Annotated in this window: 54 protein-coding genes; 29 read left to right on the top strand and 25 right to left on the bottom strand. The window is 44.3% G+C overall.

Translation table 11 applies throughout. From position 1 onward, the window contains the following. On the top strand, window positions 1–507 hold a 507-nt coding region (locus BQ9856_RS14835; RefSeq protein ID WP_077611722.1), incomplete at its 5' end, for an ATP-binding protein. 1084 nt (window positions 508–1591) lie between these two features. Here the strand turns inward: BQ9856_RS14835 and BQ9856_RS14820 are convergent. Genes BQ9856_RS14820 through BQ9856_RS14810 form a run of 3 tightly spaced genes read right to left on the bottom strand, consistent with a single transcriptional unit; the run spans window position 1592 to window position 3597 of the window. Next, window positions 1592–1780 (bottom strand): cysteine-rich KTR domain-containing protein, encoded by a 189-nt coding sequence (locus BQ9856_RS14820; RefSeq protein ID WP_077611719.1) that lies wholly within the window; start codon window positions 1778–1780, stop codon window positions 1592–1594. Continuing rightward, window positions 1773–3062, bottom strand: coding sequence for an MFS transporter (locus tag BQ9856_RS14815; protein WP_077611718.1), 1290 nt, complete (start codon window positions 3060–3062; stop codon window positions 1773–1775). The genes BQ9856_RS14820 and BQ9856_RS14815 overlap by 8 nt, the downstream gene beginning before the upstream one ends. Next, the gene (locus BQ9856_RS14810; protein ID WP_077611717.1) at window positions 3055–3597 is read right to left on the bottom strand and encodes a MarR family winged helix-turn-helix transcriptional regulator; all 543 of its coding nucleotides are present in this window, start codon (window positions 3595–3597) and stop codon (window positions 3055–3057) included. Before BQ9856_RS14810 ends, BQ9856_RS14815 begins: the two co-directional genes overlap by 8 nt. Before the next feature lie 302 nt (window positions 3598–3899). Between BQ9856_RS14810 and BQ9856_RS14805 the strand changes: the two genes are divergently transcribed. The 9 genes from BQ9856_RS14805 (at window position 3900) to BQ9856_RS14765 (ending at window position 13471) form a co-directional block, all read left to right on the top strand. Next, window positions 3900–4247, top strand: a complete 348-nt coding sequence (locus BQ9856_RS14805) for a hypothetical protein (protein WP_077611716.1) — start codon at window positions 3900–3902, stop codon at window positions 4245–4247. Then, window positions 4240–5037 carry a hypothetical protein gene (locus BQ9856_RS14800; RefSeq protein WP_077611715.1) on the top strand — a complete coding sequence of 266 codons (798 nt, stop codon included), beginning with the start codon at window positions 4240–4242 and terminating at the stop codon, window positions 5035–5037. The genes BQ9856_RS14805 and BQ9856_RS14800 overlap by 8 nt, the downstream gene beginning before the upstream one ends. A gap of 520 nt (window positions 5038–5557) precedes the next feature. Beyond that, a complete protein-coding gene (locus BQ9856_RS14795) occupies window positions 5558–5776 on the top strand; it encodes a helix-turn-helix transcriptional regulator (RefSeq protein WP_077611714.1) in 219 nt (72 codons plus the stop codon). Next, complete coding sequence (locus BQ9856_RS14790; protein WP_159442006.1) at window positions 5766–6557, top strand: DUF3169 family protein; 792 nt, start codon at window positions 5766–5768, stop codon at window positions 6555–6557. The genes BQ9856_RS14795 and BQ9856_RS14790 overlap by 11 nt, the downstream gene beginning before the upstream one ends. A gap of 519 nt (window positions 6558–7076) precedes the next feature. Next, on the top strand, window positions 7077–7268 hold the full coding sequence (locus BQ9856_RS14785) for a hypothetical protein (protein ID WP_077611712.1): 192 nt from the start codon (window positions 7077–7079) through the stop codon (window positions 7266–7268). A 383-nt stretch (window positions 7269–7651) separates the two neighbouring features. Further along, a complete protein-coding gene (recQ, locus tag BQ9856_RS14780) occupies window positions 7652–9490 on the top strand; it encodes a DNA helicase RecQ (RefSeq protein WP_077613388.1) in 1839 nt (612 codons plus the stop codon). Window positions 9491–9687: 197 nt separating this feature from the next. Next, window positions 9688–10779: a TRAP transporter substrate-binding protein gene (locus tag BQ9856_RS14775; RefSeq protein WP_077611711.1), complete on the top strand. Its 1092-nt coding sequence runs from the start codon at window positions 9688–9690 to the stop codon at window positions 10777–10779. Between the two features lie 558 nt (window positions 10780–11337). Then, window positions 11338–11541, top strand: a complete 204-nt coding sequence (locus tag BQ9856_RS14770; protein ID WP_077611710.1) for a carbon storage regulator — start codon at window positions 11338–11340, stop codon at window positions 11539–11541. A 118-nt stretch (window positions 11542–11659) separates the two neighbouring features. Then, entirely contained in the window at window positions 11660–13471 is a 1812-nt protein-coding gene (locus BQ9856_RS14765) for a flagellin N-terminal helical domain-containing protein (RefSeq protein WP_077611709.1), read from the top strand. Between the two features lie 56 nt (window positions 13472–13527). Here the strand turns inward: BQ9856_RS14765 and BQ9856_RS14760 are convergent, their stop codons facing one another. Further along, a complete protein-coding gene (locus BQ9856_RS14760; protein ID WP_077611708.1) occupies window positions 13528–14202 on the bottom strand; it encodes a response regulator in 675 nt (224 codons plus the stop codon). Then, window positions 14195–15790: an ATP-binding protein gene (locus BQ9856_RS14755; protein ID WP_077611707.1), complete on the bottom strand. Its 1596-nt coding sequence runs from the start codon at window positions 15788–15790 to the stop codon at window positions 14195–14197. Before BQ9856_RS14755 ends, BQ9856_RS14760 begins: the two co-directional genes overlap by 8 nt. Window positions 15791–15955: 165 nt before the next feature. Here BQ9856_RS14755 and BQ9856_RS14750 point away from each other — a divergent pair, with 165 nt between their 5' ends. Both BQ9856_RS14750 and BQ9856_RS14745 read left to right on the top strand, forming a co-directional pair. Beyond that, the gene (locus tag BQ9856_RS14750) at window positions 15956–17125 is read left to right on the top strand and encodes an exonuclease SbcCD subunit D (RefSeq protein ID WP_077611706.1); all 1170 of its coding nucleotides are present in this window, start codon (window positions 15956–15958) and stop codon (window positions 17123–17125) included. Then, entirely contained in the window at window positions 17122–20292 is a 3171-nt protein-coding gene (locus BQ9856_RS14745; RefSeq protein WP_077611705.1) for an SbcC/MukB-like Walker B domain-containing protein, read from the top strand. Before BQ9856_RS14750 ends, BQ9856_RS14745 begins: the two co-directional genes overlap by 4 nt. 62 nt (window positions 20293–20354) lie before the next feature. Here the strand turns inward: BQ9856_RS14745 and BQ9856_RS14740 are convergent, their stop codons facing one another. After that, window positions 20355–20678 (bottom strand): helix-turn-helix domain-containing protein, encoded by a 324-nt coding sequence (locus tag BQ9856_RS14740; protein ID WP_077611704.1) that lies wholly within the window; start codon window positions 20676–20678, stop codon window positions 20355–20357. Window positions 20679–20925: 247 nt separating this feature from the next. Here BQ9856_RS14740 and yiaK point away from each other — a divergent pair, with 247 nt between their 5' ends. The 9 genes from yiaK (at window position 20926) to BQ9856_RS14690 (ending at window position 30408) form a co-directional block, all read left to right on the top strand. After that, entirely contained in the window at window positions 20926–21933 is a 1008-nt protein-coding gene (gene yiaK, locus BQ9856_RS14735) for a 3-dehydro-L-gulonate 2-dehydrogenase (RefSeq protein ID WP_077611703.1), read from the top strand. 35 nt (window positions 21934–21968) lie between these two features. Continuing rightward, complete coding sequence (locus tag BQ9856_RS14730; RefSeq protein ID WP_077611702.1) at window positions 21969–22592, top strand: hypothetical protein; 624 nt, start codon at window positions 21969–21971, stop codon at window positions 22590–22592. Window positions 22593–22613: 21 nt separating this feature from the next. After that, window positions 22614–23120 carry a dihydrofolate reductase gene (locus tag BQ9856_RS14725; RefSeq protein WP_077611701.1) on the top strand — a complete coding sequence of 169 codons (507 nt, stop codon included), beginning with the start codon at window positions 22614–22616 and terminating at the stop codon, window positions 23118–23120. A 162-nt stretch (window positions 23121–23282) separates the two neighbouring features. Next, window positions 23283–24173, top strand: a complete 891-nt coding sequence (locus BQ9856_RS14720; protein WP_077611700.1) for a sulfide/dihydroorotate dehydrogenase-like FAD/NAD-binding protein — start codon at window positions 23283–23285, stop codon at window positions 24171–24173. Continuing rightward, window positions 24173–25561 (top strand): NADPH-dependent glutamate synthase, encoded by a 1389-nt coding sequence (gltA, locus tag BQ9856_RS14715; protein WP_077611699.1) that lies wholly within the window; start codon window positions 24173–24175, stop codon window positions 25559–25561. Before BQ9856_RS14720 ends, gltA begins: the two co-directional genes overlap by 1 nt. Window positions 25562–25621: 60 nt before the next feature. After that, window positions 25622–27013 carry an MATE family efflux transporter gene (locus BQ9856_RS14710; protein WP_077611698.1) on the top strand — a complete coding sequence of 464 codons (1392 nt, stop codon included), beginning with the start codon at window positions 25622–25624 and terminating at the stop codon, window positions 27011–27013. A gap of 97 nt (window positions 27014–27110) precedes the next feature. After that, window positions 27111–28355 (top strand): C40 family peptidase, encoded by a 1245-nt coding sequence (locus tag BQ9856_RS14705; protein WP_077611697.1) that lies wholly within the window; start codon window positions 27111–27113, stop codon window positions 28353–28355. A 274-nt stretch (window positions 28356–28629) separates the two neighbouring features. After that, a complete protein-coding gene (locus BQ9856_RS14695) occupies window positions 28630–29322 on the top strand; it encodes an iron-sulfur cluster assembly scaffold protein (protein ID WP_077611695.1) in 693 nt (230 codons plus the stop codon). A 75-nt stretch (window positions 29323–29397) separates the two neighbouring features. Further along, the gene (locus BQ9856_RS14690; protein WP_077611694.1) at window positions 29398–30408 is read left to right on the top strand and encodes a GGGtGRT protein; all 1011 of its coding nucleotides are present in this window, start codon (window positions 29398–29400) and stop codon (window positions 30406–30408) included. A gap of 520 nt (window positions 30409–30928) precedes the next feature. Here BQ9856_RS14690 and BQ9856_RS14685 read toward each other — a convergent pair. After that, window positions 30929–31321: a helix-turn-helix domain-containing protein gene (locus BQ9856_RS14685; protein WP_235839220.1), complete on the bottom strand. Its 393-nt coding sequence runs from the start codon at window positions 31319–31321 to the stop codon at window positions 30929–30931. A 309-nt stretch (window positions 31322–31630) separates the two neighbouring features. Between BQ9856_RS14685 and BQ9856_RS14680 the strand changes: the two genes are divergently transcribed. Both BQ9856_RS14680 and BQ9856_RS14675 read left to right on the top strand, forming a co-directional pair. Continuing rightward, a complete protein-coding gene (locus tag BQ9856_RS14680; protein ID WP_077611693.1) occupies window positions 31631–31843 on the top strand; it encodes a hypothetical protein in 213 nt (70 codons plus the stop codon). A 144-nt stretch (window positions 31844–31987) separates the two neighbouring features. Next, the gene (locus BQ9856_RS14675; RefSeq protein ID WP_077611692.1) at window positions 31988–32206 is read left to right on the top strand and encodes a helix-turn-helix domain-containing protein; all 219 of its coding nucleotides are present in this window, start codon (window positions 31988–31990) and stop codon (window positions 32204–32206) included. A gap of 99 nt (window positions 32207–32305) precedes the next feature. On the opposite strand, the gene BQ9856_RS14670 is transcribed toward BQ9856_RS14675, so the two are convergent. Together BQ9856_RS14670 and BQ9856_RS14665 are read right to left on the bottom strand one after the other, a co-directional pair. After that, on the bottom strand, window positions 32306–32821 hold the full coding sequence (locus BQ9856_RS14670; RefSeq protein WP_077611691.1) for a hypothetical protein: 516 nt from the start codon (window positions 32819–32821) through the stop codon (window positions 32306–32308). A gap of 134 nt (window positions 32822–32955) precedes the next feature. After that, the gene (locus BQ9856_RS14665) at window positions 32956–33594 is read right to left on the bottom strand and encodes a superoxide dismutase (RefSeq protein ID WP_077611690.1); all 639 of its coding nucleotides are present in this window, start codon (window positions 33592–33594) and stop codon (window positions 32956–32958) included. Between the two features lie 269 nt (window positions 33595–33863). Here BQ9856_RS14665 and BQ9856_RS14660 point away from each other — a divergent pair, with 269 nt between their 5' ends. Together BQ9856_RS14660 and BQ9856_RS14655 are read left to right on the top strand one after the other, a co-directional pair. Further along, complete coding sequence (locus BQ9856_RS14660) at window positions 33864–35171, top strand: O-acetylhomoserine aminocarboxypropyltransferase/cysteine synthase family protein (RefSeq protein ID WP_077611689.1); 1308 nt, start codon at window positions 33864–33866, stop codon at window positions 35169–35171. Between the two features lie 107 nt (window positions 35172–35278). Next, window positions 35279–36187 carry a LysR family transcriptional regulator gene (locus BQ9856_RS14655; protein WP_077611688.1) on the top strand — a complete coding sequence of 303 codons (909 nt, stop codon included), beginning with the start codon at window positions 35279–35281 and terminating at the stop codon, window positions 36185–36187. A 4-nt stretch (window positions 36188–36191) separates the two neighbouring features. On the opposite strand, the gene BQ9856_RS14650 is transcribed toward BQ9856_RS14655, so the two are convergent. Then, a complete protein-coding gene (locus BQ9856_RS14650; RefSeq protein ID WP_077611687.1) occupies window positions 36192–36623 on the bottom strand; it encodes an RrF2 family transcriptional regulator in 432 nt (143 codons plus the stop codon). Between the two features lie 193 nt (window positions 36624–36816). On the opposite strand from BQ9856_RS14650, the gene BQ9856_RS14645 reads away from it, so the two are divergent. The 4 genes from BQ9856_RS14645 (at window position 36817) to BQ9856_RS14630 (ending at window position 41608) form a co-directional block, all read left to right on the top strand. Beyond that, window positions 36817–37971: a trans-sulfuration enzyme family protein gene (locus BQ9856_RS14645; protein ID WP_077611686.1), complete on the top strand. Its 1155-nt coding sequence runs from the start codon at window positions 36817–36819 to the stop codon at window positions 37969–37971. Further along, complete coding sequence (locus BQ9856_RS14640) at window positions 37964–39148, top strand: MalY/PatB family protein (protein WP_077611685.1); 1185 nt, start codon at window positions 37964–37966, stop codon at window positions 39146–39148. Before BQ9856_RS14645 ends, BQ9856_RS14640 begins: the two co-directional genes overlap by 8 nt. 350 nt (window positions 39149–39498) lie before the next feature. Then, on the top strand, window positions 39499–40431 hold the full coding sequence (gene cysK / locus BQ9856_RS14635; protein ID WP_077611684.1) for a cysteine synthase A: 933 nt from the start codon (window positions 39499–39501) through the stop codon (window positions 40429–40431). Window positions 40432–40462: 31 nt separating this feature from the next. After that, window positions 40463–41608: a M20/M25/M40 family metallo-hydrolase gene (locus tag BQ9856_RS14630; RefSeq protein WP_077611683.1), complete on the top strand. Its 1146-nt coding sequence runs from the start codon at window positions 40463–40465 to the stop codon at window positions 41606–41608. Between the two features lie 45 nt (window positions 41609–41653). On the opposite strand, the gene BQ9856_RS14625 is transcribed toward BQ9856_RS14630, so the two are convergent. The 15 genes from BQ9856_RS14625 to BQ9856_RS14555 all read right to left on the bottom strand — a co-directional run. Then, window positions 41654–42388: an acylneuraminate cytidylyltransferase family protein gene (locus BQ9856_RS14625; RefSeq protein WP_235839219.1), complete on the bottom strand. Its 735-nt coding sequence runs from the start codon at window positions 42386–42388 to the stop codon at window positions 41654–41656. After that, the gene (gene neuC, locus BQ9856_RS14620; RefSeq protein ID WP_077611682.1) at window positions 42360–43529 is read right to left on the bottom strand and encodes a UDP-N-acetylglucosamine 2-epimerase; all 1170 of its coding nucleotides are present in this window, start codon (window positions 43527–43529) and stop codon (window positions 42360–42362) included. Before neuC ends, BQ9856_RS14625 begins: the two co-directional genes overlap by 29 nt. Continuing rightward, entirely contained in the window at window positions 43526–44521 is a 996-nt protein-coding gene (neuB, locus tag BQ9856_RS14615; protein WP_077611681.1) for an N-acetylneuraminate synthase, read from the bottom strand. The genes neuC and neuB overlap by 4 nt, the downstream gene beginning before the upstream one ends. Next, window positions 44514–45161: an acetyltransferase gene (locus tag BQ9856_RS14610; protein WP_077611680.1), complete on the bottom strand. Its 648-nt coding sequence runs from the start codon at window positions 45159–45161 to the stop codon at window positions 44514–44516. Before BQ9856_RS14610 ends, neuB begins: the two co-directional genes overlap by 8 nt. After that, window positions 45158–46204: a nucleotidyltransferase family protein gene (locus BQ9856_RS14605; protein ID WP_077611679.1), complete on the bottom strand. Its 1047-nt coding sequence runs from the start codon at window positions 46202–46204 to the stop codon at window positions 45158–45160. Before BQ9856_RS14605 ends, BQ9856_RS14610 begins: the two co-directional genes overlap by 4 nt. 21 nt (window positions 46205–46225) lie before the next feature. Next, on the bottom strand, window positions 46226–47374 hold the full coding sequence (locus BQ9856_RS14600) for a LegC family aminotransferase (protein WP_077611678.1): 1149 nt from the start codon (window positions 47372–47374) through the stop codon (window positions 46226–46228). Window positions 47375–47401: 27 nt separating this feature from the next. After that, window positions 47402–48382: an NAD-dependent 4,6-dehydratase LegB gene (locus tag BQ9856_RS14595; protein ID WP_077611677.1), complete on the bottom strand. Its 981-nt coding sequence runs from the start codon at window positions 48380–48382 to the stop codon at window positions 47402–47404. Window positions 48383–48393: 11 nt separating this feature from the next. Then, on the bottom strand, window positions 48394–48657 hold the full coding sequence (locus BQ9856_RS14590; RefSeq protein WP_077611676.1) for a hypothetical protein: 264 nt from the start codon (window positions 48655–48657) through the stop codon (window positions 48394–48396). A 15-nt stretch (window positions 48658–48672) separates the two neighbouring features. After that, a complete protein-coding gene (locus BQ9856_RS14585; RefSeq protein WP_077611675.1) occupies window positions 48673–48972 on the bottom strand; it encodes a hypothetical protein in 300 nt (99 codons plus the stop codon). 20 nt (window positions 48973–48992) lie between these two features. Continuing rightward, window positions 48993–49268 carry a carboxypeptidase-like regulatory domain-containing protein gene (locus tag BQ9856_RS14580; RefSeq protein WP_077611674.1) on the bottom strand — a complete coding sequence of 92 codons (276 nt, stop codon included), beginning with the start codon at window positions 49266–49268 and terminating at the stop codon, window positions 48993–48995. Further along, complete coding sequence (locus BQ9856_RS14575) at window positions 49252–49497, bottom strand: hypothetical protein (protein ID WP_077611673.1); 246 nt, start codon at window positions 49495–49497, stop codon at window positions 49252–49254. The genes BQ9856_RS14580 and BQ9856_RS14575 overlap by 17 nt, the downstream gene beginning before the upstream one ends. Window positions 49498–49523: 26 nt before the next feature. After that, on the bottom strand, window positions 49524–51257 hold the full coding sequence (locus tag BQ9856_RS14570; RefSeq protein ID WP_077611672.1) for a motility associated factor glycosyltransferase family protein: 1734 nt from the start codon (window positions 51255–51257) through the stop codon (window positions 49524–49526). Beyond that, window positions 51244–51591, bottom strand: coding sequence for a carboxypeptidase regulatory-like domain-containing protein (locus BQ9856_RS14565; RefSeq protein ID WP_077611671.1), 348 nt, complete (start codon window positions 51589–51591; stop codon window positions 51244–51246). Before BQ9856_RS14565 ends, BQ9856_RS14570 begins: the two co-directional genes overlap by 14 nt. A gap of 71 nt (window positions 51592–51662) precedes the next feature. Beyond that, window positions 51663–51947, bottom strand: coding sequence for a hypothetical protein (locus BQ9856_RS14560; RefSeq protein WP_077611670.1), 285 nt, complete (start codon window positions 51945–51947; stop codon window positions 51663–51665). Between the two features lie 106 nt (window positions 51948–52053). Continuing rightward, the coding region (locus BQ9856_RS14555; RefSeq protein WP_159442005.1) for a helix-turn-helix domain-containing protein at window positions 52054–53880 on the bottom strand (1827 nt) is incomplete at its 5' end.

The raw sequence follows: 53880 nt of genomic DNA, 5'->3' as shown, positions 1-53880 counted from the left end.
CTGGCCAGCTGCGAATATATCACTGAACACCGTAATCTATTTATTACAGGTGCTACAGGCAGTGGGAAGACTTATCTGGCTTGTGCTTTTGGCATGGAAGCCTGCAAGCAGCGCTATAAGACCAGATATGTCCGACTTCCGGACCTGCTCCTTGAGTTGGAGATGTCACGGAATGATGGGACTTATAAAAAAGTCCAGGCAAAGTATGCAAATCCAGTTCTTCTCATCATAGATGAATGGCTTCTCTTGAAACCAACAGAATCGGAACAACATGATATCCTTGAACTGCTTCACAGACGCCGCCGTAAATCATCTACCATCTTCTGCTCACAGTATGAACAGAGTGGCTGGTTTGATCAGCTTGGAGGAGATGAAAGCCCTCTGGCGGAAGCAATCCTGGATAGGATCAAACATGATGCCTATAAGATCAATATCATTCCCACAGATCCAGGAAACTACAGATCCATGAGAGAGGTATATGGACTGAATCAGTCCTTAAGCGAGTAAACTCGCATGTAACATAAAAAGAGTATCTGCGGTTTCCCTGTTCCGGACAGGCGGTTTCCACCTTACCGGAACAGCGGTTTCACCGCGCCGTAATATTCATTCCCTCCTTTGAAAACATACGATACTCGAATTGTCACAGGAAGTCGATACCATAAACTACTAAAAATAAGTGCTTTAAACTTGAGAAATAGATCAAACGGCTTTACAGACTTCTTATTAACTTGTTTGGCTGGTTACGATTTAACTGGAGTCGCTCATGATCCCGTAACTCTTCCGCATAAATTGGCATTCCCTGCAAGTGCGACCCCGATCACGACTCCAATGCCAAGAATCCGACCCCGATGAAAAAGTCCTTTCAGTCCGCATTGCGGGCTGATGTAAGCGGAGCCGGGAAAGTTTTTGACCCCGGCTCTTTAACCTGCATCATTTTCGCCCTCATGGTTCACCCCTGTTTTAGTGCAGGAAATGAGCGGAAATATTCCTCAGCCAGATTTTTAAATAGCTGCAAGTATGCGACTTGAGCCATATAAAAAAACAGCCATAGATGCGACTTTTTTTAAAGTAGCAGAAAGAAGAATAGGTGGCAACAGCAACTCAAACAGTTATCAGGGAAAAGGAAAAATCCTTTCTTTTTCATATTTGCCCGACAAGGCTTTTATATTGCCTGAATGGCATACATGTTCCATCATCGGTTTCAAAGGCCACACAAGGGCGATATTTTGCGACACAGGGCTAAACGAGAATGGTACATCAATTCTGCATTGCCATTGATTTATAATAACTGCCTACCCCCATGTTTCATGGTGAATAAAGCAACGGTTACTCCCCAATAGACAATAGCAACTTTAAATTCATATGGTTCCTCCGCTTTAACCGCCATCACTGTTAAGTCGAAGGAAATTGCACTTTCCTCAATGTTGGCACAGAATACGGCGGCCTTGAAATTCTTCAAAACCGCCGTTTTTCTATGTATGCGACACACACTAAACAACGGTTTTATATTCGTTGTTAAGAATGTCAGTATCACATAACTGAAATAGTTATCATAAAGAAAAGAGAGCCGACAATTGTGATTTACTCACGATTATCGGCTCTGCGTCTGTGTGTCTGGCTCTTTGATAACTGACATATTTAGTTGTTTTACGTTGATTAACGTTTCATGTTTGCATTTGGGACAGAATAGTGGAAAGTTTTCAAGTATAGTATCTTCTCGGACTTTAAGCCGGGTTTTATTCTTGCAGATAGGACAGAACATCCATTTCTCCTCAATCACTATCAGCCACCCGCTTTCTTATTTGTTCTTTTATTTGAAGGTCAATCTGATAGAAAATGCGGCGGGTAAGTAGGCTTATTACTATCATAATCACCCCTGCCACATAGAACGGAAAATATACGTTGCTTCCAATATTTTCAAACACAAGCCCATAAATGAACTGTCCTAGAGGATTTGTACACATGGCAACACACATAAAGCAAGAGATTACCTTTCCGATTAAATTTATCGGCGTTAAAAGTTGCAAACTGCTCACAATCTGAATTTGGAATAAGGTATGCAGTGTCAGTAGCAAACCGCACCCAATGGTCAAGACAAGATAAACGCTCATCCCCGCACTCAGCGCTTGCAACGCAACCCCGCCTATGAGTATGAACAAAGAACACCCAATCAACAGTATAGGACATGCTTTTGATTTTAGCCTGTTTGATAACACCCCAGCCAATAAACCGCCCAATATTGCCCCTGCCGCAGCTCCGCCTTGTGCGTAACCGTATAATCGATTGGCGGTGTCTGGGTCGAACCCTAAATGCTGCGTGATTATAACCGGAAGTCCGATTGTAATTAGTGTCGTTAGTAATAAGTTGGATGAAGCAAATATTAAAGATACCTTCCAGAGTACAGGTCGCTCCCTAAGCATAAAGCTAAAGCTTTCTTTCATGTCATCCGTGCCAGTTTTAAATATGTTACCGGTTGGCGCCTGCTTATCAAATGGAATGTGGATAAAAGCATCCAGCACCACAGATACGAAAAAACAGAAGATACTTACATATAGAATAGGCGTTAATCCAAAAACGGAAAACAAAAGCCCTCCGATTACAGGCCCCGCCATACTGGCTGCGGAATCAATCATATCTACAATAGAGTTTGCCTTCATAATATGTTCAGGCTCTACCAACGCAGGTACGCTTGCTTTAACTGTTGGTCTGTCCACTCCATCTATACCATACAAAATAATAATTGTGATTGTCATAAGTGGAACAATATCTATTTTTCCTGACAGTAAGCAAAACAAAGCAATTAGGATTGCTGTGCAAAAATCCAGAACGAGCATAATATTCCGCTTATTCATGCGGTCGGCTATAATGCCACCGACCGGGAACAGTAAAAGCATGGGGATAAAAGAGACTGCCATAATTGACCCGAATAAAGCGGATGAACCTGTCTGAATCAGCAAGTAAAGTGGAAGGGCATACCTCAATATTTGGTTCCCGAATGCGGAAACAATCCTGCCGATTATAACAAGTATAAAATCTTTTGATAATATAGTTTTTCTATTCATGATGATGGGTTCTCCTTTTTACGAAATTTTGATGGTGTCTTAGTATTTCATCTGCTGTGCTTGTATTAGGGTGGTCTTCGTTAAAACTTTCTGGGGCTACGCCGTCGAAGCTATACAGCTTTTTCAGAAACGTACACAATAATTCTAAATCTTCCGTCGTAAAATCATGGAAGATATCCGCTAAAAATACATCTGTGCTCTCTGAACACGTTTTAAAAGCTTTCTCACCCTCGGCTGTAATAGTGATATTAACCGCACGTTTATCCCGTTCGCTTGGCATGACAGATAGATATTTCTTTTTTTCCATAACATCAACAATCTGCTTCACGCTTTGCTTGGTAGTCCCTAGTTTTCGTGCGATATGATTGATTGTCGCTTTTCCATCAGGTGCATGGATAATTGCCGATATTGCCAGCATTTGGCGAATGGTAAACTCCCCCAAATATTGATCTCCCCGTACTTGCAGTTTATTGGCTACGGAAAACAATGCTGTAAGAGCGTACTGTGAAAAAAATAAATCCCGTTGCAAATCCATATAATACAACTCCTTTCATTAAGACATTATATTGTCTAAAAGGACTATAACACCGTTTCTTTCAATTGTCAATATACTGTCTAAAATATTTTATTGCATTGTATAAGTAGTCAAAACGGCTAAGCAATACAGATAAGTGAAAGGGACTAACGGTATTTTAGGCATTTTCTTAAAGTTGTTTATTATAATACCCATGAAGTGAAGGTGCTGTGGATAAATCTGCGGAAACTCAAGCAAGTCAATCGTTGACAGAGTTGTTACGTATGCTATAATCAAGAGTATATCGGAGAGGAGGAGTTGTTGTGTTTAGCTGTCGTCAATTACTTGAAGAAAAGGATATAACAATATACTGGTTAGCAGACAATGAAAGAATTATGAAATATGTGAAATCAGGAAACCACTATAAAGCCGTAGCATTGAAGTACATAAAAAATGATTTGATGTATCCGATGCCAGACGGCTCTGTCTTATCCGCTCAAAAGGTTGAAGTGCAGTTACTTCGGAGACTTCCACTAGAACGAGACAGGAAGAGGCTTAGTCCTGACCTGCTTCGTTTAGCCGATGTGAATGACTGGGTAGGTTATATAAATAAGACCGGAACGAAAACTCCGATAGACTGCATTACTTTGGAGGTGGTAGTAAATGAGTAGTTCATTGCCGGATGGTGTGCAGGATAAAGAAGTGTCTGGTGGTTACGTATACAAGTTCGATGTATTACGTAGACCAGAGGTATACCATAGCTTATCAGAGTATCTGGCCTATAAGTTGTCTGTTCAGCTGAGGTCTTTGAGACATCTAGAATATGAAATTGTGGAAAAAGAGAATGAAAGAAGCGTGGCAGTAGTAAGAAGCCGAAACTTTACTCCTGCGGGTATCAATCAGGTAAGCTTGGTAAACCTGGCATGTGACAGGAACGTTTCTGAGCTCTTAGATATTGTGAATGCGAGTAATCCAAACGAGACTGAATTCAATAAGATGTTTAACGAATTAGTCCACTATCTGGAAAGCGCGGGTATTGCGGATGCGAAAGATTATATAATTAATCTTTTATGGGAAGATTTGATTAATTTGAATGATGACAGACATTTAGGAAACCTAGTGTTGATTATGGACATCGAGGGTACCAGATTATCTCCTTATTTTGACTTTGGAAATAGTTGGTTGGCTTTTCATAACAATGTTGATTTTGATAACATGGAGAAGATCATAGCCAATGTTAGGTTGCAACCATTTGATATAGGTGTTGCTGATGCTGTGCGTTGGTATTCTGAAATACGGGTATGCCCATTTGATTTAAGTGGTATAGATTTAAGTTCTTTAAAGAAAGAACTGTACCGTGTCAGAGAGTTTTATCCGGAGAATGTGATTAAGAGTAAAGAAACAATATTAACCGAATGGTTACCTAATGTGACAAGATTAATAAAGCTGAACAGCAACTAATTTATAGAATGATAAAACAATGCGCTGACGTATGAGCTTCTAGTGTTGTTAATTAATAATGTTTAAAAGGGTACCGTGTATTTTCATGGTGCTTTTTTAATACAAAGATATGGAGGGAGCATGTTTGCGGTAGCAGCTAATGGTATATAGACTATATGTAAAATGCAGAGAGAGCTAAATACCATTTTAGCGATTTACCCATACCCAAAGTATCAGAAGTATGCAACGTTTGAAGAAGCGAACGAATGGTTACGGAGACACTCAAGGTCACTGGATTACTTCCAATGCCAGGAATCCGACTCTGATGTAAAAATCCTCTCAGTCCGGGTTGCAGGCTGATGTAAGCGGAGCCGGGGAAGTTTTTGACCCCGGCTCTTTAACCTGCATCATTTTTGCTCCATGGTTCATAGTAAACCCTCCCATCACACCTATTGACAACTATAGTTGTCAATGGTATAATAAGACAGTAATGACAAGAATAGTTGTCAAATACTAATACATTTCATAAGGAGAGGTCAATGTGCCATTATACAATCATTTAAAGGAATACCGGTCAAATCTTAAGATAAACCAATATGAAATGGGAAGACTGGTCGGAGTATCAAGACAAACAATCAGCCAGATTGAGCGTGGCGATTATTCTCCGTCTGTGACATTAGCGCTTAAAATAGCAAAGGTTTTTGACGTTGCAGTAGAGGATGTATTTCATTATGAGGAGGAAAAGTCAGGTGAACAATGAAAAAATTCGTGAGATCAGAACAGAAGATAAAAGGGCTCTGCATAAGTACATCATTATTATGATAATTGCGTTGCTCGTTGGTTTAATCATTGGTTTTTTATCCAATATTCTGGAGGGAAATGCCGCTGAATGGATAGCCGGGAATTTGCTGGTTTTTTTAGAGAGATTTTATCCGGTTGCTAATATTGTTATCACAATTGTATTGATGCTCCCAGTTATTTATCTTTATAAAAAAAGCCGTAAACTCTATCAGGCATGGGATGGAGAAAGCGAAGGGGAAATCAATCAGGTTGAAATTAATTTAAGCTATGCACTATGGTTTACCTCTATATTACTTGTATTATCGTTTTTCTTTTTTTCCGTAGGCTTCTATATTAATATCTATGATGCTTCTGAGTATTTAAGCAGAGCGGATAAGATATGCTGGTTTACAGGATTCTTAGCTGCAATAGTTTGTACCATTATAGCGCAGCAAAAGATTGTTAATTTTGAAAAGGAAATCAATCCTGAAAAACAGGGAAGTGTATTTGATCAAAAGTTTGCAAAAAAATGGGAGGAAAGCTGTGATGAGGCAGAACGGATGACAATTTATAAATCCGCATACAGGTCCTTTCAAGCTGTGACTGTAACCTGTCTGATATTATGGTTATTTTGTGTGATTGGAGCAAATATCTGGAATTTTGGTCTGATGCCTGTTACTGTAATTACGGTTATATGGCTTGTTCAGGTATCCAGTTACTGTATGGAAGCGATTCGTCAGTCAAAAAATTCATTAAAATAATAATCAAATATAAATTTGATACCGTACAAGACGTTGCATTCTATTAAGATTTCAGCGTCTTGTACTTTTATGACTCAAGCATGATCATAGCCAAACGCTCAGTGAAAGGCCGAAGTTTGTATAATCCAGTTTCATGAATTTGTTCAATTAAAATATTAAACGGCCGGGGCAGATTTGATCAAAAGCAAATCATAAAACAGAATTCTGAAGACTTTCAAAAGGTAAAAATTCGGCTCACATTATTCTGGGAGTTACCAAAAGTTACAAATAAACGGTTAATTGTTACATGATAAAATTTATGTCGAATTTTGCAGTATTATATTAAGTGTTTGTAATCAGGGCCGAAAGATAGAAAATGGTATAAATTTTATTTTATAACTGCTGCATTTAATGAAATATGAATTACATATATAAGTCAGGTTTATCACAAATAAATTGCAGGAATTGGCAGAAAACCAGATTCAAAAGCCTTGAAAAACAAGGAAAAACACTTGAATTATTTAGGAGGATTAAGACAGTATGAGAAATGCAATTAATATTTTGAAGATTATTCTTGTTTGTGCGATAGGTATGTTTCTTCTATTTATGCCATATGAGAAATTTCAGTCGATTTTTCCAGCCGCTAAGTCGAAAATTTTAGTTAAAGTTGCGGGTGGCTTTGTTCTGCTTTGCGGTCTGTTTGTAGCATTCATTATGATGAGTGAATTTTAATACGGACCAATGGAATACACCCGGTTTCCAAGTGGCTGAATAAAATATAAATAAGATTGACAATGGAAATACGGTCAGGGGAATGAAGAAGTGTGGTTTTAAATAATATAAAGAAAGAAGTAAACATATAGTGATTTATAAAAAGGGCGTATTATTAATCTGACTTTTATAGTTGGATTATCATACGCCCTTTTACGGTAGAGCATATCATTACCCGGCTTTTAAGCGCGGAAAACAGGTTCATTAATTCAGGACAGCTATGAGAGATTTCCCGTTTTTAATAAATAAAAATTATATAAAGTCTGCATTGGGTGTGGAATATTTGAAAGCAGAGTGGTATAATATGGGAAAAGCAAATGATAAGGAGCAGAAATAAACGTTATATGGACAAATTTCAAGCATTAAAGCACTATTTCGGTTACGACAGTTTCCGGGAGGGGCAGGAAATGCTCATCGACAGCATTCTGTCCGGTAAAGATGCCCTTGGAATCATGCCGACCGGTTCCGGAAAGTCCCTGTGCTTTCAGATTCCGGCTCTCATGATGGAGGGAATCACACTGGTCATTTCCCCTCTGATTTCCCTGATGAAAGATCAGGTGGCAACTCTCAATCAGGCAGGCATTCACGCCGCATATCTTAACAGTTCTTTGACTGCGAGTCAGTATTATAAGGCCCTGTCCTATGCACGGGAAGGGCGATACCCCATTATTTATGTAGCTCCGGAGCGTCTTGTGACGGATGATTTTCTGGATTTTGCATTGCATTCGAAGATATCCATGGTAGCAGTGGATGAGGCTCACTGTGTCTCTCAGTGGGGACAGGATTTCAGGCCCAGCTATTTAAAAATCATAGATTTCATTGATAAGCTTCCCAAACGTCCGGTCATCAGCGCTTTTACAGCTACCGCAACAAAAGAAGTCCGGGAGGATGTCATCGATATTCTCATGCTTCGGGAGCCTGCGGTAGTAACTACCGGCTATGACAGGCCCAACCTTTATTTAGGCGTCCAATCCCCGAAGGATAAGTATGCCACTTTGAGGAATTATGTGGAGTGCCATCCGGATCAGTGCGGAATCATTTACTGCCTGACCAGAAAGCTGGTGGAGGAGGTCTGTGACAAGCTGAACCGGGACGGATTTTCGGCTACCAGATACCATGCAGGGTTAAGTGACGCAGAGCGGCGGAAGAACCAGGATGATTTTATATATGACAGAAGCCAGATCATGGTGGCAACCAATGCATTCGGCATGGGAATCGATAAATCCAACGTGCGCTTTGTCATCCATTATAACATGCCGAAGAACCTGGAATCCTACTATCAGGAGGTAGGAAGATGCTCCAGAGACGGGGAACCTGGAGAATGCATCCTGCTTTACAGCGGCCAGGATGTAGTGACCAATCAGATGTTTATTGACAACAATCAGGACAACCAGGAGCTGGATCCGCTTACCCGCCGGATCGTTATGGAACGGGATCGGGAACGGCTGAAAAAGATGACCTACTACTGTTTTACCAACGAATGTCTCAGGGATTACATTCTGCGGTACTTTGGAGTGTATGGGGAGAATTACTGCGGGAATTGTTCCAACTGTTTAAGCCAGTTTGAGACTGTTGATGTGACGGATATTGCAAAAGAACTGATCGGCTGTATAGAGACAAGCAGGCAGCGGTATGGAACTACGGTTATCATTGATACGGTCCATGGGGCTAATACGGCAAAGATCCGAAACTACCGGATGGATGAGAATCCCCATTACGGTGTTCTGGCTAAGGTGCCGGTCTATAAGCTGCGGCAGGTGATGAATCACTTATTCCTTAATGATTACCTTGCGGTGACCAATGATGAATATGCCGTTGTAAAGCTGACCGGGAAGTCCATGGCAGTGCTGGAAGAGGATGAGGCTATATTCATGAAGATGGCCAAGGAACAGGAACCTGCGGCAAAAGAAAAGGGCAGTAAGAAATCAAAGAAATCCAATGCAGCTGCAGTGGAGTTAACGGAAGCTGACGAGGCGCTGTTTGAAAAGCTGAGGACGCTGAGACTGGAGATCGCCAGAGAGGAAAAAGTACCGCCTTATATTGTATTTTCTGACAAGACACTGGTACATATGTCTGTGACAAAGCCGAAGACGAAAAAGGACATGCTTTCAGTGTCCGGGGTTGGAGAATTTAAGTTTGAAAAGTATGGGGAGAGGTTTTTGGAGATCATTAATTTTGTTTGAAAATTATTTACGTTACCCTGAGCCAGCCTCACCAATCACATTATATAAAATGATTCTTCTTTTATAATCGTAATAATAAATTTTCATTTCTGGGTATAATAAAAATACAATTTCCCGCATTATGCGCGGCGACATGGTCTTTCCGGTCACAGGAACTGGGATAAACCATATTTTATTACGATTCAGGAGGAACAATCATGAAAAAATCACTGGCTTTGATACTCATATCCGCTATGGCTGTGAGCCTGGCAGGCTGTGGAGCTGCTGACAGGGTAACAACCGAAGCACCGTCAGCGGAGACGAAGGAAGCGGCTGCGGCACAGGCATCGGCATCTGCAGCAAGATCCGATTCCGCAGAGCCGGAACTGATTTTTAAGTACGGGGAGGTAAATGGTGATGACAATATCATTACCAGAGTAGGTTACAAATTTGCGGAGTACGTGGATGAATTGTCCAACGGACGCATTAAGATCGAAGTATATCCCAGTGCTGCCCTGGGTGATGAAAGAACCTCTCTGCAAACATTACAGAAGGGCGGAGGAACCATCGATATGTACAGGGGAAATACCAACGCTTTAACCGGTTATGGATTTCAAAAGCTCAATATGTTTGGTCTTCCATACATTTTTAATAGCCGTGAGGGTATGTGGAAGGTTCTGGAAAATGAGGACCTTGGACAGGCATTTTTATCGGAAGGGGCTGAGATAGGCGCCGGAATGGTCGGATTATTCTATACGGATGAAGGCGCACGCAATCTGTTTACTACAAAGGAAATTAACGGATTAGACGACATTAAGAATAAGAGAATCCGTGTTCCGGAATCAGTTCTGATGATGGATACCATATCTGCTTTTGGCGCAGAACCCATACCTATGCCTTACGGCGAGCTTTACGGTTCTTTGCAGACTGGGGCTGTAGATGGCGCGGAAAACCCGTTACCGGCATATATTTCGAATAGATTTTATGAGGTTGCTCCTTATTACTTATTAAGCGAACATGTATTCAGCCCAGGCATCGTGCTGATGGCAGAAGAAAAGTGGAATGCTTTAAGTGATGAAGACAAGAACATCCTGATGGAAGCCGGAAGGATGGCATCTGAATGGAATAAGAACGCGATTGTGACGGAAGAGGAAACACTTCGTAAGCAACTGAACGATTTAGGAGTTACTGTTATTGAGATGACGCCGGAGGAAGAGGCCGAAGCCCGGGAAGACACAGATATCGTACGGGTTAGCTTTACCCCGGGTTTGGAAGCTTTGCTGTATAAGATCATTGAAGTTCAAAAATGACCATTTTCATTAAGAGGGCCTTGCAGAATGAACGGTGAACCCCGGTCATTCTGCAAGGCTCTTCTTCCATTTAACAAACGAAAAATGGGGTACGAAAGCATTGAAGCCACATGCATTTATCTAGGAAGGCTTGCAAAAGGGCATTGAAATATGATTGATAAAATTATAATACGATAAAGAAAAATATAAGGCGCAGCGTCGTGACAAAATATCGTCAAGGTGCTGCGCTTGTTCTATAAAAAAATGCCTGCCATGTCTCCAATTACCGATACAAATGGGATATGGCAAGCTTTTCATGTTCTTATAATGTATATTATAGGAACATAGGAACTTTAGTTTATACACAGTTCCAGCCTTATAAATACTTGATTTACATTCTATTTTTCATATCGGCAAAAAATATTATTACATAAGTTTTTTAAAAAAAATTCTTTTATTTCCCTACAAAAAGGCAATTCTGATACAAATCAATAGCTTGTTAAATATACATTGTGGGAAGAATTGTAAATATATGATTTTTTTACTAATTCTTAGTTTGCGAACAAGGAGGTGAAGCGAATGTTATCTTTGGGAAGGAATCCGGGTCAATATCTTGTTATCAACAATAATATTATTATCCAGGTGGTCTCCGTAGACGGGGACTTACGGCTCGCTATTGATGCTCCAAAAGAAATTTCTATTGTAAGAGGTGAAATTTATGAAGAATGTCATGCTGTTCCCCAGTGTTTAAAGCGCCTGAAGGAAAAGAGTATGAGATGGTGAGATGAGAACTGATTTCAATTTTTCATTCAGGGCCCGAATGGAGAGTTTGAAATAAATAGAACAAAAAGAAACTTGGGGGAAAAGGAAGTCCCCGCCATAATTCAAGGAGGTTATACTTATGAGAATTCAACACAACATTACGGCTTTAAACGCTTACGGAAATTTAACAGGAAACAACAATTCCGTATCTAAGAACCTGGAGAAGCTGTCTTCTGGTTATAGGATCAACCGGGCAGGCGATGATGCAGCGGGTCTTGCTATTTCCGAAAAGATGAGAGCCCAAATCACTGGTCTTGATACTGCCAAGAAGAATGCAAACGACGGTATTTCTTTAATTCAGACAACAGAAGGCGCATTAACTGAAGTTCATTCCATGTTAAACCGTATGGTGGAGCTGGCAGACCAGTCAGCCAATGGTACTTATCAGGATAATGTAGACCGTGAGAATCTGCAGAAAGAAGTTACTTCATTAAAGGATGAAATTAACCGTATTTCCGAAGGAACGAACTATAACGGCATTACGCTTCTTGACGGTTCCCTGTCTGCCTCCGGCTCTACCGCATCCTCCGCAGCAAAAGCAGCGGCTGGTCTCAGTACGGAATTTAACGGTGGAGAATTAACCATTGTTGATGTTGCAGCCACAAAGGGCAGCTATACTAACGCTGCATTCAGCAATGGCGATATAAAAAATGGTGAGACGCTGGAATTGACAACCACTTTGAACAATGGCAAAAATGTAAAGGTTTCACTGACTGCCAGGGATTATACGGACGGTACGGCCGGTGGAGAACTGGTCGGTTCAGATGGCTCTGTTTATGGAAAATATGCAGCTGGCGGAACCACTGGACCAACAGCTGTCGAGCTCGGAAAAGCGTTAACGGGTGCTCTGAGAGATAGTGATATCGGTAAAGATTTTAAGGTTGCGGATAATGGAGACGGTACCTTTACACTGACCAATAAGGTGGCAGGTGCTGACGCACCGCAGGTACTGGCAAATTTTAATGCTACCATTAAAAATGCTGACGGTACCATGAAAAGCCAGGCTACGAAATCTTTGACCTATACAAAAGGAGCAGATGCTTATCAGACGATCGATGGTTCTCAGTTTACAGGCAAAGAATATGATGGCACAGACCAAACCGTACTGACCATCAATGATAAAAAATTTGCAATTATTGTAGAACAGTCTGATTCTGAAGATACTGCCAAACTGGTTAAAAAGGCATCTGATGCAGGTCTGGAAATTATTAAGGTAAGCTCCGTAGATGATACCAATGGTACATTTGCAACCGCCGGAGACGGGTCACTTAAATTAGATGTAGACGATTCCGCTGCTTCCGGTAACGATAAGAAGAATGATGCGGCAAAGCTTCAGGGAGATGCCATTGCAGTGGCTCTCGGAAAGGCCCTTGGCATGAATGTGGCATTTGTTGGGGGCGCCGGCGATAAATCGGCATCTCCCAGCACTGCAGTAGCCTCTCATTTCGAATTCAAAGCTGACACAACCATTGATCCTGCAAAGAAAAAGGGGGCAGGCCTGACTCTCCAGATTGGTGAATCAGCACAGGAGTTCAACCAGATGACGGTTTCTGTAGGAAGCGTGGATACAAAAACCTTAGGCATTGCCGGCATTGATATCGGCACACAGGCAGGAGCAAAGAGTGCGGTTGATTTAATTAAAAATGCTATTAATTCCGTATCTTCCACCCGCGGTGACTTAGGAGCTCTTCAGAACCGTCTGGAGCATACCATCAATAACTTAAGCGTGACCTCAGAGAATATGACAGCAGCAGAAAGCCGGATCCGTGATGTTGATATGGCACAGGAGATGATGGGATTAACCAAGAATAAGATTCTTGTTCAGGCATCCCAGGCAATGCTTGCTCAGGCAAATCAGATTCCCCAGGGTGTGCTTCAATTGTTACAGTAGTCAATATTGGGGCCGCTGCACAAATGTGCGGCGGCCCCTTTTGAGTGCGCCTGGGCTTATACATAGCGGTAAATAATAGAAGGCCGCCCGCCGGTCGTATAATCAATGTCGCTCATGATTTCCTTTTTATCTAAAAGGTAATTCATATATCTCCGTACCGTGACGCGGGAGAGGTGGACTTCTTCCGCAATTTTTTCACTGGTAAGAGCCTCCAAACGGTGCAGCTTCATATAGTTTAGAATCGTATCCAGCGTCTTTTCCTGCAGCCCTTTACGGAGTACATCCTGCTGGGGAGATGAAAACGCTGGAGATTCGAAAAGGGAATCCAGCTGCTGTTGGGAAAAATTCTCCTGATTTAATAATTCCTGATGTTCCATGAATCTTGCAAGCGCGTGATTGAAGCGGACATATTCAAATGGCTTTACAAGATAGTCGATAACGCCTAAGGATAATAACTGTTTTACATGGGCAGCGTCACTGGCAGCCGTGACCATGATCACATCGGTCTGTTTTTGAAGCTTGCGGATTTCCGTCAGCAGCTCCACCCCATCCATAACCGGCATATAGACGTCAAGGATGGCTAAGTCCGCAGAGTGGTCATGTAAGTATTCCAGGGCTTCCTGACCGTTGGAAAAGTGTCCGGCAACTTTTAAATATTTATTCAGCTCAACATATTGTCTGTTTATGGATGCGACCATGGGGTCGTCCTCAATAATAATTACGTTATACATGGTGTTCCTCCTCTGTAAAGGTGATGACGAAAGAAGTGCCTGCATCTTCTTCTGATTCCATCTCGATCACCCCGTGGTACCGTTCAACCAGACTTTTGATCAGATACATGCCGGAACCGCGGCCGCTGCCTTTCGTGGAGAATCCTTTTTCAAATATCCTGCTTTGAATCTCAGGCGGAATTCCTTTTCCTGTGTCATCTACGGAAAGAATGCTGCCGGATTTCCAGATATTGATTCCGATCTCAATTTCTTTCATCGCTCTGTTTTCGTGATTTAATTCCTCAATGGCATTTTCAATCAGGTTCCCAAGAATCGTAATATAGAGATCGGCCGGCAGGTTTAAATGATCCTCCCGGCAGGAACTGTCCGGTTTCAGAGTCAGGCTGATACCCAATTCACCGGCCCGAATGATTTTGCCTATGAGCAGGGCGGCAATGCTGGAGACCTGGATTTTCCGTGTGACCTCACTGACCGCCTGGGTGGAAACCATACTGGTATTACGAATAAAGTCGGTAACTTTCTTAAGTTCTCCCATCTCAATATATCCAAGAATTACATGCAGTTTGTTTTTGAATTCATGATTAAATGCCCGGAGCGTTTCAACCATATAGCGGGCACCGGTCAGTTCTTCTGCCATTTTAGTCACTTCTGTTTTGTTTCGGAATATGGAAACAGCGCCTATGGTTTTGTCCTGTTCAATGATTGGAATGAGGCTGGACATGATGTGCTTGCCGCGTATCATGAGGCTTATGTTGTATTCAGGCACAGAAGTGCGAAGAACTTCCGGAAGCCTGGTTTCCGGATAGATATCCGTAAGTCTGGTGCCGTATTCCGGCATTTCGCTTAAGTCAAGGATTTTTTTTGCGGATTCATTGATGAGAATCAGCTCGCCGCCGGTATTGATCGCAAAAATGCCTTCTTCCAGCGCATCGAGAACTTCTTTTCCCTCGATATGTATTTTTCGGAATTCCTCCGGCCGGTAACCAAACAAAATTTTCCGCAGCCGGTTATAGAGCATACCGGAGGTCAGGAATCCTATGAAAATTAATACCGCGGCGAGGAGCATAAAAATGGACAGGATGTTTTTTGTCAGCTGCATAATGCTGGTGGTCAGCACGGATACCATGACAAATCCTATGATTTTCCGATCCTCATCCTTAACAGGAAAAAAAGCGCGCCGCTGTTTTCCCAGGGTACCTTTTCCGTTTGTGATATAAGGTTCGGCACCGTTTAGGATGTCTGCTTCATCGCCGCCTGTAAAGGACTTTCCTATTAAGTCCTTGTTATTATGATAAAAGCGTATGCTCTTTGTATTGCAGATGGTAACAACATCAATATAATCCAGCTTTTCGACCAGATGATCCAGATACCGGTTAAATTCCGGAGAGGAGGATCCCTTTTTTAAGATATCCACAACTTCCGGAGTCTCTGAGAGGAGAATGCCAATATTGCGGATATTCATATCCAGAGAATTCTGTTTCGTAACCAGGTTATAATACAGGGATACGCCGAGAGACAACAGGATTGCCAGCGTGATCCCGAATATCTGGGATATATAGATTTGATGTTCCAATGGTTTTTCTTTCATGAGAGATCCTCCCTATGAAACCTATTGTAGTAAAACTGTACAGAAAAATCAACGGCTTACCATTATCCTCTCTGCACTTTTTGGATGGAGTCTCTGTTCAGTCCCTTTGAATTATGGTATCATTGAAAAAAGTACAGAAAGCAGGAGGGAGCAGGAGGAAAGATCATGAAGATGTTTCATTTGTCTGATTTACACATCGGAAAGCAGTTAAACGGCTACAGCTTAAAGGAAAATCAGGAAGCAGTCCTTGTACAGATCGTGGATTATGCGGCCGCTATTCATCCGGAAGCGATCCTGATCTGCGGCGATATCTATGATAAAACGGCGCCTTCGGGGGAGGCCTACACTATATTCGGCAATTTTCTGGAAGCTCTCTCTGAGATAAAGCCTCAGATATCAGTTCTGATTATTGCAGGAAATCACGATTCTCCGGAACGGCTTTCCTATGCAAGTCCTTTTCTGGAAAAGCACCGCATCCATTTATCGGTATTTCCGCCCCAGAGCCCGGAGGAACACTTGAAAAAGGTGGTGTTAGAGGATGAATACGGCCCGGTGAATTTCTATCTTCTGCCCTTTTTAAAGCCCGGGTATGTCAGACAGCTTTTTGCGGAAAACCAGCCGGATGGGTATGAGAGCGCCGTAAGGGCTGTTTTGGAGCGGGAAACCCTGGATGCAGAACAGCGCAACGTCCTGTTATCCCATCAGTTTTATACATCCGGCGGCAGGGAACCGGAAACCTGCGAATCGGAACAGGCGGTCATCATGGCAGGCGGCCTGGACCGGGTGGATGTGTCGGTTTTATCCGGATTTGATTATGTTGCCCTGGGGCATCTTCACGGTTCGCAAAAGGTAGGAAGGGGGTCGGTCCGGTATTGCGGAACTCCTTACAAATATTCGGTCAGCGAGGAATACCATCAGAAGTCTGTCACCGTTGTGAAGATGGGAAGAAAAGGTGAGGAGCCGGAAGTCGAATTTCTCCCTTTAAGGGGGATCCAGGATGTCAGACGGGAAAGAGGAAGCCTGGAGGAAATCCTGTCAAGGGCAGCAGAGGAGAACCGCCATGATTTTGTCAGCATTACACTTACCGATGAGGAAGAGCCTTACCGGGTCAGGGAGCGTTTGGAAGAAGTATTCGACCATCTGCTGGAGCTAAGGGTGGATAATGAGCGGACCAGGAAAAAGCTTATGGAAGGGGGAGAGCCGGTTCCGGTTTTAAAGCCGTTAGAGGCTTTCCGGCAATTTTATAAGGCAGTAAAAGGCGAGGAGATGACGAAAGCGGCGGAAGAGGCCATGGAGCGGATCGTACAGGAAGCAAAGGAGGAAGAAGGAATATGAAGCCACGTAAGCTGACCATGTCTGCATTCGGTTCCTATGGCGGAAGCGTGGAGGTGGATTTTGAAAAGATCGGCCATGGGGTTTTCCTGATTACCGGAGATACGGGAGCAGGGAAGACGACTATTTTTGATGCCGTGGCATTTGCGCTGTTCGGAGAAACCAGCGGACAGAAGCGGGAACCTTCCATGATGCGAAGCCAGTATGCGGAGGATGATGAGGAAACTTATGTTTCCTTAACGTTTTCCGAACGGGGAGAAAGCTATGAAATCAGGAGAAGTCCTGCATATACCCGGGTCAGTAAAAGAAAGAATAAAAACGGAGAATATCCAGCCATTCTGGTTCCTGCAAAAGCAAATCTTTTCCTGCCTGACGGAACCGAGTTTGCAGGCAGCCTCCGGGATATCAATCAGAAAATCCAGGAAATCGTAGGCGTGGACCAGAACCAGTTTTCCCAGATCGCCATGATCGCCCAGGGCGATTATTTAAAGCTTCTCCATGCCTCCTCCAGAGAGCGGAAGGAAATATTCTCCAGAATTTTCAATACAGGGATATACAGCAGGATCCAGATGAAATTAAAGGAACGGAACAACGAACTTTACGGCAGGCTTGAGGATAACCGGAAGCTGTGCTTTCATGAGCTTCAGAACATGGAGCTTTTAGAGGAAAGTCCATATGCGGGGGACTGGCGGGAACTCCTGGAATTTAAGGAAACAAGGACACAAGATATCAGAAGGCTTCTGGCTTCTGTCCTGGATGAGATAAGAGAGAAGGAGCAGAAGCTTCACGAGGAAAAGGACCGCAGGGGAAGGCTTCTTTCTGAGGTGGAAGGCCGCTTGAGCCGGGCAGAAGAGGTTAACAGGCTTTTTTACGGTCTGGAACAGGCGGCCGCCGGCTTAAAAGTTCTGGAAGAACAGAAGGAAAAATGGCTGGAGGCGATGGAACGGTTAAATGCGGCCAGACAGGCGGATAAAGCAAACGTGCCGGAGACCCGGTTTCTGGATAAAAAAAGGGAGTATGAGACTGCCACTTTGAGGCTGGAACGGCTGGAGAAGGAACTGGGTGACTTGAATCTGGCCCTTGCGGCTGCGAAAAAGGCGGCGGAGGCCGGCAGAGAAGCCAAAACAAGGGAGGTTCCGGAGCTGTCAGTCCGCATTACCCGGCTGAATGAGGCCATGCCGCTTTATGACCAGTGGAAAGCCGGAAAAGAAGCTTACCGTGAAAAGAAGCTGGAAGAAGAGGAAGCTGGCAAGCATCTAAAAAACATAGAGACAGAACTGGCGGATTTAAAAGAACGTCTGTCAGCCAGCGAAGCGAGACAGGAACAGCTGGAGGAGCAGTCAGGACATCTGCCTGAAATAAAGCAGAAGAAGGCCGTGCTCATGGACAGGCAGCAGGCACTCAATGGTCTTTATGATGCCGTAAAGCGTCTGGAGTCTGATACTGAGAAAAAAGAGGAAATCCAGACGGCAGCCATAAATGCCCAGAGGAGCTATGAGCAGGCCGAAAAGGCTTATAATGACATGTATCGGGAGTTTCTGGCTCTGCAGGCCGGGATCATGGCGGACAAGCTGACAGAGGGATGGCCCTGTCCGGTCTGCGGCTCCACGCATCATCCCCAAAAAGCGGAACTTAAAGAGGGGGCTGTCACTCAGGATAATGTGGAGCAGGCAAAGGAAGCCCGGAATCAGGCGGAAAAACAGCGGTCCAGGGCAGCAGAGGCCGGCATCATGGCATTTGAAAGCTGCCGGCATCAGGAAGAGCAGATCGAAAAAGAAGTCCGGAAATGGCTTGGTGATCCGTTCCATCCGGAACAGTTGAAAGTCAGTCTGTCCGAAGAACTGCAGTCTTGCAGGAATTTATTAATGGATATAGAGAAGGAAGAAAAGGAAGCTTCGGAAGCGGACCGCCTTCTAAGGGAAATTCTGGAGGTCCGAAAAGCGGACCGGAAAAAGCAGGAAGAGCTGGAGCCTGAAAGGGAGAAGGCATTAAGCGCCTGGCAGGAGAGGAAACTGACAGCCGCTGCCCTTTTCACGGAGGCAGAACATTTGAAGGCACGTCTTCCTAAACCCGATGAAAAGGAGGCCATAAGAGAACTGGATTGCTGCGAAAGGAGAAAAGAGGAGCTGTTAAAGGCAGAGGAGCAGGCAGAGGAACGGTTTAAGCGTATTTCGGAAGAGGAAAAGGAGAAAAAAGGACGTCTGGCTTCCGAACAGGAAAATGCCCAGGAAGGCCGGTTCGCCATGGAACATGCATATAAAGCTTTTCAATCAGCCGCAGCAGAGCTGGGATTTTCCTCAGAGGAGGATTACCAAAGGGCAAAGCAGGCACCGGAAACCATGAAGCAATGGGAAGAAGAGGTATTGGACTACGAAAGGGCGCTGTTAAAGGCCAGGACCATTTACAGCCAGTACAGAGAACAGACGGAGGGACGGGAGAAGATAGAAACAAATCAATGGGCCGAACAGGCGGCAGTGCTTAAAGAGGAACAGAAGCAGCTTCAGAATGAGGAGGCAAGGCTCACCGGAATCCGCAGCAGGACGGTTCAGGCGGAAGAAAATTTAAAACGGCTGTGGACGGAGCGGGAACAGCTGGAAGAGGAGTACCGTCTTTACCACACCTTATTTCAGACTGCCAACGGGAAAATGGCCGGTTCCGTCAGTCTGGACTTTCAGACCTATGTCCAGCGGCAGTATTTCAACCAGATGATTCAGGCGGCAAACAAACGGCTGAAGGTGATGACGGACGGCCAGTTCCTGCTTCAGTGCAGGGAACTGGATTCCCTTGGGAAGCAGGGAGAGGTGGGCCTGGATCTGGATGTTTACAGCATGGCTACGGATAAGATCCGGGATGTAAAGACCCTTTCCGGCGGAGAATCCTTTCTGGCAGCTCTGGCCATGGCACTTGGCATGGCTGATATCATTCAGCGGACGGCGGGGAATGTGTGCATGGATGCCATGTTTATTGATGAGGGCTTTGGCTCTCTGGATGAAGAAGCCAGGCTTAAGGCAGTCCTCATTCTAAAGGAACTTGCAGGCGGACGCAGACTCATCGGGATCATATCTCATGTGACGGAATTAAAAGAACAGATCGGAAAAAAGCTGCTGGTGAGAAAGACGGAAAAGGGAAGCAGGATACAGTGGGACTTAGATATACCGGGCGGCATTTAACCTGGAGCGTGCGTATCCGCAGGAAGTTCCATTCTCTTAGAATACGCACGCTCCGGCCGGCATCAGCCGTTCTTAATTTTCCCCTGCAGGTCCAATAACAGGCTCAGCAGGTTTTCAAGCGCCTTGCCGTTTAATGGCTTCAGCTCTGAGATCAGTTCATTCAGAAGTACAGGATTTGAATTGTCTTCATCGAAAAATTCCCTGGGAGTCACATTCAGAAATTCACAGATGGACAGGAAATTCTGCATGGACGGCATGGATTTTCTGTTTTCAATATTGTTAATATAGTTATCTGCCTGTCCCATGGACAGGCTCATATCCCTGGCCGATAAGCCCTTTTGTGTCCGAAGCTGTGCCAGTCTCTCTGGTATGTAATTTTCATCCATTGGTATTAATCTCCTTTTCATAAATTTTAATCCATACAAGAGTTATAATTGCCAATTATACAAGAGTATTATAACTAAAATAATAGATGAAAACTACTATTATTGTATTGCATCAAAGGGATCTGCAGCGATATGCCCCTATTTCATGAGCGGAACAGGACCGGTCTTGTTTACAGGAATTCAAATTTCCGATATAATGATAGAAGGTTATATAACTCAATAACAGAAAAGTACCGAGGTGAATACAATGAGGGTATCCTATGATGAAATGAAAGCAGCAATAAAACGTGCCTTTATAAAGCATGGCCTGTCAGAAGAAAAAGCGGAGATTTGTGCAAAAATACACACTGAAACCACTTATGATGGTGTTTATTCTCACGGGACCAACCGGGTAGCGCGTTTTTGCGGTTACCTGGACCGGGGCTGGGTGAAAAAAGATGGAGAGCCGGAGCTTAAAAAAGAATTTGGAGCCATCCGGATTTATGACGGAAACTTAGGGCCGGGAATTACCAATTCCTTATTCTGCTGTGAAAGAGCGATGGAACTGGCGGACCGGTATGGAATCGGCATGGTGGGAATCCGGAATACCACCCACTGGATGCGCGGCGGTTCCTATGGGAAATACCTGGCTGAAAGAGGATACATTGGGATCCTATGGACCAATACCGAGTCCGTTATGCCCCCGTGGGGAGGTAAGGATCCAAGAATCGGCAATAACCCCATTATCTTTGCTATGCCGGGGGAGGATGGAAAGCCGCTGTTTATGGACATGGCCATTTCCCAGTATTCTTATGGAAAACTTCAGGTGACCAGACTGGCGGGAAAGAAGCTTCCCTATCCGGGCGGATATGATGAGGAAGGGAATTTAACGGATGTTCCGGGAGATATTGAGAAGAGCAGACGGATTCTTCCGATGGGATATTGGAAAGGCTCTGCCTTTGCATTTATGCTGGACGTGCTGGGAGCCGCCCTGACTGAGGGGAAATCGGCCAAAAACATGGACGAAGAGGACCGGGAAAGCTGTACCGGCTGTTCCCAGGTCTTTATTGTAATCAATCCTGACACTTACAGCGATGCAGAAGCAATCAGGGAAAAGGTGAAGGAAGCTTCCGGGTATTTAAAAACCTCGGAACCGGCAGAACCGGGCAGCGATATCCATGTGCCGGGAGAAGGGCTTGAGAGATTTCATAAGGACCATGATGAAAACGGCATTTACGTGGATGACAGTATCTGGAACAAAATTTTAAGCCTGTAAAAACAAGAGGAATCAGCGAAAAGAAAGGAGATACCATGTTAAAATGTGAAAGAACCAGTGTCATGAACATAGAAAATGCCATTCGGGGTGCGAGAAATCCCATGAACAGCTGGGACCGTATGGACAGCAGTTATAACGAAGAAGGGGAATACATCCTGGGCCCCAATGATCTGGGTCTTGCAAAGCGTTTGAGAAAGGCAGGAAGCGATCACCGCAAATACATCCGGCAGATTTTTGTGTCAGTGGATATCACGGCACCCATATACTGGTGGAAAGAATACGATACCTATAAAGTGTCTACCGTAGCGAATTCTACGAGCACCATGCACAAAATCCACAGCAAGCCCTTTGAAATGGAAGATTTCAGCCATGACCATATGACAGAACAGACTCTGGCATTTATGGAAACGGTGGTAGCACAACTGGAGAAGATCCGTCTCCGTTACATAGAGACAAAGAATAAAGAAGACTGGTACGATTTGATCCAGCTCCTCCCATCCGGCTACAATCAGATGAGGACATGCACTTTGAATTATGAAACGCTGATCAATATATATTTTTCAAGGCGTAATCATAAGCTTGAGGAATGGCATGCTTTCTGCCGGTGGATCGAGAGCCTTCCCTATGCAAAAGAACTGATCCTTGCGGAAGAAGAATAAAGGAAAGGGATGAGTTGACCTATGAATATCATTGTTGCAGTGGATAAAAACTGGTCCATCGGCAATCAGGGCCAGCTTCTCGTTTCCATTCCTGAGGATATGAAATTGTTCCGGGAGGAAACCCTTGGGAAAGTAATTGTCATGGGACGGAAGACATTGGAGAGCTTTCCCGGAAAGCAGCCGTTATACGGAAGAACCAATATCGTGCTGACTAAGAACCCGGATTATAAAGTAAAGGGAGCGGTTGTCTGCCACAGCCTTCCGGAAGCTCTGGAAGAACTTCGCAAGTATTCTGATGAGGACTGTTTTATCATTGGCGGGCAAAGCCTTTATGAACAATTCCTTCCCTATTGTGATGCGGCGCATGTAACTTATATCGACTATTCGTACAGCGCAGATACCTGCTTCCCCAATCTGGATCAGGATCCGTCGTGGGCGATGGCGGCAGAAAGTGACGAGAAGACTTATTTTGATTTATGCTATACCTTTCGCATGTACCGGCGGAAAGAAGCCGCTGGTAAAAGATAATAAAATAATAAATCGATAAAAATTTAATGATATTTTTCGATAAATATTGTCAGCCGCCGATAAAAATGATAAGATGATATAAGTGCCATTTCATCTGATTGTTGGGGAAGGCTATCAGGAATGGTGTATAGGTATATTCACAAAGACATTAGGAGGATAAAGATGTACAAGATTTTAAAAGCAGAGATGTTAGCTGACAAGATCTATCTGATGGATGTGGAAGCACCCCGGATTGCCAAAGCCTGCCAGCCTGGAGAATTTGTTATCGTTAAGATGGATGACAGAGGAGAGAGAATTCCGCTTACCATCTGTGATTATGACCGTGAGAAGGGTACCGTAACCATTGTATTTCAGACAGTGGGGGCCAGTACGGAAAAGATGGCCGGGTTAAAAACAGGAGACAGCTTTGAAGATGTGGTCGGTCCTTTAGGCAATGCGTCTGAATTCGTACATGACGGCATAGAAGAAGTAAAGAAAAGAAAATATCTGTTTGTAGCCGGGGGTGTTGGAACTGCTCCTGTTTATCCCCAGGTAAAGTGGATGAGAGAACACGGCATAGATGTTGATGTTATCATGGGTTCAAAGACCAGGGATTTATTGATCCTGGAAGATGCCATGAGAGGACAGGCCGGTAATTTATATGTAACTACGGATGACGGCTCTTATGAAAGAAAGGGCATGGTAACTGAGGTAATTAAGGACCTGGTTCAGAATCAGGGTAAAAAATACGATGTGTGTGTAGCCATCGGACCGATGATCATGATGAAGTTCACCTGTCTCCTGACCAAAGAATTGGACATTCCGACCATTGTCAGCTTAAATCCGGTCATGGTAGACGGAACCGGCATGTGCGGTGCCTGCCGTATCACGGTTGGCGATGAAGTAAAATTTGCCTGTGTGGATGGACCGGAGTTTGACGGACACCTGGTTAATTTTGACGAAGCCATGAAGCGCCAGATGATGTATAAATCAGAAGAGGGGCGCGCGGCTTTAAAAGCCCGTGAAGGCGATACTCATCATGGCGGATGCGGACTGTGTGGAGGTGACAAGTAATGGATGTATTAAAGAAAGTACCAGTTAGAGAACAGGACCCAAAGGTCAGAGCGACGAACTTTAAAGAGGTTTGTCTTGGATATAATGAAGAAGAGGCAATGGAAGAAGCCAGCCGCTGCATTAAGTGCAAGAATCCCAAATGTGTGGCCGGTTGTCCGGTATCCATTAACATACCCGGATTTATTAAGGAAGTGGAGGAAGGAAATTATGAGGATGCTGCCAAGGTCATTGCGGAATCCTCTGCCCTTCCGGCAGTCTGCGGCCGTGTATGTCCTCAGGAGAGCCAGTGCGAAGGCCAGTGTATCCGCGGAATCAAAGGGGAGCCGATTTCCATTGGAAAGCTGGAGCGTTTCGTAGCAGACTGGTCCAGAGAGCACGGATTTGTTCCGGCTGCACCGGAGAAGACCAACGGTAAAAAGGTAGCTGTCATTGGTTCCGGTCCTTCCGGACTTACCTGTGCCGGCGATCTGGCCAAGATGGGCTATGAGGTCACGATTTTCGAAGCCCTTCATGAGCCGGGCGGTGTATTGACCTACGGCATTCCGGAATTCCGTCTTCCTAAGGAGGCTGTGGTTCAGCCGGAGATCGACAACGTGAGAAAGCTTGGCGTTAAGATTGAGACCAATGTGATCGTTGGCAAGTCCGTGACCATTGATGAACTTTTTGATGAGGAAGGCTTCCAGGCCGTTTTCATCGGTTCCGGAGCAGGTCTGCCAATGTTCATGGGAATTCCGGGAGAGAATGCAAACGGCGTGTTCTCCGCAAATGAATATTTGACCAGAAGCAATCTGATGAAGGCATTCCGCGAGGATTATGATACCCCGATCGTAGCCGGTAAGAGGGTAGCAGTCGTAGGCGGCGGAAACGTTGCCATGGATGCGGCCAGAACCGCTCTTCGTCTCGGAGCGGAAGTGCATGTTGTCTATAGAAGAAGTGAGGCAGAGCTTCCTGCAAGAGCAGAAGAGGTTCACCATGCAAAAGAAGAAGGAATTATTTTTAACCTTTTAACCAACCCGGTGGAGATCCTCACGGATGAAAAGGGCTGGGTAAAGGGAATGAAATGCATCAGAATGGAACTTGGCGAACCGGATGCTTCCGGCAGAAGAAGACCGGTAGAGGTAGAAGGATCTGAATTTGTCATTGACGTGGACACGGTTATCATGTCCTTAGGTACTTCACCGAATCCGCTGATATCAAGCACCACCAAGGGACTGGATATTAATAAGCGCAGATGCATCATTGCTGAGGAATCCACAGGAAAGACCAGCAAGGAAGGCGTATATGCCGGAGGGGATGCGGTGACAGGAGCCGCAACCGTTATTCTGGCTATGGAAGCCGGACGGGCCGGTGCAAGAGGAATCCATGAATACCTTTCTGCAAAGGAATGATCCATATAGTAAGGGCTGCCGGTTTTCTGGCAGCCCTTTTGGGACGGAGTACACTTATTTATGAGCAAAAAAGTTGATTTATTAAGAGGGCATATTTTTACATCTTTAACTGGCCTGGCGCTGCCGATCATGGTAACGGCTCTGGTCCAGATGGCCTACAACTTAACGGATATGGCCTGGATCGGCTTCGTCGGTTCTCCGGCCGTTGCTGCGGTCGGGGCGGGAGGCATGTATGTCTGGCTTTCCCAGGGCGTTGTCGCCCTGGCAAAGATGGGCGGCCAGGTAAAGGTGGCACATGCTTTGGGAAGCGGAAATATTGAGGAAGCGGCAAAATACGCTTCCGGTTCGATACAGATGGGGATACTGTTTGCTTTCCTGTATGGGGCGGCGGCGATTTTTGGAGCAAGGCCTTTGATCGGATTTTTTGGATTAAGCGATGCTGTCATCATCCAGAATGCCCAGGTTTATTTAAAAGTTACCTGCGGCCTGATCCTGTTCTCCTTTTTAAATTCGATTATCACCGGGATCCTGACGGCTATGGGAGACAGCAGGACTCCGCTGTTTGCCAATGTGGCCGGTCTGGCTTTGAATATGATTCTGGACCCGCTCCTGATTTTTGGTTTTGGCCCGATAAAAGGTTTCGGAGTATTGGGGGCTGCTGCTGCAACTGTCATGGCTCAGGCCGTTGTGACTGCGGTGTTTCTGGCAGCAATAAGAAAAGACCGGATGCTTTTCCATAAGGTGAAGGTACTTCATAAGGTTTCATGGACTCATATAAAGACCATGATCCGGATCGGTTTTCCTGCTTCCGTACAGAATCTTATCTACACCAGCATTTCCATGGTATTAACCCGTTTCGTGGCCGGATTTGGAGATACGGCGGTAGCGGTTCTGCGTGTGGGGGGCCAGATCGAATCCATCTCCTGGATGACAGCGGATGGATTTGGGGCTGCGATCAATTCCTTTAGCGGACAAAATTACGGAGCAGGACAATATGACAGGGTGAAAAAGGGATATTTCACAGCGTCAGGAGTTATGTTTGTCTGGGGATTATTCAGCTCGGCCCTGTTAATCGGTCTTCCGGAACAGATATTCGGATTGTTCATCCATGAAGCGGATGTGATTCCCATGGGAGTGCGTTATCTGGTGATTCTGGGCTTTTCCCAGATGTTCATGTGCATTGAGTTAACAACGGTAGGGGCCCTTTCCGGCCTGGGAAAAACCCTTTTATGTTCGGTCATAAGCATCGTGTTCACTACAGCCAGAATACCTCTTGCCATGGTCTTAAGCGGTACGGCTCTTGGGCTTGACGGAATCTGGTGGGCTTTTACCGTTTCCAGTGTCATCAAGGGGATTCTGTTCTTTTTCTGTTTCATAAAGGTGGCGGATAAGCTGCCTCAGGCTGGAAATGCAATCCGGGTGGAAACGGATAAAGTTCCGGACGGGTATTAAAAAATTCTAAAATTTCTAAAATAGGACTTGAATTTTACCCCTGTTTTACGTTAACATATAGGTTAGGATTAGAAAATACTGTAAAAAGGAACGGACGATGAAACGAAAAATACAGATTATTAATAGAAGAAATGCAGGGGTACTCAGAAAACTGCTTTGTGGCCTGCTGGTGGGCACTATGGTCTGCAGCCAGAGCGTACCGGCCTGGGCTACATCAAAGGCGGAGAAAGAGAAGCAGGAAGCGCAGAAAAAGTTGGAGGAGGCCAATAAAAAGGCCCAGGAAGCGGAAAACAATAAGAGCGCTGCCCAGAATCAGGTGTCCAAGCTGTCTTCCGATTTAACGGCTCTTTTATCGGATATTAAAATACTGGAGACCGATATGGCCAACAAGGAAGTGGAGATCAAGAAGGCCGAATCCGATTATGAAGCGGCTAAGAAAGAGGAGGAAAAGCAGTACGCTGCCATGAAAAAGAGAATCCAGTACATGTACGAAAAGGGAGATACGGAATATCTGGACATTTTCCTTCAGGTAAAGAACATGTCGGACCTTCTTAACAAGGCAGAGTATGTTGAGGGAATTTATACATATGACCGGAACATGCTGGTAACTTTCCAGGAGACGAAGCAGAAAGTGGCTGATTATAAGTCTGACCTGGAGGAGGACAAGGCTGAGATGGAGGTTATGGAGCTGGAGTACAAGGAGCAGCAGACCCAGCTTGAGGACCTGATTGCGACAAAGAAAAAGGAAGTTTCCAATTTTGACAGCCAGCTTGCCAAGGCAAAGCAGGATGCGAACGTTTATGCCCAGACAGTTGCAAAGAAGAACGAGGAAATCCGCAAGGCGAAGGAAGAGGAAGCCAGAAAGAAGGCCGCCGAGGAAGCCCGGAAAAAAGCAGAGGAAGAGGCAAAAAAGAAGGCATCATCAAGCAAAAAGACTCCGGCTTCCAGTAATAACAACAAATACACCGGTCCATCCGCGTCCAAGAGCAGCGGTGGAACGGCAGAGGGCCGCGCGGTTGCGGATTATGGACTCCAGTTCGTGGGGAACCCCTATGTATTTGGGGGAACCAGCCTGACCAATGGTACGGATTGCTCCGGATTCGTCCAGTCTGTTTACAGGCATTTTGGTTACTCCGTTCCAAGAAATTCTTCGGAGCAGCGTTCCGCAGGCCGTGAGGTATCCTATTCCGAAGCACAGCCGGGAGATATTATCTGCTATGCGGGCCATGTGGGAATCTATATCGGCAATGGACAAATTGTCCATGCAAGCTCCCCGTCAACCGGGATCAAGGTGGGAACGGCTACCTACCGGACCATACTTTCAGTCAGAAGAATCGTATAGTGAATATAGAAAGCAGGATGCCAAAGGGCTGGAAGGAATATTTCAGCCTTCCGGTATCCTGCTTTTTGCAGCGGTTTTTAATGTGGGATCAGCAGCAGGAAAAAGACCGTGGGAGAGAAGGAAAAACGGAGGTTTTAAGGCCGTTCGATTTCCTGTTTCAGGTAAAAAAGACTTGCGGAAATCGACATAATGTGAGAAAATATAATCAAGTATGATGTGATATATTTAACAAAGTACTTTTCACAATTATTACTTATTTGAAAGGAGTTTTAACATGATTTATTCACAGGAAGTAGAAGAGATGTGCACAGTGGCACAGGGCGTTCATCACGGCGCTGCTCCAATCCCAGAAGAAGCAAAATGGGTAAAATCTAAAGAAGTTAAAGATATCTCCGGTTTGACACATGGTGTTGGCTGGTGTGCTCCGCAGCAGGGTGCATGCAAGCTGACTCTGAACGTAAAAGAGGGAATTATCCAGGAAGCATTAGTAGAGACAATCGGCTGCTCCGGTATGACACACTCAGCTGCTATGGCAGCAGAGATCCTGCCGGGCTTAACCGTTTTAGAAGCATTAAATACAGATCTTGTTTGTGACGCCATCAACACTGCAATGAGAGAATTATTCTTGCAGATTGCATACGGCAGAACTCAGAGTGCATTCTCTGAAGAAGGACTTCCGGTAGGTGCGGGACTGGAAGACTTAGGAAAGGGTCTCCGTTCACAGGTTGGTACCATGTACGGAACATTAAAGAAGGGTCCCCGTTACTTAGAGATGGCTGAAGGCTACGTAACCGGAATCGCACTGGATGCAGAAGATCAGATCATTGGCTACCAGTTTGTAAGCCTTGGAAAGATGACTGACTTCATCAAGAAGGGTGACGATCCGAATACGGCTTGGGAAAAGGCAAAAGGACAGTATGGCCGCGTTGCTGATGCTGCTAAGATCATTGACCCAAGACATGAATAACCGGATCGGCAAAAGCCTGATGGTATCCGGTTATCAAAGTGAAGATATTTGGCCAATAATAAGGAGGACAAGAGAATGGCATTATTTGAATCATATGAGAGAAGAATTGACAAAATCAATTCTGTATTAAACAGCTATGGTATCGCTTCTATCGAAGAAGCTGAGAAGATTACAAAAGATGCAGGTCTGGATGTATACGAGCAGGTTAAGAAGATTCAGCCGATCTGCTTTGAAAATGCCTGTTGGGCTTATACGGTTGGTGCAGCGATCGCGATCAAGAAAGGCTGCAGAAGAGCAGCAGACGCGGCAGCAGCCATTGGGGAAGGTCTTCAGGCTTTCTGTATTCCGGGTTCCGTTGCTGACCAGCGTAAAGTAGGTCTGGGACATGGCAACTTAGGAAAGATGTTGCTGGAAGAAGAGACCGACTGCTTCTGCTTCCTGGCAGGTCATGAATCCTTTGCAGCAGCAGAAGGTGCCATCGGTATCGCTGAGAAGGCAAACAAGGTTCGTCAGAAACCATTAAGAGTTATTTTAAACGGTTTAGGAAAGGATGCCGCTCAGATCATTTCCAGAATCAACGGATTTACATATGTAGAAACAGAGATGGATTACTACGCAGGCGAAGTAAAGGAACTTTGGAGAAAATCCTACTCAGATGGTTTAAGAGCAAAGGTTAACTGCTATGGTGCAAACGACGTAACAGAAGGCGTTTCTATCATGTGGAAGGAAGGCGTTGACGTTTCCATCACAGGTAACTCCACCAATCCAACCAGATTCCAGCATCCGGTTGCAGGAACCTATAAGAAGGAATGTACGGAAAAGGGCAGGAAATACTTCTCCGTAGCTTCCGGCGGCGGTACAGGACGTACCCTTCACCCGGATAATATGGCAGCAGGTCCTGCTTCCTATGGTATGACAGATACAATGGGACGTATGCACTCGGATGCCCAGTTCGCGGGTTCTTCTTCCGTTCCGGCTCACGTTGAAATGATGGGGCTTATCGGTATGGGCAACAACCCCATGGTCGGCGCTACCGTTGCTGTGGCAGTCGGCATCGAGGAAGCTGCAAAAGAAGGTAAATTCTAAGGAAAAACCTTGGTTTTACAGGGAAAAGTACTATTTGATAAAGGGAAGAGGAGTCGATTTTTCGGCCCCTCTTTTTTCAGTACGCCCGGCGGACGCATGTTCTTACGAGTGATAGCCGTGATAACATTAAGTGAATTCTGTAGCATCGTTATCTTAGACCCCAAAAGGGGACAAGAGGGAGTCGGGTCATTGACTTTCTGACGAAGACCATAAGACGTGAAATACTGGAAAAGCAACGTTGAAAACCCTTCCCTTGCGCTTGGTGTATCACCAAATTCAGTGATATTCGGCAGAACCGAACGTTATTTATAATAGAGTGGCAGCATGGCAACAAAAAAGGGAAGGAGATTTACATATGACAAATGATAAAAAGCACTCTGCAAATTGTAAGGACTCTAACAAAACAAAACAGCACATTATAAGGATTATTCAGATGCTACGCTCTGCTACTTTAATTCAGTTAGAGGAACTGGAGGTATTCATTAGAAATTATCTTACATAAGTGAAATTGACCAGTATTTTACTGGTCTTTTTTCAGGTTTGCCATATATTTTAAAGCTATTTCATTCAGAACCTTTTTGCTTGCATCATCTAACTGCTCATAAGTAGTAATAAAGTTCTTTATTGCATCAGCAATAACAGAATCAGTATCTTTTAAGAGCATAGCAGTATATTTCATTACTTTCTGCTGTTCTGTCAGTTGCTTAAACATTTCACCTTCTCCGGTTCGGAGCCATTCTTCACTAATATTGAATTTCTCACAGATATCATCAACAAGTCTGTCACTTGGTTTTCCTGTTACAACAAGTTTGGATATATATTGTTGCGAAACCTTTAACTTCTTGGCAACCTCTGTCTTGGTCAAATTTAGTTCTTTTAAGACTAATCCTATTCTTTCATTAATTGCTCCCATTCTACACCTTCTTTCTGAAATCAATATAGCATGAGGATTTTCAATTGTCAATAAAAAGCACAACTAAGTTGTGAAAAATACTTGACTCAACAATTTGGGCGTGATAATATACAACCGGGTGGTGATAAGGTTAGAGATAGAGAAGGAAAATATCTGAGGCGGAGGGGAAGAAAAAATATCTCCATATATTTTCTTCAAGTGGTGTGTATGCCGCTAAATCATCCTCTTTCTTATGTGCCCGGCTCTGGCAGGAGCCTGTATCGAAAGGAAGGAATGACAAATTATAGCAATAGAAAGCGAGGTGATAAAATGTTAAATTTGGAACTGAAAAAAGAGCAGGAAATCAATAACATGGTTACGGTCCTGAAGCAGCTTGACTTAACTGGTATCCGGCTTTTGACAAGGGACGCTAATACGTTACTTGCTTTAAAGCTGGAAGTGGCCAAGGAAAATGAATTGTATCAGGAGGACGGAAGAGAGGGATGGAAAAGAAGAAACCGCGTATCACTATGGTTTGGATAGCAATAGCGGTTGAGGCTCAATCGGAACTGATGGAGGGAAAGCCTGATATGATTACATATTCATGCAAATCATGTGCTTACCGCAGCTGCTGTCCGGAGTGCAGTAGACGATACCCATGTAAAGACTACAAAAGGAGGGAGCCTGATGGTAAAAACTTACGAACCGCTTTATACCGTCAAAGAGGTATCTAAAATCTTAAAAACAAATACTGATGCCGTGTATGCCTTGATAAAGCAAGGGCAGCTTCCGTGTTTATTGCTTGGTTCTAAAAAGATAAGGGGATCTGATCTGGAACGATTCATTGAACAGTACCCGGCAGTACCCTTGAAACCAGAGGAGGAATCCCATGCAGAAGTACTTTGAAAACTTAGATGATTACAACGGTCGCAGGAGACATCCGCTGATGGATAAGGCTGACGGCTGCAAAAGGAAGGCGTATAAACACCTTCCCGTTAAAAATTATTAACATAATATACCTGTCATTACTGACAATGGAATAAAAACAGAGATTGGAAATGGGACAGGGAATGGAGGAACTGGGGAGGGAATAGGAAAATATACGGTACTCCATATATATCCGATAACCCCAACAGAACTAATTGCCGTCATGTAAAAAGGTAACGAAATAGCAGGAAGTGAAGGATCGATATAGATACCTATATGAATCCAGTTATTTAATAAGCATGGTGCCGTAAGTTCTGTTTCAGTGTTACCGTCTACAGGAACTGTCCAATGCTGAGGTTCATCATGATCATTTGCAAGGCCTGACCAGTCTTGAAATAAGGGAGGCGGTCCACTTGACGGAAACTGCATTTCTAATGGTTTTTGAGATAACTGTGCACTGAAATTACCTGCATAGTCTGATAATTGGGACAGAGTATATTGCTGTCCTCTTGAATCGGTTACCTGACTTATTTCGGTAGGAACGATTGCTTCGGTTGGGCAGATTACCTCTATTTGTTGATTTGCAAGTATCATAGGAGCTCCTTAAAATGTTTTATAGTTTAATATATATGTTTGCTTTTATAGCTGCAGCAAAACCTCCAAACCTGGTAATTCCGTTTTACAACAGTTTGGAGGTCCGCACCTATATGGCTTTTGCAGGTCAGTGCTCAGGCATTTATTGCAGTGAGACAATTTCTATAACGCTCGTCTGCCTGTTCCCAGCTTACGACGTGGAACCAGTCCTCAAGGTAGGCGGCCCGGTCATTAAAGCGCTTTAAAAAATATGCGTGTTCCCACACGTCAACGCCGGCAACAACACAAAAATTATCTGTGATGGGCGTATTCTGATTCGGTGTTGTTCGGATGCTGAGCAAGCCGTTCTGGTCCATGACCAGCCAGGCATATCCGGATCCGAATATAGTCAATGCATATCTTTTAAATTCATCAAAAAAATGTTCCACCGTGCCGAAATCCCGTACTATGGCCGGATACAATGCCTCTGCCTGGGAACGTGTCAGGGAATTTGTCATGCCGCCAAAATATATGATGTGATTGTAAAGTCCTCCACCATTATTTATGATGCCCTGGCGTATCTCTTCCGGAAGGCTTTCCGGGTTTGTAAGCATCTCTTCCAAAGACAAATTTTGCAGTTCCGGATAGTCTTTCAAAAGATCATTAAGATTCAACACGTATCTTTGTACGAGTCTGTCATGGTGCACATACATTGTTTGTGTATCAATATAAGGTTCAAGTGAGTCATATGCATATGGAAGCGGCGGGTTCACAAATGGATAATGTTCATTCATAGGCTGATTTCCTATATATTATTTTTTAATATATATATTCACGAGCCGGGAATATATGATGGATAAGCAGGGAATCAAAAAATTAGTGTAATCAGCCGGAGAGTGTTGTATAATGGAAAAAATGCCGTCCCTTGGTTGAAGAGTTGGTTATAGATTTTTCCTATAACCGGGTAATACTTATAAATATTAACACTTCGTTTGGAAACAAGGTATAATACGAACTAAGCAGAGATGAAACAGACAAGTATATAAAGCAGGAGGAAATTAAAATGGCTAAGAAGACAAGAGCAGAAAGAAATCTCAAATTTGAAACATTACAGTTACACGTTGGGCAGGAACAGGCAGATTCCGTTACCGATGCAAGAGCAGTTCCGATTTATCAGACTTCTTCCTATGTATTTCATAACAGTGACCATGCAGCAGCAAGATTTGGGCTGTCAGATGCCGGCAATATTTATGGAAGGCTGACAAATCCTACTCAGGGGGTTTTTGAGCAGAGAATAGCAGCCCTGGAAGGCGGGGAAGCTGCCCTTGCAGTTGCTTCCGGCGCGGCAGCGGTTACATATTCCATTGAAAATTTAGCAAAAAACGGAGATCATGTAGTTGCCGCCAAGAATATCTATGGAGGTACCTACAACTTATTAGAGCATACGCTGCCTGAGTATGGCATAGAAACAACCTTTGTAGACCCCTTTGATTATGAAGAGCTGGAACATGCCATTCAGGATAATACGAAGCTGGTCTTTATTGAGACCCTGGGCAATCCCAATTCCGATGTGGTTGATATAGAAAAGATTGCGGACATTGCCCATGCACATAAAATTCCTTTAATTGTTGATAATACCTTTGCAACCCCTTATCTGGTAAGACCGATCGAATATGGAGCGGATATTGTTGTACACTCGGCAACAAAGTTTATCGGAGGTCATGGAACAACCATCGGCGGCGTTATCGTAGACAGCGGTAAATTTGATTGGGAAGCTTCCGGCAAATTCCCCTCCCTGACAGAGCCAAATCCAAGCTATCATGGGATCAGCTTTACGAAGGCAGTAGGAGCAGCGGCTTATGTAACAAAAATCCGTGCGATTTTACTTCGCGATACTGGCGCTACCTTATCCCCATTTCACGCATTTTTCTTCCTGCAGGGCTTGGAAACCTTGTCCCTTCGAGTAGAACGGCATGTAGAAAACGCGTTGAAGGTTGTAGATTATTTGAAAAACCACCCGCAGGTTGAGACGGTTCATCATCCTTCCATATCCGGGGATCCCGAACAGCAGGCGTTATACAGCAAATATTTCCCCAACGGCGGCGGCTCTATCTTTACCTTTGAGATCAAGGGAGATGCCCAGAAGGCAAAGGATTTCATTGATCAGCTGGAGTTATTTTCCCTGTTAGCCAATGTTGCGGACGTTAAATCCCTGGTCATTCATCCGGCGTCAACTACCCATTCCCAGATGACAGAGGAAGAATTAACAGGCTCCAGAATCAAGCCGAATACCATCCGGTTATCCATAGGAACCGAAAATGCAGATGATATCATAGAAGATCTGGACGAGGCATTTAAGGCAGTGAAGTAAACGGACCGCCGTTCCATAAGATATTTTATTACATAACCAGAAACGGGCTGCCATAATTCTTATGGCAGCTATTCGTCGTCAGGAGAGCCCAGCCGAAGGAGGAAAATATGACGTTACAACAGTTACGCTATGCCATATGCATTGCAAATCAAAAATCCATGAACAAAGCGGCTTCCGAGCTGTTTATCACGCAGCCCAGTTTATCCAGTACCATTCGGGATCTGGAACAGGAAATCGGTTTGCAGATATTTTTGCGTTCGAACCGGGGAATCGTGATCACACCGGAGGGAGAAGAATTCCTGGGATATGCCAGACAGATGTTAGAGCAGTACCGGCTGATGGAAGAACGGTTCGTAAAAAAAGAACAGTTCAAAAAGAAATTCAGTGTATCCATGCAGCACTACACCTTTGCAGTCCAGGCATTTATTCATATGGCAAAGGAATTCGGGATGGATGATTATGAATTTGCGGTCCATGAGACCAGGACCTATGAAGTGATTGAAAATGTGAGAAACCAGAAAAGCGAATTGGGCATCCTGTATCTGAATGATTTTAATCAGAAGGCGATCCGGAAAATTATTCTTGAAAATGAACTGGAGTTTATTGAATTATTCCAGTGCGGGATCTATGTGTATTTGTGGAAAGGAAATCCCTTGGCAGAGAAAAAGCGGATCGGTTTTGAAGATTTGAAAAATTATCCCTGCCTGTCGTTTGAACAGGGAACCAACAACTCCTTTTATCTGGCAGAGGAAGTATTCAGCACCTATGAATATAAGCAGATCATAAAGGCGGATGACAGGGCTACGCTCTTAAATCTCATGGTCGGACTGAATGGGTATACGCTGTGCTCCGGAATCATCTGCGAAGATTTAAACGGTAATGAATACAGGGCAATTCCTCTGGATACCAGTGATAAAATGAGGATCGGTTATATTAAGAAGAGGAAAATGCCCTTAAGTATCCTTGGTGAAAAATATATAGCAGAATTAAAAAAATACGAGGAACAGGTGCTATGATTGATTAAATGTAATATTCGGGAGAATCCAGGCGGCTGTCCAGAATATCCTGCAGGGTAATGCTGTTTAAATAATTTTCGATGACCTCAGACAGGCCCTGCCAGATGGGAAGGGTCAGGCAGTCATCCTTTCGCGGGCAGAGATTGGGATCGTTGTCCATGCAGCTGACCGGGCTTAAGCTTCCCTCTGAACTCAGTAAAATATCTCCTATGGTTATCTTGGAAGGATGCTTTGCCAGTTTATAACCGCCCATGTGGCCGCGGTAGGTGATCAGCAGATTGCTGCGGTTTAAGAACGGAACGATCTGTTCCAGATATTTTTTTGAAATATCCTGCCTTTCTGAAATATCCTTTAAAGCGATGAAATCGTCGTTATAATGCTCGGCTAAATCAATCATCATCCGGAGGGAATAACGGCCGCGTGTTGATATTTTCATGGTATACCACCTTACTATATAATTTGATGTATCAATTCCTATCTTATCATAGGCTGAATAGGTATTCAACCTGTGAAATAAATTTCTTCTCCGATAGGAATAAATTATAACAGGCTATTGTTTTTAAGTAATAACCATCGGCCGCGCATCATTGGTATACTTAAGGAAAGATAGAAGAAAGCGGGGAACGAATATGGAATACGGAATTTCTACAAAATGTTTATATGGCAATGGGGAGGAGGTTTCTGCAGACAAGTCAGGAGCGATCAGTTTTCCCATTTACCAGACAGCCACTTTTGCCCATAAAGGAATCGGGGAAAGCACCGGTTATGATTACAGCCGGCTGCAGAACCCAACGAGAGAGCAATTGGAAAAGGTGGTAGCTTCCCTTGAAAATGGAGTGGATGCTCTGGCTTTTTCAAGCGGAATGGCGGCGATCACGGCCTTAATGGAACTGTTTCAGCCGGGGGATCATATTATTACCGACTGTGATTTATATGGCGGGAGCATCCGTCTGTTCGATAATATCAGTAAAAAGAACGGGCTTTTAATCAGTTCCGTAGACTGCTCCGGCAGGGATTGTGCAGAATTTGAGAAGCTGGTAGGTGAGAACACAAAGGCCATATTTATTGAGACTCCGACGAATCCGATGATGAATGTCATAGACATTGGAAAACTGGCAGAGACCGCAAAGAAGCACCATCTGCTTTTGATCGTTGATAATACGTTTTTGTCTCCTTATTTCCAAAATCCGCTGAAGCTGGGGGCGGATATTGTTGTCCATAGCGGAACCAAATATCTTGGCGGCCATAACGATACCATCGCAGGTTTTCTGGTCACTTCTTCACCGGAGCTGGCCGAAAGACTCAGATTTATTATTAAAACGGTAGGTTCCGGGCTGGCTCCGTTTGACAGCTGGCTTATATTAAGAGGGATAAAAACCCTTGCGATCCGGATGGAGCGCGCAGAAAAGAATGCCGGGAAGCTGGTGGAATGGCTGTGTCAGGAACAGAAAGTCACAAAGGTGTATTACCCCGGAAGGCCGGAGCATCCCGGTTATGAGGTCTGTAAAAAGCAGGCAAGAGGGTTTGGCTGTATGGTTACGTTTGAAGTTGAAACGAAAGAACTGGCCCATCGGATTTTAAAAGAGGTCCGGTTGATCCACTTTGCAGAAAGTCTGGGCGGCGTAGAGACGCTGATCACTTACCCGATCACCCAGACGCATGCCGATGTGCCCAAAGAAGTTCTGGCGGCAAACGGGGTGACCGACAGGATCTTAAGATTATCGGTAGGGATCGAAGATACGGAGGATTTGATAAAGGAATTGGAGCGGATATTTTATGTGTAAGGAAAAGATTGATTTTGATGAGGTCATTGACCGTAAAAATACTAACAGCATCAAATATGATTTTGCCGTACGAAGAGGAAAGCCGGAAAACCTCCTGCCTCTATGGGTGGCGGATATGGATTTCAGGGTATCCGGCAAGGTTCTTAATGCCCTTCATGAGCGGGTCGAGCATGGGATCTTCGGTTACAGTGAGGTCCAGGAAGAGTATTTTGAGGCGGTCCGGGGCTGGATGCAGAAAAAGCATAACTGGAATGTTGAAAACAGGTGGCTGGTCAAGACACCGGGGGTTGTATTTGCCTTAGCCATGGCAGTCCAGGCTTTTACGGATCCGAGGGATGGGGTTTTGATCCAGCAGCCCGTTTATTATCCGTTCAGCGAAGTCATTGAAGATAATGACAGGATCATTGTGGACAATACCCTTTTTCTTGGAGAGGATGGCAGGTATCACATTGATTTTGAGGATTTCGAAAGAAAGGCAGAGAAGTTCCATGTGAAATTATTTTTATTGTGCAATCCCCATAATCCGGTGGGAAGGGTCTGGAGCCGGGAAGAACTGGAAAAGTTAGGGGAGATCTGCATAAGGAGGGACATCATTGTGGTCAGCGATGAGATCCACCAGGATTTTGTATTTAAGGGGCAGCACATGGTATTCGCAAATTTAAGCGAAGAACTGAAAAACAGGACCATTACCTGTACCGCGCCAAGTAAGACCTTTAATCTGGCCGGCTTACAGGTTTCCAATATTTTTATTGCCAATCCACAGCTGAGACGGAGATTCCGAAAGCAGGCAGGGGCAGCCGGGTACAGCCAGCTTAATACACTGGGCCTTACCGCATGCGAGGCGGCATACCGCTATGGAGAAGACTGGCATGACCAGTTAATGGAGTATTTAAGGGCAAACATTTCTTATGTACGGGAATTTTTAAAGGAAAAAATACGTAAGGTCAAGCTCATAGAACCGGAGGGAACGTATCTTGTCTGGCTGGATTTTCGGGAATTAGGCCTTACGGAAGAGGAGAGAGAAGCATTAATTGTAAAGAAAGCAGGGCTTTGGCTGGACAGCGGTGCCATGTTCGGTCCGGCTGGAGAGGGATTTGAAAGGATCAACATCGCATGCCCGCGGCCTGTTCTGGAACGGGCTTTGCAGAGTCTGGAACAAGCGATAAAAACACAATAAAAAATAATACAAAAAAGTATTGACACATTCCTTTTCGTGTATTAATATAATTATAACATATAAACCTATTAAACATATATGTAATGAAAAGAGATGATCAATATGAAAAAAAACAGGATAGCAGTAAATCATGGATTTTTTAATAATAGAAGTTGTTGTCAGGCTGTATGCAGGAAGAGGGATACAGTTTTGTTGTAATGCTTATTATGATGCCTGACAGCTCAAAATATGAGAAATTTTCATATTCAAGGTGGAACAAAGGAGCAGGTGCCATAATCGGTATCTGCTCTTTATAATATAAACCCATTAAAGGAAATAATAAATATCATATAAAAATGGAGGGAAAGAATATGGGAGCAATTAAGGAAAGTGCAGTGGAGCTCATCGGAGGAACACCGGTACTCAGATTAAACCGTTACAGTGCAAAGGAAGGAGTGGAAGGGGTTACGCTTCTGGCCAAGCTGGAATACTTAAACCCGGCAGGTTCCGTAAAGGACCGGATTGCACTGGCCATGATCGAAGATGCAGAAGAAAAGGGAATTTTAAAGCCAGGGGCCACCATCATTGAGCCGACATCCGGAAATACCGGGATCGGTCTGGCAGCCGTTGCGGCAGCCAAAGGCTACAGAACCATTTTGACGCTCCCCGATACCATGAGCGTGGAAAGAAGAAACCTATTAAAGGCCTACGGTGCGGAGCTGGTATTGACCGAAGGAGCAAAAGGCATGAAGGGTGCCATTGAAAAATCTGAAGAGCTGAAAGACAGCATACCTGGATCCGTTATATTAGGACAGTTCGGAAACCCGGCCAATCCAAAAGTACACAAAGAAACCACCGGACCGGAGATCTGGGAACAGACTGATGGAAAAGTAGATATTTTTGTTGCCGGCGTAGGCACAGGCGGAACTATCACCGGTGTCGGGGAATATTTAAAAGAAAAGAAACCGGATGTCAAAATCGTGGCGGTAGAACCTGCAAGCAGTCCGGTGCTTTCCGGAGGCAAACCGGGACCTCATAAGATTCAGGGAATCGGTGCAGGCTTTGTTCCGGAGGTATTGGATACCGGGATTTACGATGAGGTGATCGCCGTTGAGAACGAGGATGCATTCAAAGAAGGAAAGGCATTTGCAGTCACAGAAGGTATCCTGGTGGGAATTTCTTCCGGTGCGGCATTAAAAGCAGCGAAGTTATTGGCAGAAAGACCGGAAAACAAGGGAAAAACCATAGTGGTCTTGTTGCCGGACTCTGGGGACCGGTATTTATCAACTCCGTTATTTGGTTAAATCATGATACGAAAAGAGCAGGTGTGGCAGGATGGTTGATAAAAGCAGGCTTGTGAGCCAATTTAAGAAAATGGTGGAATTTGATTCCGAAACTTATAAAGAACGGGAAATCGCGGACTATTTGACAGGCGAATTAAAACTGCTGGGCTTTGAGGTACGGGAGGATGACGCCGGTTTCCGGTTAAAAGAAAAAATACCGGAATATGGGTCCGCGGCTCCCACCGGAAATCTCTATGGCTTTTTAAAGGGAAACCGGGATGGGGAACCCATATTGCTGTCCGCCCATATGGATACGGTAAAGCCGGGAAAGGGGAAGCGGGCAGCAGAGGATGAGCAGGGAAGGATCACCTCAGAAGGGGATACGGTGCTGGGAGCCGATGACCTTTCCGGAATCGCCGCCATATTGGAGTCTGTCCGGGTGATAAAAGAGAACGGCCTGCCCCACCCGGATATCGAGGTCCTGTTTCCTGTAGCGGAAGAAAATTACGGAAAAGGAAGCCAGCTGGTGGATTACTCCAAAATAAAATCAAAACTGGCTTATGTATTTGACTTAAGCGGGGAGATCGGTCTGGCTGCCACGGCAGCGCCCACCCTTCTTTCCTTTGAGATTCAGGTGAAAGGCAAAAATGCCCACGCGGGCTTTTGCCCCCAGCTTGGGATCAATGCAATTGAGATCGCAGCCCGCGCCATATCCCAGCTAAAGCAGGGCTGGGTGAATGAAGAGACTACCGTAAACATCGGAAAGATAAGCGGCGGAAAACAGACCAACATAGTTTCCGACGAGTGTACCGTATGGGGAGAGATCCGGAGCTTAAAGGATCACAGGGCCATGGAGGAATGGAACAGGCTTAAGGAAATTTTTGAACATACGGCGGCCCGATCCAAGGGAGGCTGTGAGATCCGTTTTGAAAAACAGATCGAAGCCTATGAGATCGGCGATGAGGAAGAAGTGGTCAAAAGGTTTAAAAAAGTCTGCAGGAACCTGGGGCTTTCGGGCTCCACCCAGTACACCCTGGGCGGCAGCGATAATAATCACTTTGTCCGTAACGGAATCCGGGGGATCGTAGTGGCTTGCGGAATGAATGAAGTGCATACCACAAATGAGTATACGACGGAAGAGGAACTGGAAAAAGGTGCCGGACTGGCCCTTGGGCTCATAACGGCAGAAGATTTATAGAATCAACGGATGAGGAGAAAGGAACCCGGGTTCCTTTCTCCTCTTTTATCTGCAGGTTGGGGACGCCTGATCCATCAGAAGCAGTTCCGCGATTTTTAACTGAAATTCATCATCAATGTCTATTGAATCAATGGCATTCATGAAATAGGGTAAAGTCCTTCCTGCGTAAAAGCTTCCGTATTTTAGAAAAATATTGGCCGAAACCAGGTAAAGGGCTCCGTTTATCCTGTATTCCGGCGGGAAATCCTGTCTTCTGGCCGGCCGTTTATCCGGAAAACCGGCCTTTATTTCTCCTGTTTCGGTCAATGGAACGGCCAGATGGGAGACGGGCTCCGTTCTGCACACGCCGATGACAGCGTCCCCATTCTTTTTTAACAGGAGATCGGCGCTTTCCAGGATATGGGTTTCATTTCTGAGTGGGGAAGTGGGCTGCAGGACCATGAAGTAATCAAAGGTTTTCCCCTGTTCACTTAATTCCTTTATGGCATGAAGGATGACATCCTTTGTGGCCGCCTGATCGGAAGCCAGTTCTTTTGGCCTTAAAAACGGCACGCTGGCTCCATATTGTTTTGCAATTTCCGCATAATTTTCCGAATCCGTTGAAACAAGGAGCTGATCAAACAGCCCTGATTTTTTTCCGGCTTCAATGGTGTATGCCATGAGAGGCTTGTGGTTTATTTCCCTTATATTCTTATCCGGGATCCCCTTTGAGCCGCTTCGGGCAGGTATGATCCCCAGAAAAGTCTTATTTTTATACATGACGGTTCCAATCAATATCATAAAATTTTTTTTCCGGCTGGATTCCCTTTTCAAAAGCCAGCTTGATCATCCGAAGGATCTCCCGGCTGGTGTGGTGTCCTTCATAAGGATTTAGACCATGGTCCTTGGTCCGGTCATAGGTTCGTGCCTGTTCCATGGCAGTGATGATCCCGTTTACGGAATGGCCGCAGCTTATGACGGATGGAGGCTTTACCCTTCCTTCCTGTCTGCTTCCGATATTAACGGAAGGCACCTTTAAAAACGGCGCCTCAATGATCCCGCTGGAAGAATTTCCGATCACCATCTGGCTGTGGCTCATCAGGCTGAGATACCGAAGCGTCCCAAGAGATGTGAATACCGCCGCCCTTTGGGGATTCCTGCTCACATAATCCTCAATCATTTCATTGATTCTCCCTCCGCCGGTATCCGGATTGCTCCTTGTGAAGACCGCAAATAAATCAGGGAAGGAATTTAAGGCTTTTAACAATGGCTCCAACTGGCCGGAGATAGTGTCAGGCTCCAGGGTGGCAGGATGATAGGTGACAAGGGCGGTGGGAGCGGATAAGGACAGGTTCAATGCGTTTTCCAGTTCCGCCTTTGTCAGGAGCCGGAGGTTTTTGATATTTTCGATGCCCAGCGCACCTACGTGAAATACTCTTTCCGGATCTTCCCCTAACTGGATGACTCTCTGCCGGTATTCCTCCGTACTGGTAAAGTGCAGGTAGCTCATCTTGGTGATCCCATGTCTCATGCAGTCATCATAAGCTCCTCGGGTTATTTCCCCGCCGTGGATATGGGCAATGGGGATTTTACAGATGACGGCGGCGGCTGCGGCCATGAAGATTTCATAACGGTCACCGAGAAGCAGTACCATATCCGGCTTTAATCTTTCGTAGGCCTCCGACAGGCTGATCATTTCCAAGCCCATGGATTTGCATATTCCCCGGGGGGTGTCGGAGGCCAGGTTCATTTCAATTGTTTCATCGATGCTTATCCCCTGTTCTTCGATCTCCCTGTAATCCAGTCCATAACGGGTATCCAGATGGCTTCCGGTTGCAATCAGCCGGAGCTTACAATCCGGGTCCTCATGGATCCGCTTTATAACTGGGTTTAACAGGCCGAATTCTGCCCGGCTTCCGGTCACCACACATAATTTTATCATTCCCCGATCCTCTCATCCTTTGAATAGTCTTTTTGGGCCGTTTTTCCCAGGAGGTCCCTGATCTTCATGGGAGAGATGCCGTGTCCGCAGCGTTTTGCGCATAGATTATCCAGGGTGAATGCTTCCCCTTTTTTGATTTCCTTCGCGGCCACCAGGTATTTTCTGACGAACTCCCTGTTCTTCTGTTCAGCATCCGCCGGCTTTTTGATTCCGTCTCCCAGCGCTTCCTCAATATTTCTGACACCGGCCACCAGACGCCTGAATTCCTCCGGCTCCAGGCTTATTTTATGATCCGGTCCGGGCATGGTTTTGTCCAGAGTCATATGCTTTTCTAACACGCAGGCACCGAGAGCAGCAGCAGCGATGGAAACTTCGATCCCCAGGGTATGGTCCGAGTACCCCACTCTTTTATGGAAAATCTCTTTTAATGTATACATAGCCTTTAAATTGACCTCCTTCATTGGAGCGGGATAGGCGCTGGAGCAGTGAAGCAGTATGATCTCCTCGCCGCTTTTATTTAAGAGCTCCAGAGCCTGGCCGATTTCCTCCAGCGTTGCCATTCCGGTCGATAAAATAACCGGCTTCTTTATAGAGGCTGTTTTTTGCAGATATTGATAGTTGGTAATCTCTCCGGACGGGATCTTTATGGTGTCAACGCCAAGCCGGTCTAAAAAATCAATACTTTCTTCGTCAAAGGGAGAGGACAGGAATTTTATTTTTTTTACGGAGCAGTAGTGGTAGAGCTCCTCAAAGTCGTTCCAGGACAATTCCAGCTCTTTCAGCATGTGATATTGAGATGATGACCGGCCGGTGTTCTGCATTTGATAGTCTGCCTTCTGTGCGTAAGGAACTGCCAGATGTCCCGCTTTGAACGTCTGGAATTTGACCGCATCTGCGCCTGCGGTACTTGCAGCATCTACGAGCCGTTTGGCAGTATTTAAATCTCCGTTGTGATTGACTCCTGCTTCGGCAATGATCATGATTTTACTCATGCAAAGCTGCCTCCTTTACCGGGCTACCATAAGCCAATTGATAGGGGGATATGTTTTTCAGTACCAGGCTTCCGGCTCCGATCATGGTGTCATTCCCGATTGTCACGTTCTGCAGAATGGTAGAATGTGCTCCGATGTGTGTGTTCGCCTGAATCCGGACGTTTCCGCACAGAACGCTTCCGGGTGCGATATGAACAAAGTCTCCGAGGGTACATCCGTGCTCCAGAATGGATCCTGTGTTGATGATACATGCATTGCCGATCGTGACCCTGGAATTGATTATGGCACCTTTTCCAATAAAATTTCCTTCGCCGATTCTTAAGGTCTCCGATACAATGGAGCTTTTATCGATAATATTCGGAAATTTGTAGCCTATTTTTTTGCAGAGGTCATAAAGCTTCCGCCTTGGTCCGGTGTTCCCCATGCTGCCTATGGCAAGGACCGCATTTTTTATTCCCATTTCAAAATATTCGTTTAAATCCGAATCGTTTCCTATGACTTTTACACCCAGAATTTCCGTATTGATTTTTTTATTGTTATCCAGAATGCCAATGATCTCGTATTGCTCCAGTGCCTGGATCGTATCAATGATACTTTCTGCATGGCCGCCGCCGCCGATCAGAATCATTTCTTCTTTCATAATTTCATTCTTTCTGCCATTTTCTTCATTTCACTAAATTCCCCCATATCAAGCCAGGTGCTGTCCATAACAGGATAGGCTCCGATCTGTTCCCCGTTTTTTATACATGTTCGAATCAGGTCTGTCATATCAAAATACTGATTCTGGGGGATATATTTTAAAATCTCTTCCTCCAGCACATACAAGCCGGTATTGACTAACAGCTCGTATCTGGGTTTTTCGCTCAGGGCATCGATATTCCCGTTCTTATCCAGGGTAACGACTCCATATGGAATTTCATAGCTTTTTATAGCCGTCACAATGGTGATCTTATTTTGGTGGGTTTTGTGGTAAACCAGCAGTTTGGTATAATTGATGTCCACCAGGATGTCACAGTTGCTTACAAAGAAGCTGCCGTTTATATATTTTTTTGCAAGATTCAGGGAGCCGGCTGTTCCCAGCGGCTTATCCTCTTCGATAAAGTGCAGATGATATGGAAAATCTCCGTTAAAATAAGCTTTTATGAGCTCTTTTTTATAATTTATGGTAATATAGAATTCATGAAATCCATACTCCATGATTTGATTCATGATCCGTTCTACGATCGGTATATCCCCGACAGGAATCAGGGGTTTGGGAATGATTTTGGTATAGGGATATAACCGGGAGCCCTTTCCGCCGGCCATGATGACGACCGGTGTGGGATTCTGCTTTCCGTAATTGTATTCATGATCGCTGATTTCATTCCAAAACAGAATATCGACAACTTCATTGTCATCATTGATCAGAGGCAGCCCTTCGATCTGCTTTTCTTTCATGATTTCCAGTGCCAGGTGCTGTTCTTCTTTTTTTATAACGATGGGAGAGGGGTTCATGATGAAACGGACCGGCAGGGAGATATCTTTATTTTTTAATATCCACCGTCTGATATCCCCATCTGTCAGGACCCCGGCCAGCTTTTTCTCTTCTGTGACAATAAGAATTTTTTTCGCTGTCCGGTCCAATTGTCCGATTGCCTCCCGAATCGGAATATCCGGCGATATAAAGAATCTGCTGACCTCCATGCCTATCCTTCCTTCAGATATCTACAAGCTTTTCAGCATTTGAATGATATGATCCATATCCTTCCTTAAAAGATTGGTACTGCAGGGGATATTCATGACGCTGTTCCGGTAAAAGGGAGCCTTTTCGATGTAATAGGTCTGGTTGTTCCGGTACATTTTCTGCGTATGGATCAGCTGCCATATGGGCCTTGTTTCAATATCCGCCTCTTTTAATTTCTTCATTGCAGTGTCCCGGCTTAATCCGCTTTTTTGTATGAGCAAAGAATAAAACCAGTGGTTGCTGCGTGTTTTATCATGAAACTTAAGCAATTCGAATCCTTCCATTGATTTGATTGCATCGCTGTAGTATTGGTAATTTTTTTCCTTGATCTGAATAAAATCTTCCAGACATTCCAGCTGGGCGACTCCCAGCGCTGCCTGCAGATTTGTCATGCGGTAGTTAAAGCCTATTTCATTGTGTGTATAATGAAGAGGATCGTCTTTTGCCTGAGCCGCGAGGTATTTTGCTTTTTCCAGGGCTTTGTCATCCTTAGCCGTCAGCATTCCGCCTCCGCCTGTGGTTATTATTTTATTGCCGTTAAAGGAGTAGGCTCCGAAATCACCGATCGTCCCGGCAAACTGTCCTTTGTATTCTCCCTGGGTGTAACAGGTTCCAAGAGCTTCCGTAGCATCTTCGATCAGTTGGATGCCATATTCGTCGGCAAAGGCTCTTAACCGCTCCATGTCCGCCATATTGCCAAAGATGTGGACTACGATGATTGCCTTGATGATCCGGTTTGTACGTTTATTTTGCAGTCCCAGGGGAGTCATTTGGCATTCCTTTTTTAAAAAGTCCTCAAGCTTGCAGCAGTCCATATTAAGAGAATCATCACAATCCATAAAAACAGGCTCTGCTCCTATGTATTTTACCGGATTAACAGCGGCTATAAAAGTAAGAGTGGGAACAATGACTTCATTTTCAGAATTGACGCCGGAAAGGAGCAGAGCCAGATGGATCGCGGCGGTTCCGCTTTGAACAGCGGCAGCGCCTTTTGTATTCAAATAGGCCGCCATATCCTGTTCAAATTTCGTTACATAACTGCCGGAGGTTGAAACCCAGCCTTTATCCAGTGCATCGAGAAGATATTTTTTTTCATTTCCTTTTAAGTTAGGAACAGACAAAGGTATCATACCAGGTCCCCCATTGTTATTTCCTTTCTAAATATTATAGATATCCGCCTTGTAGTGATCCAGATTTTGGCTCATCCAGTCAATGGTCTTTTTAAGGCCCTGAGAGAGCGTATATTCCTGTTTCCAGCCGGTGAGCTCCTTTAGTTTTTGATTTGATCCCATGAGCCGGACTACCTCGCTTTTTTGAGGGCGCAGACGTTTTGTGTCACAGATAATTCTGGCTTTTGGATTGATCTGGCGGATCAGTTCCGATGCCAGATCCCCAATGGAAACCTCTTTCTGGCTGGCAATATTGATTTCTTCTCCTATGGTCTGATCAGATCTTTCTATTTCAATAAATCCATTTACCGTATCCCCCACATAGTTAAAATCTCTGGTAGGAGTCAGGCTGCCGAGCCGGATCTCTTCGATTCCGGTTAACAGCTGGCTGATAATGGCCGGTATCACAGCTCTTGCAGATTGTCTTGGCCCATAGGTATTAAATGGGCGGACAATGGTGACCGGAAGGGAAAAGCTTCGGTAAAAGGACTCTGCTAACCGGTCAGCTCCTATTTTCGTTGCGGAATAGGGTGACTGTCCCTGAAATGGATGGTTTTCATCAATGGGAACATATCTGGCGCTGCCATAAACCTCAGAAGTAGAGGTCACCAGCACTTTACCGGTACCAAGGCTTCTTGCAGCCTGTAAGACATTTAAGGTACCTTTTATATTGGTATCCACATAAGAGTCCGGAGAATGATAACTGAAGGGGATCGCAATCAATGCGGCAAGGTGGAAGACGGATTCAACCCCTTCCATGGCATTCCGCACACCGTTTGGGTCCCGGATGTCTCCGCTTTGGATTTCTATTTCTTTTTTTATACTGCTGGGAAGGGAATCCAACCATCCCCAGGTATTGAAGGAATTGTAAAAGGTAAAAGCCTTTACATCATATCCGCGTTCAATCAGTGTTTCGGTTAAGTGACTGCCGATAAATCCATCTGCTCCTGTAACCAGAACTTTTTTCATTTTGTTCCCCCTTACCTGTGATGGTTATCAAAAACTTTTATTTTATAACTGCTTTTTTTGTCCGTTATAATAAAACAGAATTCTCCATTTCTATTTGTTAAAGTATGATTCAGATAAATACCCTGATAATCTTCTTCCTGTAATTCTTCGTTATAGAAACAATCAATCTTTTCTAAAATGACAACAGCACCTCTTACCGGACTGAAATCCTGATAGCGGATCCATCCTTTGATCAGGACATTTTCTGTATCATATTCATTATAAATTTGCTCCATGGCGATCATCCTTATCTAACCGGTTATAAAAGGTTCATATATATCCAGCTGATAATTGACATATTTATTTTTACTTACCGTGACTGCGAATTCACCGAACCGGTTGGTTATTACATAGCCTTTCTTTACTCTTTGTTTTCCCGGGTAAATTTCCATAATCAGGACAACGGCACCTTCCAGTGCTTCGCATCGTGAATTATAGACCGTTCCCGATAATAAAACTTCATCAGACCGTTCGATGGCAATCGTTGTCTGTATCATCTTCCGGTTCTTCAAATCCTCTGGAGTTACAGTTACTTCCGTATAACAGCTCAACAGAATTCCTCCTTTTTGCATCAGAGAAGCGGAGCATAGACCGCTAATTCATACTTCATATAAGGTTTTGCTTCAATGGGAAATAAATAGTGCCCGTTTTCATCTGTCAGAACATATCCCAGCAGATTTCTTGTATGATCCTTACAGTTTATTTGAATTACCTGGACAGCCGCCCCCGGGCATGGCTCCTGGTTCTGGTTATAAACGGTTCCGTTGATGATTTGGAAGTTCTGTCTTTCCAGCTGAATGTTAAAATGATTTTCTCTGCAGGAATGGAGCTTAGCTCCGCTTATCATGAAAGAGGCCTTTTTGAAGCAATTCATGGATCCAACTGTGCCTCCCTCCCTTTTTTTCAGCCGTTTTTATGCTCTGTGTATAAACGGTTACGTTTAATTCCTGTTTATCCTTTGTATCCTCCGCGCTGATGATGTTCCCTTCCTGTTCTTTTCCGTTTATAATCATTTTATTTATCTTGATTTCTTTATATTTGGCATCATTGATTTCATTTTGATCCTCTTTTTCCATGCATAGCTCCCCTTTTTATTCCTATTTTACTTAACTATATGCTGTTTATAGAATTCTGTTACCGTTTCCAGGGCTGTCTTTTTTACTTCTTCCAGCATTTCTTTCATCTTTTCAAAATATACTTTAAAAGCGCCTGCCTGATGCTGCAAATCAGAAGTCAGTCTTTCATAATCCTTTGCATACATAAAAAATGTTTTTTCTTTCATTTCATATAGAAATTCACTGAAGTATCCGCCTAAATATTTGCTGTCCGCAGCATTTTCAAAGTCATTTACAATCTGAAGGATATAGAGAATCCTTTGCAGATCCATATCCTCCTCGTCAGCCTCTATTAACGATTTTGTCTGATTTTCAGAAATAATAATTTCACATAATTCCAGGCCGTGGCCCGCCTTTATCAAATACTCATCAATAAATCGAAGGATCGAGCCGACCGTTTCCCTGCTGTTGACTGCAATATCCTGAATCGGGATACAGCTCTTTTTTCGCTTATCAAACCGTTCCTGTTCAAAAACTTTTGAAAATTCTTTATGCGGTGCGCCTTTGATATCGGCGCCGTAGGAACAATTGATGAACCGGATTCGTTTTTGTTCTTTGTATTGATTGATATAGTGCTCCAGTTTTCTTCTGTAATGGTCCAATGTTACCGTAGTTCCTATTTGTTTCCCATATACATCCTTTACACTTATCTGAGACCTGTAGTGAAGGGTTTTATCATAATCAAAAACCGCGCTGTCTGCGTGATGCTTATTAAAGGTATGGGCAAGATCCTGGCCTGCAAATATAATTGGAGAACATCCCAGCATATTTGCGATATCAATGCAGGCGTGAGCCACCGAACCTCCGCAATAGACCCCTTTTAACTGCTCGAAGCCCCTGATCGTCTGAGAGAACAGAAGGGAAATGAAAATTTTATCTCCTTTATAATCCCTTATTAAATACCGGTTGCTGTATTCATAAAATGCGATCGGAACATCCAGATCCAGATGATCCTTCATCATGTCATAGTTTGCCTCCACCGGATCAACGGATACGATCATATCGGGCAGGATCCCATTCTTAACCAGGGCATCGACGGTCCTGCTTCCTGTAATGATAAAGCACTTTTTAAGCTTCTCTTTGTATAAAAGCATATCCTTGATATTTAAATCCAGAGAGGGGCCTCCTGACACCACAATTGCCGGTACATTGAGGTTTGTAAACATATAATGGTGAATGGGAGTGCACTCATTTATCATTTTCATATTCGCGATCATATTCTGAATAAATATTTTTTTAAAGCGCTTTGCTAAATCTACCTGCGAGGCTGCATTGATTATTGTCCAGTCCAAATGTTCGACCAAACAGTCGTATTCATTTTTGTAAATCCTGCCATAGCTGCCGAAAGCATAAAAATACACATTATTAATATTTTTATAATTGATCGTATCGGCAAATATTTTTATTACCTGTTTTTCTTCAAACAAAACAAGCTTTATGTTATCTGCAATATCCGGATCATATTTTTTAAAAATTGCACGGTTTGGTTCAAAAATGATCACTCTGTTTTTTTTACATAATAATTTTTTTATCTCATCGATGTATTCCCCGGTATCAATTCCAAATAAAAAAATCAGGGAGTCAAATTTCAGATCATCCAATGTATCTGATAATTGATTGATCTCTTTTTTATAATCAAGCCTATCCGCCAAAAAATAGAATTTTTTATCTTTTTTTATTCGATAGACGTCATATCCATCCAATGTTTTATACTTTTTCATAATAACCTCCGCTCCAGCCGAAGCTTCTTTTTCCTTCCGCATATACAGGGGAATAGGCAATTAATTTATATTGCATCCCGCAGATTCTGGGCAGTGATATTCCATACGAACCGTCATGAAGCGTAAAGGTCACGCCAAGGCTTTTTTCTGTAGAAGGAATATGGGAATCATCAACCAAACGTATTTCAACTGCGGCATTCGGCAATGGTTCTCCTGTTGGGCTGTAAACGATTCCTTTTATAAAAAAAAACGCATTTTTCGGTAAGGTAACATCTGCAGTCACGATTCTGGAACAAATGATCTGACAGCCTGTTAAAACAACTTTTGGTATCATTCCTTCGCCTCCTTTGTTATACATTGATCTCGAATGGAGAGGGTGTCCCAATTTGAGACACCCTTAAAGAATTAACTGCTGTAGAACTTGAAGCGAAGCTGCACGCCTGCTCTGCAAGTGATACCATAAGTTCCGTTGGCATCCGAAAAAGTCTGACGGTCCGGAGAAGCAGTCGTCGGATTTGTACTTTCCCATACTGCCACTGCACCGCTTCGTAATACTGTATTGCTGAATAATGCGGAACCTCTTACTAAAAGCAATCCCCAGCTTGTTGTCGTAAGATCTGCAGCAACGATGGTTGCCGAGATGGCTGAAGCAGCTCCGATTGTTCTCACAACTGGTCTGTAATTAGGCATAATAGCCCCCCCTTTTTGCTATTTTTGAAATACGTATTTCTTATATATAGTATGTTTGCCTGTAAAGAAAGTGAAAATGGCAGAAGGCGGGGTACGATAAGGTGTTTTAGCAAAAGCTGGATTTAAATTGACCTGGGGTTATCCCTACATGCTTTTTAAATACCCGGATAAAATTTTGCTGTGAGTTAAAACCTGTGGTTATAGCAATTTCCTTTATCGGCTTATTGGTGGTTAAGAGCAGTTCCTTTGCTTTTTCTATCCGGTACTGGTTTAAATAATCCACAAAGTTGATTCCAAAGCTTTCTTTAAAAAGCCGGCTTAAATAGCTGGTGGTGGTTTTACACTGTTCGGCCAGCAGGTTTAAGGAAAGGTCCGGATTGGTATAGTTTTCTTCTATGTAGCGTTTTGTCCGAACCAGGTATTTATGCTGCTGTTTCTGATATTTCTCTGCCAGCAGTTGAATGGCCGCTGTGCAGAAAGAAACCATGTATTCCTGCATCAGCGAAGGATCCCCTATGCGCGCTGCCAAATGGGGTTCCGATTCGAAGACAATAGTATATTCTTCCTGTTCTGTATCCGTTATGCGGTAGGAGGCCAGGGTGTTCAAAAAGGCCAGCCGGTAAAATTCATAAGCCCTGCAGATTTCCTCCGGAGTTCCGTCACGGGATAAGGTATGGCAGATATGCAGGGCTTTTTGAAGAGCCGGATCGGTTTCTCCCTTCATAATTAAATCGGATATGGACTTTAATTGTACCCGAAAGAAATGATGATTGGGTGTTACAGAGTCTTCATGAGAAGCATTTAAGTCCAAGTCCGTTTTTTTTGACGGATATTTTCGATGGGCCAGCCGTTCTAAGCTCTCCTGATAGGAGAAGGATACGTTTTGAATCGAAGAGCATTTGGGCCCCATCTCCAGCCAGGCGGCATTTGGGTCGGACAGGTCATTAAAGAAGGCCTGTTCCAGTTTGATTTCAAACCCTGTGATCTCAGGAGCTGCTGTGTCAGCGTTAAATTGGAGAATGACCGCATAAAGGGATTCATCAATCTGTTGCATCACATATTGGCAGATCCCTTCTGAAAATTGGGCCAGGGCCTGGTTGAGATTATCTAAAAGCCGGACCTTTATGGAAGGTTCGATGGATTCATGGAAGGTTATGGCAATGGTTTTGCATATCCCTTCTGCATGAAGGGGGCTGTTAATATTTGCCAGAATGCTTTGGATATATGGAAGATCCATAGGTTTTCCGTTCAATAAATCATAATAAAATTCTTTTGAAATTTTCGGAATCATATTGCTTAAAATGTAATCCAGCTGGCTCTTATGATTGGAGATTTTCAAAAAGCTTTCTGTTAAATAGGCCCATTCATTCTTAGTATTCTCGTTGTTTTCCGTACTTCCTTCGGAAGATATCATTTTCTTTAATTTTTGAACTGGCATATAGCTTAAATAAAGGACGCAGACTGACAACAGAGCACTTAGTATTAAAATCAAGGCAAAAAAAGGCAAAGAGTTCATCAGTACCATCTGGGAAGACGGCATAAAAGCGAAGTCATCTACCAACAGTACCAGATTAATGTTGGTCTGGTCCGATTTACAGAAGAAATAATGCCGGTTCCCGAAATACCGGGTATTCCTGCCCTGTTCCATGAAAGAAGGTATTTCCCTGATGACTTCATCCGGCAGAACGCTGTAATCAAGCATATCTGGAAACAGAGGATTCCAGGTATTGTCATAAGCCAGCAGATAGCTGAAAGATGTCTGTGCACCTTCCAGGGAATCGTATAGGATGGAAGGCTTCATTTTCATAAATAATGTTCCAAGCCCTTTTTCTCCATTCAGCGGGAAATCCCGGACCATATAAATATTGCCTTTATACATTTCAATGGAAGTAGTACGGCCGCTTTTTAACAGGGTAGTGGCGGGACGGCTGGC

The sequence above is a fragment of the Clostridium sp. Marseille-P2415 genome, assembly GCF_900155545.1.
Lineage (GTDB): Bacteria > Bacillota > Clostridia > Lachnospirales > Lachnospiraceae > Lacrimispora.
Note: the sequence above shows the minus strand (reverse complement) of the source record. Positions and strands in the feature narration are given on the sequence as shown.

Excerpts from the sequence above, each read along its gene's own strand:
- BQ9856_RS14815 (WP_077611718.1), bottom strand. The coding sequence starts at position 3,062 with ATGAATAGAAAAACTATATTATCAAAAGATTTTATACTTGTTATAATC.
- BQ9856_RS14810 (WP_077611717.1), bottom strand. The coding sequence starts at position 3,597 with ATGGATTTGCAACGGGATTTATTTTTTTCACAGTACGCTCTTACAGCA.
- BQ9856_RS14800 (WP_077611715.1), top strand. The coding sequence starts at position 4,240 with ATGAGTAGTTCATTGCCGGATGGTGTGCAGGATAAAGAAGTGTCTGGT.
- BQ9856_RS14785 (WP_077611712.1), top strand. The coding sequence starts at position 7,077 with ATGAGAAATGCAATTAATATTTTGAAGATTATTCTTGTTTGTGCGATA.
- recQ (WP_077613388.1), top strand. The coding sequence starts at position 7,652 with ATGGACAAATTTCAAGCATTAAAGCACTATTTCGGTTACGACAGTTTC.
- BQ9856_RS14775 (WP_077611711.1), top strand. The coding sequence starts at position 9,688 with ATGAAAAAATCACTGGCTTTGATACTCATATCCGCTATGGCTGTGAGC.
- BQ9856_RS14770 (WP_077611710.1), top strand. The coding sequence starts at position 11,338 with ATGTTATCTTTGGGAAGGAATCCGGGTCAATATCTTGTTATCAACAAT.
- BQ9856_RS14765 (WP_077611709.1), top strand. The coding sequence starts at position 11,660 with ATGAGAATTCAACACAACATTACGGCTTTAAACGCTTACGGAAATTTA.
- BQ9856_RS14760 (WP_077611708.1), bottom strand. The coding sequence starts at position 14,202 with ATGTATAACGTAATTATTATTGAGGACGACCCCATGGTCGCATCCATA.
- BQ9856_RS14755 (WP_077611707.1), bottom strand. The coding sequence starts at position 15,790 with ATGAAAGAAAAACCATTGGAACATCAAATCTATATATCCCAGATATTC.
- BQ9856_RS14750 (WP_077611706.1), top strand. The coding sequence starts at position 15,956 with ATGAAGATGTTTCATTTGTCTGATTTACACATCGGAAAGCAGTTAAAC.
- BQ9856_RS14745 (WP_077611705.1), top strand. The coding sequence starts at position 17,122 with ATGAAGCCACGTAAGCTGACCATGTCTGCATTCGGTTCCTATGGCGGA.
- BQ9856_RS14740 (WP_077611704.1), bottom strand. The coding sequence starts at position 20,678 with ATGGATGAAAATTACATACCAGAGAGACTGGCACAGCTTCGGACACAA.
- yiaK (WP_077611703.1), top strand. The coding sequence starts at position 20,926 with ATGAGGGTATCCTATGATGAAATGAAAGCAGCAATAAAACGTGCCTTT.
- BQ9856_RS14730 (WP_077611702.1), top strand. The coding sequence starts at position 21,969 with ATGTTAAAATGTGAAAGAACCAGTGTCATGAACATAGAAAATGCCATT.
- BQ9856_RS14725 (WP_077611701.1), top strand. The coding sequence starts at position 22,614 with ATGAATATCATTGTTGCAGTGGATAAAAACTGGTCCATCGGCAATCAG.
- BQ9856_RS14720 (WP_077611700.1), top strand. The coding sequence starts at position 23,283 with ATGTACAAGATTTTAAAAGCAGAGATGTTAGCTGACAAGATCTATCTG.
- gltA (WP_077611699.1), top strand. The coding sequence starts at position 24,173 with ATGGATGTATTAAAGAAAGTACCAGTTAGAGAACAGGACCCAAAGGTC.
- BQ9856_RS14710 (WP_077611698.1), top strand. The coding sequence starts at position 25,622 with ATGAGCAAAAAAGTTGATTTATTAAGAGGGCATATTTTTACATCTTTA.
- BQ9856_RS14705 (WP_077611697.1), top strand. The coding sequence starts at position 27,111 with ATGAAACGAAAAATACAGATTATTAATAGAAGAAATGCAGGGGTACTC.
- BQ9856_RS14695 (WP_077611695.1), top strand. The coding sequence starts at position 28,630 with ATGATTTATTCACAGGAAGTAGAAGAGATGTGCACAGTGGCACAGGGC.
- BQ9856_RS14690 (WP_077611694.1), top strand. The coding sequence starts at position 29,398 with ATGGCATTATTTGAATCATATGAGAGAAGAATTGACAAAATCAATTCT.
- BQ9856_RS14685 (WP_235839220.1), bottom strand. The coding sequence starts at position 31,321 with ATGGGAGCAATTAATGAAAGAATAGGATTAGTCTTAAAAGAACTAAAT.
- BQ9856_RS14680 (WP_077611693.1), top strand. The coding sequence starts at position 31,631 with ATGTTAAATTTGGAACTGAAAAAAGAGCAGGAAATCAATAACATGGTT.
- BQ9856_RS14675 (WP_077611692.1), top strand. The coding sequence starts at position 31,988 with ATGGTAAAAACTTACGAACCGCTTTATACCGTCAAAGAGGTATCTAAA.
- BQ9856_RS14670 (WP_077611691.1), bottom strand. The coding sequence starts at position 32,821 with ATGATACTTGCAAATCAACAAATAGAGGTAATCTGCCCAACCGAAGCA.
- BQ9856_RS14665 (WP_077611690.1), bottom strand. The coding sequence starts at position 33,594 with ATGAATGAACATTATCCATTTGTGAACCCGCCGCTTCCATATGCATAT.
- BQ9856_RS14660 (WP_077611689.1), top strand. The coding sequence starts at position 33,864 with ATGGCTAAGAAGACAAGAGCAGAAAGAAATCTCAAATTTGAAACATTA.
- BQ9856_RS14655 (WP_077611688.1), top strand. The coding sequence starts at position 35,279 with ATGACGTTACAACAGTTACGCTATGCCATATGCATTGCAAATCAAAAA.
- BQ9856_RS14650 (WP_077611687.1), bottom strand. The coding sequence starts at position 36,623 with ATGAAAATATCAACACGCGGCCGTTATTCCCTCCGGATGATGATTGAT.
- BQ9856_RS14645 (WP_077611686.1), top strand. The coding sequence starts at position 36,817 with ATGGAATACGGAATTTCTACAAAATGTTTATATGGCAATGGGGAGGAG.
- BQ9856_RS14640 (WP_077611685.1), top strand. The coding sequence starts at position 37,964 with ATGTGTAAGGAAAAGATTGATTTTGATGAGGTCATTGACCGTAAAAAT.
- cysK (WP_077611684.1), top strand. The coding sequence starts at position 39,499 with ATGGGAGCAATTAAGGAAAGTGCAGTGGAGCTCATCGGAGGAACACCG.
- BQ9856_RS14630 (WP_077611683.1), top strand. The coding sequence starts at position 40,463 with ATGGTTGATAAAAGCAGGCTTGTGAGCCAATTTAAGAAAATGGTGGAA.
- BQ9856_RS14625 (WP_235839219.1), bottom strand. The coding sequence starts at position 42,388 with ATGATATTGATTGGAACCGTCATGTATAAAAATAAGACTTTTCTGGGG.
- neuC (WP_077611682.1), bottom strand. The coding sequence starts at position 43,529 with ATGATAAAATTATGTGTGGTGACCGGAAGCCGGGCAGAATTCGGCCTG.
- neuB (WP_077611681.1), bottom strand. The coding sequence starts at position 44,521 with ATGAGTAAAATCATGATCATTGCCGAAGCAGGAGTCAATCACAACGGA.
- BQ9856_RS14610 (WP_077611680.1), bottom strand. The coding sequence starts at position 45,161 with ATGAAAGAAGAAATGATTCTGATCGGCGGCGGCGGCCATGCAGAAAGT.
- BQ9856_RS14605 (WP_077611679.1), bottom strand. The coding sequence starts at position 46,204 with ATGGAGGTCAGCAGATTCTTTATATCGCCGGATATTCCGATTCGGGAG.
- BQ9856_RS14600 (WP_077611678.1), bottom strand. The coding sequence starts at position 47,374 with ATGATACCTTTGTCTGTTCCTAACTTAAAAGGAAATGAAAAAAAATAT.
- BQ9856_RS14595 (WP_077611677.1), bottom strand. The coding sequence starts at position 48,382 with ATGAAAAAAGTTCTGGTTACAGGAGCAGATGGATTTATCGGCAGTCAC.
- BQ9856_RS14590 (WP_077611676.1), bottom strand. The coding sequence starts at position 48,657 with ATGGAGCAAATTTATAATGAATATGATACAGAAAATGTCCTGATCAAA.
- BQ9856_RS14580 (WP_077611674.1), bottom strand. The coding sequence starts at position 49,268 with ATGATAAGCGGAGCTAAGCTCCATTCCTGCAGAGAAAATCATTTTAAC.
- BQ9856_RS14575 (WP_077611673.1), bottom strand. The coding sequence starts at position 49,497 with ATGGAAAAAGAGGATCAAAATGAAATCAATGATGCCAAATATAAAGAA.
- BQ9856_RS14570 (WP_077611672.1), bottom strand. The coding sequence starts at position 51,257 with ATGAAAAAGTATAAAACATTGGATGGATATGACGTCTATCGAATAAAA.
- BQ9856_RS14565 (WP_077611671.1), bottom strand. The coding sequence starts at position 51,591 with ATGATACCAAAAGTTGTTTTAACAGGCTGTCAGATCATTTGTTCCAGA.
- BQ9856_RS14560 (WP_077611670.1), bottom strand. The coding sequence starts at position 51,947 with ATGCCTAATTACAGACCAGTTGTGAGAACAATCGGAGCTGCTTCAGCC.